The organism is Streptomyces sp. NPDC088387, assembly GCF_044753385.1.
Taxonomy (GTDB): Bacteria; Actinomycetota; Actinomycetes; order Streptomycetales; family Streptomycetaceae; genus Streptomyces.
This window is the reverse complement of record NZ_JBIVNC010000004.1, coordinates 285,870-343,540: the sequence shown is the minus strand read 5'-3', so window position 1 is coordinate 343,540 and position 57,671 is coordinate 285,870. Positions and strand designations below refer to the sequence as shown.

Annotated in this window: 47 protein-coding genes (2 of these 47 cut by a window edge); 29 read left to right on the top strand and 18 right to left on the bottom strand. The window is 72.7% G+C overall.

All coding sequences use genetic code 11. The annotated features are described in order from the left end of the window. Together ACIQAC_RS12995 and ACIQAC_RS12990 are read right to left on the bottom strand one after the other, a co-directional pair. Positions 1-125: the 5' portion of a DUF5691 domain-containing protein gene (locus ACIQAC_RS12995; protein ID WP_402189926.1), read on the bottom strand. It extends 1,498 nt beyond the left edge of the window; 125 of the gene's 1,623 nt are visible here — the first part of the coding sequence; its start codon is at positions 123-125; its stop codon lies beyond the left edge, outside the window. 243 nt (positions 126-368) lie between these two features. After that, entirely contained in the window at positions 369-1,730 is a 1,362-nt protein-coding gene (locus ACIQAC_RS12990) for an SWIM zinc finger domain-containing protein (RefSeq protein ID WP_402189924.1), read from the bottom strand. Between the two features lie 132 nt (positions 1,731-1,862). Here ACIQAC_RS12990 and ACIQAC_RS12985 point away from each other — a divergent pair, with 132 nt between their 5' ends. The 6 genes from ACIQAC_RS12985 to sucD all read left to right on the top strand — a co-directional run bounded on the left by ACIQAC_RS12985 (position 1,863) and on the right by sucD (position 11,507). Next, positions 1,863-3,029 (top strand): AAA family ATPase, encoded by a 1,167-nt coding sequence (locus ACIQAC_RS12985; RefSeq protein WP_402189922.1) that lies wholly within the window; start codon positions 1,863-1,865, stop codon positions 3,027-3,029. 48 nt (positions 3,030-3,077) lie between these two features. Further along, positions 3,078-5,510, top strand: a complete 2,433-nt coding sequence (locus ACIQAC_RS12980) for a DUF5682 family protein (RefSeq protein WP_402189919.1) — start codon at positions 3,078-3,080, stop codon at positions 5,508-5,510. Next, the gene (locus ACIQAC_RS12975) at positions 5,507-6,670 is read left to right on the top strand and encodes a VWA domain-containing protein (protein WP_402189916.1); all 1,164 of its coding nucleotides are present in this window, start codon (positions 5,507-5,509) and stop codon (positions 6,668-6,670) included. The genes ACIQAC_RS12980 and ACIQAC_RS12975 overlap by 4 nt, the downstream gene beginning before the upstream one ends. A gap of 948 nt (positions 6,671-7,618) precedes the next feature. Next, on the top strand, positions 7,619-8,047 hold the full coding sequence (locus ACIQAC_RS12970; protein ID WP_402189914.1) for a hypothetical protein: 429 nt from the start codon (positions 7,619-7,621) through the stop codon (positions 8,045-8,047). A 1,366-nt stretch (positions 8,048-9,413) separates the two neighbouring features. Beyond that, a complete protein-coding gene (gene sucC, locus ACIQAC_RS12965; protein WP_402189912.1) occupies positions 9,414-10,595 on the top strand; it encodes an ADP-forming succinate--CoA ligase subunit beta in 1,182 nt (393 codons plus the stop codon). Positions 10,596-10,622: 27 nt separating this feature from the next. Beyond that, complete coding sequence (gene sucD, locus ACIQAC_RS12960) at positions 10,623-11,507, top strand: succinate--CoA ligase subunit alpha (RefSeq protein WP_402189910.1); 885 nt, start codon at positions 10,623-10,625, stop codon at positions 11,505-11,507. Positions 11,508-11,635: 128 nt separating this feature from the next. Here sucD and ACIQAC_RS12955 read toward each other — a convergent pair whose 3' ends face one another. Next, complete coding sequence (locus ACIQAC_RS12955; protein ID WP_402189907.1) at positions 11,636-12,970, bottom strand: helix-turn-helix domain-containing protein; 1,335 nt, start codon at positions 12,968-12,970, stop codon at positions 11,636-11,638. A 96-nt stretch (positions 12,971-13,066) separates the two neighbouring features. Here ACIQAC_RS12955 and ACIQAC_RS12950 point away from each other — a divergent pair, with 96 nt between their 5' ends. Then, positions 13,067-15,160, top strand: coding sequence for a DUF6350 family protein (locus ACIQAC_RS12950; protein ID WP_402189905.1), 2,094 nt, complete (start codon positions 13,067-13,069; stop codon positions 15,158-15,160). Here ACIQAC_RS12950 and ACIQAC_RS12945 read toward each other — a convergent pair. After that, positions 15,157-16,032, bottom strand: coding sequence for a hypothetical protein (locus ACIQAC_RS12945; protein ID WP_402189903.1), 876 nt, complete (start codon positions 16,030-16,032; stop codon positions 15,157-15,159). The two genes, ACIQAC_RS12950 and ACIQAC_RS12945, sit on opposite strands and share 4 nt — an antisense overlap. A 338-nt stretch (positions 16,033-16,370) precedes the next feature. Here ACIQAC_RS12945 and purN point away from each other — a divergent pair, with 338 nt between their 5' ends. Both purN and purH read left to right on the top strand, forming a co-directional pair. Continuing rightward, positions 16,371-17,009 carry a phosphoribosylglycinamide formyltransferase gene (purN, locus tag ACIQAC_RS12940; protein ID WP_402189900.1) on the top strand — a complete coding sequence of 213 codons (639 nt, stop codon included), beginning with the start codon at positions 16,371-16,373 and terminating at the stop codon, positions 17,007-17,009. After that, positions 17,006-18,571, top strand: a complete 1,566-nt coding sequence (purH, locus tag ACIQAC_RS12935; RefSeq protein ID WP_402189898.1) for a bifunctional phosphoribosylaminoimidazolecarboxamide formyltransferase/IMP cyclohydrolase — start codon at positions 17,006-17,008, stop codon at positions 18,569-18,571. The genes purN and purH overlap by 4 nt, the downstream gene beginning before the upstream one ends. A gap of 114 nt (positions 18,572-18,685) precedes the next feature. Here purH and ACIQAC_RS12930 read toward each other — a convergent pair whose 3' ends face one another. From ACIQAC_RS12930 to ACIQAC_RS12915, 4 genes are all read right to left on the bottom strand, one after another. Further along, positions 18,686-19,291, bottom strand: coding sequence for an ALF repeat-containing protein (locus ACIQAC_RS12930; protein ID WP_402189895.1), 606 nt, complete (start codon positions 19,289-19,291; stop codon positions 18,686-18,688). A gap of 216 nt (positions 19,292-19,507) precedes the next feature. After that, entirely contained in the window at positions 19,508-21,091 is a 1,584-nt protein-coding gene (locus tag ACIQAC_RS12925) for a serine/threonine protein kinase (protein WP_402189892.1), read from the bottom strand. Continuing rightward, positions 21,088-21,834 carry an FHA domain-containing protein gene (locus ACIQAC_RS12920; protein WP_402189890.1) on the bottom strand — a complete coding sequence of 249 codons (747 nt, stop codon included), beginning with the start codon at positions 21,832-21,834 and terminating at the stop codon, positions 21,088-21,090. The genes ACIQAC_RS12925 and ACIQAC_RS12920 overlap by 4 nt, the downstream gene beginning before the upstream one ends. A gap of 148 nt (positions 21,835-21,982) precedes the next feature. After that, entirely contained in the window at positions 21,983-22,552 is a 570-nt protein-coding gene (locus ACIQAC_RS12915) for a hypothetical protein (protein ID WP_402189887.1), read from the bottom strand. Positions 22,553-22,831: 279 nt separating this feature from the next. Here ACIQAC_RS12915 and ACIQAC_RS12910 point away from each other — a divergent pair, with 279 nt between their 5' ends. From ACIQAC_RS12910 to ACIQAC_RS12895, 4 genes are all read left to right on the top strand, one after another. After that, positions 22,832-23,686, top strand: a complete 855-nt coding sequence (locus tag ACIQAC_RS12910; protein ID WP_402189885.1) for a bifunctional methylenetetrahydrofolate dehydrogenase/methenyltetrahydrofolate cyclohydrolase — start codon at positions 22,832-22,834, stop codon at positions 23,684-23,686. 97 nt (positions 23,687-23,783) lie between these two features. After that, entirely contained in the window at positions 23,784-24,221 is a 438-nt protein-coding gene (locus tag ACIQAC_RS12905; RefSeq protein WP_402190698.1) for a DUF3017 domain-containing protein, read from the top strand. Between the two features lie 379 nt (positions 24,222-24,600). Next, a complete protein-coding gene (locus ACIQAC_RS12900) occupies positions 24,601-25,914 on the top strand; it encodes a DUF2690 domain-containing protein (RefSeq protein WP_402189882.1) in 1,314 nt (437 codons plus the stop codon). A gap of 436 nt (positions 25,915-26,350) precedes the next feature. Then, the gene (locus ACIQAC_RS12895) at positions 26,351-27,340 is read left to right on the top strand and encodes a malate dehydrogenase (RefSeq protein WP_402189879.1); all 990 of its coding nucleotides are present in this window, start codon (positions 26,351-26,353) and stop codon (positions 27,338-27,340) included. Between the two features lie 143 nt (positions 27,341-27,483). Here ACIQAC_RS12895 and ACIQAC_RS12890 read toward each other — a convergent pair whose 3' ends face one another. Continuing rightward, entirely contained in the window at positions 27,484-28,413 is a 930-nt protein-coding gene (locus ACIQAC_RS12890; protein WP_402189877.1) for a GNAT family N-acetyltransferase, read from the bottom strand. 243 nt (positions 28,414-28,656) lie between these two features. Between ACIQAC_RS12890 and ACIQAC_RS12885 the strand changes: the two genes are divergently transcribed. The 5 genes from ACIQAC_RS12885 to ACIQAC_RS12865 all read left to right on the top strand — a co-directional run bounded on the left by ACIQAC_RS12885 (position 28,657) and on the right by ACIQAC_RS12865 (position 35,119). Next, positions 28,657-30,453, top strand: coding sequence for a hypothetical protein (locus tag ACIQAC_RS12885; protein WP_402189875.1), 1,797 nt, complete (start codon positions 28,657-28,659; stop codon positions 30,451-30,453). Continuing rightward, positions 30,443-30,805, top strand: a complete 363-nt coding sequence (locus ACIQAC_RS12880; RefSeq protein WP_402189874.1) for a hypothetical protein — start codon at positions 30,443-30,445, stop codon at positions 30,803-30,805. Before ACIQAC_RS12885 ends, ACIQAC_RS12880 begins: the two co-directional genes overlap by 11 nt. Positions 30,806-30,821: 16 nt before the next feature. Then, positions 30,822-31,721, top strand: a complete 900-nt coding sequence (locus tag ACIQAC_RS12875; RefSeq protein WP_402189871.1) for a hypothetical protein — start codon at positions 30,822-30,824, stop codon at positions 31,719-31,721. A gap of 276 nt (positions 31,722-31,997) precedes the next feature. Beyond that, positions 31,998-33,515 (top strand): aldehyde dehydrogenase family protein, encoded by a 1,518-nt coding sequence (locus tag ACIQAC_RS12870; protein ID WP_402189870.1) that lies wholly within the window; start codon positions 31,998-32,000, stop codon positions 33,513-33,515. A 68-nt stretch (positions 33,516-33,583) separates the two neighbouring features. Then, positions 33,584-35,119: a GMC family oxidoreductase gene (locus ACIQAC_RS12865; RefSeq protein ID WP_402189867.1), complete on the top strand. Its 1,536-nt coding sequence runs from the start codon at positions 33,584-33,586 to the stop codon at positions 35,117-35,119. 12 nt (positions 35,120-35,131) lie between these two features. Here ACIQAC_RS12865 and ACIQAC_RS12860 read toward each other — a convergent pair whose 3' ends face one another. From ACIQAC_RS12860 to ACIQAC_RS12850, 3 genes are read right to left on the bottom strand one after another with little or no spacing between them, the layout of a single operon-like run. Beyond that, positions 35,132-35,851: an isocitrate lyase/phosphoenolpyruvate mutase family protein gene (locus tag ACIQAC_RS12860; protein WP_402189864.1), complete on the bottom strand. Its 720-nt coding sequence runs from the start codon at positions 35,849-35,851 to the stop codon at positions 35,132-35,134. After that, positions 35,845-36,291, bottom strand: a complete 447-nt coding sequence (locus tag ACIQAC_RS12855; RefSeq protein WP_402189862.1) for a carboxymuconolactone decarboxylase family protein — start codon at positions 36,289-36,291, stop codon at positions 35,845-35,847. The genes ACIQAC_RS12860 and ACIQAC_RS12855 overlap by 7 nt, the downstream gene beginning before the upstream one ends. Continuing rightward, complete coding sequence (locus ACIQAC_RS12850) at positions 36,288-36,785, bottom strand: carboxymuconolactone decarboxylase family protein (protein WP_402189860.1); 498 nt, start codon at positions 36,783-36,785, stop codon at positions 36,288-36,290. The genes ACIQAC_RS12855 and ACIQAC_RS12850 overlap by 4 nt, the downstream gene beginning before the upstream one ends. Positions 36,786-36,831: 46 nt before the next feature. Here ACIQAC_RS12850 and ACIQAC_RS12845 point away from each other — a divergent pair, with 46 nt between their 5' ends. From ACIQAC_RS12845 to ACIQAC_RS12825, 5 genes are all read left to right on the top strand, one after another. Continuing rightward, positions 36,832-38,271, top strand: a complete 1,440-nt coding sequence (locus tag ACIQAC_RS12845; RefSeq protein WP_402189858.1) for a PLP-dependent aminotransferase family protein — start codon at positions 36,832-36,834, stop codon at positions 38,269-38,271. 42 nt (positions 38,272-38,313) lie between these two features. Continuing rightward, the gene (locus ACIQAC_RS12840; protein WP_402189856.1) at positions 38,314-40,647 is read left to right on the top strand and encodes an ATP-binding protein; all 2,334 of its coding nucleotides are present in this window, start codon (positions 38,314-38,316) and stop codon (positions 40,645-40,647) included. A 191-nt stretch (positions 40,648-40,838) separates the two neighbouring features. After that, positions 40,839-43,037 carry an NB-ARC domain-containing protein gene (locus tag ACIQAC_RS12835; RefSeq protein WP_402189853.1) on the top strand — a complete coding sequence of 733 codons (2,199 nt, stop codon included), beginning with the start codon at positions 40,839-40,841 and terminating at the stop codon, positions 43,035-43,037. A 193-nt stretch (positions 43,038-43,230) separates the two neighbouring features. Continuing rightward, positions 43,231-43,929 carry an alpha/beta hydrolase gene (locus ACIQAC_RS12830; RefSeq protein ID WP_402189852.1) on the top strand — a complete coding sequence of 233 codons (699 nt, stop codon included), beginning with the start codon at positions 43,231-43,233 and terminating at the stop codon, positions 43,927-43,929. Positions 43,930-44,293: 364 nt separating this feature from the next. Further along, positions 44,294-45,745: a glycine hydroxymethyltransferase gene (locus ACIQAC_RS12825; RefSeq protein ID WP_402189849.1), complete on the top strand. Its 1,452-nt coding sequence runs from the start codon at positions 44,294-44,296 to the stop codon at positions 45,743-45,745. 169 nt (positions 45,746-45,914) lie between these two features. Here ACIQAC_RS12825 and ACIQAC_RS12820 read toward each other — a convergent pair whose 3' ends face one another. The 3 genes from ACIQAC_RS12820 to ACIQAC_RS12810 form a co-directional block, all read right to left on the bottom strand. Continuing rightward, positions 45,915-46,637 carry a hypothetical protein gene (locus ACIQAC_RS12820; protein ID WP_402189846.1) on the bottom strand — a complete coding sequence of 241 codons (723 nt, stop codon included), beginning with the start codon at positions 46,635-46,637 and terminating at the stop codon, positions 45,915-45,917. 154 nt (positions 46,638-46,791) lie between these two features. Then, on the bottom strand, positions 46,792-47,730 hold the full coding sequence (locus ACIQAC_RS12815; protein WP_402189844.1) for a hypothetical protein: 939 nt from the start codon (positions 47,728-47,730) through the stop codon (positions 46,792-46,794). Next, a complete protein-coding gene (locus tag ACIQAC_RS12810; protein ID WP_402189841.1) occupies positions 47,723-48,325 on the bottom strand; it encodes an RNA polymerase sigma factor in 603 nt (200 codons plus the stop codon). The genes ACIQAC_RS12815 and ACIQAC_RS12810 overlap by 8 nt, the downstream gene beginning before the upstream one ends. A gap of 89 nt (positions 48,326-48,414) precedes the next feature. Here ACIQAC_RS12810 and trpS point away from each other — a divergent pair, with 89 nt between their 5' ends. Both trpS and ACIQAC_RS12800 read left to right on the top strand, forming a co-directional pair. Beyond that, positions 48,415-49,482, top strand: a complete 1,068-nt coding sequence (trpS, locus tag ACIQAC_RS12805) for a tryptophan--tRNA ligase (RefSeq protein WP_402189838.1) — start codon at positions 48,415-48,417, stop codon at positions 49,480-49,482. A gap of 190 nt (positions 49,483-49,672) precedes the next feature. Further along, positions 49,673-50,254, top strand: coding sequence for a 2'-5' RNA ligase family protein (locus tag ACIQAC_RS12800; RefSeq protein ID WP_402189836.1), 582 nt, complete (start codon positions 49,673-49,675; stop codon positions 50,252-50,254). Between the two features lie 3 nt (positions 50,255-50,257). Here ACIQAC_RS12800 and ACIQAC_RS12795 read toward each other — a convergent pair whose 3' ends face one another. Next, entirely contained in the window at positions 50,258-51,013 is a 756-nt protein-coding gene (locus ACIQAC_RS12795; protein ID WP_402189834.1) for a decaprenylphospho-beta-D-erythro-pentofuranosid-2-ulose 2-reductase, read from the bottom strand. Positions 51,014-51,098: 85 nt separating this feature from the next. Further along, the gene (locus ACIQAC_RS12790; protein ID WP_402189831.1) at positions 51,099-52,454 is read right to left on the bottom strand and encodes an FAD-binding protein; all 1,356 of its coding nucleotides are present in this window, start codon (positions 52,452-52,454) and stop codon (positions 51,099-51,101) included. Positions 52,455-52,656: 202 nt separating this feature from the next. Between ACIQAC_RS12790 and ACIQAC_RS12785 the strand changes: the two genes are divergently transcribed. After that, the gene (locus tag ACIQAC_RS12785) at positions 52,657-53,571 is read left to right on the top strand and encodes a YihY/virulence factor BrkB family protein (protein ID WP_402189829.1); all 915 of its coding nucleotides are present in this window, start codon (positions 52,657-52,659) and stop codon (positions 53,569-53,571) included. Here the strand turns inward: ACIQAC_RS12785 and ACIQAC_RS12780 are convergent. After that, entirely contained in the window at positions 53,525-54,880 is a 1,356-nt protein-coding gene (locus ACIQAC_RS12780) for a D-alanyl-D-alanine carboxypeptidase family protein (protein WP_402189826.1), read from the bottom strand. The genes ACIQAC_RS12785 and ACIQAC_RS12780 overlap by 47 nt on opposite strands. A gap of 91 nt (positions 54,881-54,971) precedes the next feature. Here ACIQAC_RS12780 and ACIQAC_RS12775 point away from each other — a divergent pair, with 91 nt between their 5' ends. The 3 genes from ACIQAC_RS12775 to ACIQAC_RS12765 all read left to right on the top strand — a co-directional run. Beyond that, positions 54,972-55,211 (top strand): SCO4848 family membrane protein, encoded by a 240-nt coding sequence (locus ACIQAC_RS12775; protein WP_402189824.1) that lies wholly within the window; start codon positions 54,972-54,974, stop codon positions 55,209-55,211. A gap of 53 nt (positions 55,212-55,264) precedes the next feature. Continuing rightward, positions 55,265-56,569 (top strand): metallophosphoesterase, encoded by a 1,305-nt coding sequence (locus ACIQAC_RS12770; RefSeq protein WP_402189821.1) that lies wholly within the window; start codon positions 55,265-55,267, stop codon positions 56,567-56,569. Between the two features lie 228 nt (positions 56,570-56,797). After that, positions 56,798-57,671, top strand: partial view of an ABC transporter substrate-binding protein gene (locus ACIQAC_RS12765; protein ID WP_402189819.1) — the 5' portion only. 683 nt of this gene lie beyond the right edge of the window; the window shows 874 of its 1,557 coding nt (coding positions 1-874); its start codon is at positions 56,798-56,800; its stop codon lies off the right edge, out of view.

Sequence of the window (57,671 nt, the reverse complement as noted above, 5' to 3'; positions counted from 1 at the left end):
GGCGCCTCCCGGCCGGGGGCGGATCCCTGCGGGGTCCGGCGGTCCGTGCCCAGAAGGGCCGTGGTGACGAGGTCCTCCCAGACGGGCGAGGACGTCGGGTCGGCGGGGGCGGAGGGGCTGGTCATGTGGTCCTTTCTGGTGCGGGTGCGGGTGCGGGTGCGGGTGCGGGTGTGGGCCGGTGCCGGTGCGTTGTGTCTGTGCGTTGTGCGGTGCTGTGGGTCGCGTTGCCGTGAAGTGGGGTGTCGTGCGGTGGCGTCGGGCGGGGTGCCGTCAAGCGGGGGTGGCTTCGGTGGAGAGGTGGGGGCTTGACGGGAGTTGGGCCGGGAGGCCGGGCGAACCGGGAGTGGCGATGCGGCGATGTGACGTGGTCAGGTGGTGAGCGCTATTGCCTCCCCCCGGCCCTCCGGCCAGGCCGTCAGGGGGTTGAAGCCCTGGTGGCCGCACTCGCCGAAGACCTTGACCGGTGCGCCGCCGGACAGGGCGACGAGGCGCCAGAGGCCGGGGCGGGTCCGGGCCGCCGGGGTGAGGGGCAGGGCCGTGCTGTCCTCCACGTGGGCCAGTTGCCAGGAGTCGCCGTCCGGTGTGGGTATGACGTGGTCCAGCGTCACGGGGACGGAGTCCAGCCAGGGGTCGTGCCGGAGCGCGTCGCCGTAGCGGGCCGTGGCCTGGGACGGCGTAAGGCCTCGCGGGCGTACGGAGGTTGCTGTCGGGGGCGCGAACTGCTCGCCGAGCGCGGCCCGCAGCTGGTGTGCGCCCGGGTAGGCGGAGAGTTCGGCCTCCAGGGTGAGGCCGACCGGCATCGCAAGCTCCGGGGCGCGGCCGGCCGCGCCGTAGGAGAGGAGCACGAAGGTGTGGTCCGAGTCGGTGCCGTACAGCCAGATACGGCGGGTCGTCAGCTTCGGGTCCACCGTGTCGTACTGGGCGAGGACCAGCCAGTGGTCCCGTATCGCTGGTCCGGCGGCGGACGTGGGCAGGCCGACGCGGGAGCGGACCGTGGCGGCCAGGCCGTCCGGAAGCAGCTCACGCCTCAGCCAGCCCCGGTCGAGGAGGTGGAGCAGCGCGCACTCCTCCAGCAGCCGCACCGGCCAGCCGGGCCCGGACGCCGGGACGGCCCCCAACTCCCGCACCCTCGACGCCAGTCCGGGCGCCTGGGCGTCGACCATACGGGCGGCGGTCTCCTCCCACAGCCCGTAGCCCGCCTGCTCCGCCGAGGCCAGGCCGCCGCGCAGCAGATCGGCGAGGCGCTGCTCCAACTCGGTCGCACCCGCGGTGACCCGCTCGGCCCGGCGCTCCGCCCGCCGCCGTGCCGCCTCGGGATCCGCGGGGGAGTTGCCGGCCGGGCCCGCCGCCCCTGCCCTCTCCTCCGCGGCGCGTTCTCTTCTCCCCTCCGTCCACTGCTGGACCCAGTCCGGTGCCGGGCTCCCCGTCCCCACCACCGGGTCCTCGTCGGCCCAGAGCAGCAGCAGCCCGAGCGCGTGCTTGCACGGGAACTTGCGGCTCGGGCAACTGCACTTGTACGCGGGCCCGGAGGCGTCCGCGATGTCGACGACCGTCTGATACGGCGTGCTGCCGCTGCCCTTGCACAGTCCCCATACCGTCCCCTCGTCGGAACTGCCCGCCCCGGTCCACGGACCGGCCGTGCCGAGCTTGCTGCCCGCTTTGCGTGACGCCGGGTCAGGTGCCAGGGCCAGCACCTGGTCCGCCGTCAGGCGCACCCCCTGCTCAGTCATGTCATCGAAGGTAGATCCCCCCACTGACAATCGGTCCGGCGAGCGCGTTTGCGCAGGTCGGAACGGATTGTCAGTGGCGTGGTGCACGGTTGGTCCAGAAGCGAACCGGCCGAGCCGGAGGGGGTCTCAGCCATGTCCGTGTCCGTCGAGGCGATGTCCACCGATCCGAGGGGGAAGCAGGCTGTGGGAGAGGGCGGGGGAGTGTCGGGAGCGTCCGCGGAGGACGTGCTGCGGCCGCACGCCGAGGAGGCCTTCGCGGCCGAACTCGCGGCGCTGGCCGGGCAGGACGACCGGCCGCGGCCGGCGCGCTGGAAGATGTCGCCGTGGGCGGTGGCGACCTATCTGCTCGGCGGCACCCTGCCCGACGGCACGGTGATCACACCGAAGTACGTGGGTCCGCGCCGCATAGTCGAGGTCGCCGTCAGCACGCTTGCCACCGACCGGGCCCTGCTCCTGCTCGGCGTGCCCGGCACGGCGAAGACCTGGGTGTCCGAGCACCTCGCCGCGGCGGTCAGCGGTGACTCGACCCTGCTGGTGCAGGGCACGGCGGGCACACCGGAGGAAGCCATCCGGTACGGCTGGAACTACGCGCAGTTGCTCGCCAACGGCCCCAGCCGCGCCGCCCTCGTGCCCAGCCCGGTCATGCGGGCCATGGCGGAGGGGATGACGGCCCGCGTCGAGGAGCTGACCCGGATCCCGGCCGATGTGCAGGACTCGCTCATCACCATCCTGTCGGAGAAGACGCTGCCGATACCGGAGTTGGGCGCTGAGGTGCAGGCCGTCCGGGGCTTCAACCTCATCGCGACGGCCAACGACCGGGACCGCGGGGTCAACGACCTGTCGAGCGCGCTGCGCCGCCGCTTCAACACGGTGGTGCTGCCGCTGCCGGAGAGCGTCGACGCCGAGGTCGACATCGTCTCCCGGCGCGTCGACCAGCTCGGCCGGTCCCTCGATCTGCCGGCCGTGCCCGACGGCGTCGACGAGATCCGCCGGGTCGTGACCGTCTTCCGTGAACTGCGCGACGGGATCACGTCGGACGGCCGTACGAAGCTGAAGTCGCCCAGCGGCACGCTGTCCACCGCGGAGGCCATCTCCGTCGTGACCAACGGCCTCGCCCTCGCCGCCCACTTCGGCGACGGCATCCTGCGGGCCGGCGATGTCGCGGCGGGCATCCTCGGGGCCGTGGTCCGGGATCCGGCGGCGGACCGGGTCGTCTGGCAGGAGTACCTGGAGGCGGTGGTCCGCGAGCGTGACGGCTGGACGGACTTCTACCGGGCCTGCCGGGAGGTCGGCGCATGAACAACGACGACACGGGGTGGCCGTTCACCGGCGGCGACGGGGGACGAGATGACGGATGCTGACGACGGGACAGGAGTGCCCGGGGCCGGTGCCGAGCCGTTGCTGCTCGGGGTGCGCCACCACGGGCCGGGGTCCGCGCGGGCGGTGCGGGCGGCGCTGGACGCGGCCCGGCCGCGGGTGGTGCTCGTCGAGGGCCCGCCCGAGGCGGACGCGCTGATCCCACTGGTCGGCGACGAGGAGATGCGACCGCCGGTCGCCCTGCTCGCCCATGCCGTGGACGAACCGGGCCGCTCGGCGTTCTGGCCGCTCGCCGAGTTCTCCCCGGAGTGGATCGCCCTGCGCTGGGCGGTGGAGCACAGGACCCCGGCCCGCTTCATCGACCTGCCGGCCACACACACCCTGGCCCGGGAGCAGACCCTCGGCGAGGCAGGACCGGACCTCGACGTCCGGGTCGATCCGCTCGCGGTGCTTGCCGAGGTCGCCGGCCACGACGATCCCGAGCGGTGGTGGGAGGACGTCGTCGAGCACCGGGGAGCGGGGGCCGCGGACGCGTTCGCGCCGTTCGCCGTGCTGGAGGAGGCCATGGGGGCGCTGCGCGAGGCGTACGGCACCGGGGGCCACGACCGGGATCCCGTACGGGAGGCGTACATGCGGCTCCAGGTGCGGGCGGCGCAGCGGGAGTCCGGCGGGGGCGTGGCCGTGGTGTGCGGGGCGTGGCACGTCCCGGCGCTGAGGGAGAGGTCGTCCGTCGCCGCGGACCGTGCGCTGCTGAAGGGGTTGCCCAAGGTCAAGACGGAGATGACGTGGGTGCCGTGGACGTATCGCCGGCTGGCGCGGGCCAGTGGGTACGGGGCGGGGATCGACTCGCCGGGCTGGTACGGGCATCTGTTCGCGGTGCCGGACCGGCCGGTCGAGCGGTGGATGGCCAAGGTCGCGGGGCTGTTGCGCGCGGAGGACCGGATCGTGTCGCCGGCCCATGTCATCGAGGCGGTACGGCTGGCGGAGACGCTGGCCGTGATGCGGGGGCGGCCGCTGCCGGGGCTCGGCGAGACGACCGACGCGGTGCGGGCGGTGATGTGCGAGGGCTCGGACGTTCCGCTGGCGCTGGTGCGGGACCGGCTGGTGGTGGGGGACGAGCTGGGGGAGGTGCCGTCGTCGGCGCCGGCCGTCCCTCTCCAGCGGGACCTGGACCGGTCGCAGCGCAGGCTCCGGCTCCGACCGGAGGCGGCGGAGCGGGAGTTGGAGCTCGATCTGCGCAAGGAGACCGATGCCGGGCGGAGCAGACTGCTGCACCGGCTGCGGCTGCTGGGTGTGGAGTGGGGTGAGCCGGCGGAGTCGCGGGGGAGTACGGGCACGTTCCGGGAGACGTGGCGGCTGCGCTGGGAGCCGGAGTTGGCGGTGCGGGTCGCCGAGGCCGGGGTGTGGGGGACGACCGTGCTTGCGGCGGCGACCGCAAGGGCGGAGGCGGACGCGGTCGCGGCGCGGGCACTCGCCGACGTCACCGCGCTGGCGGAACGGTGTCTGCTGGCCGAACTGTCCGACGCCCTCCCGACGGTGATGCGGATCCTCGCCGACCGTGCGGCCCTCGACACCGACGTCGGCCACCTCGCCCGGGCCCTGCCCGCCCTCGTCCGATCCCTGCGGTACGGCGATGTGCGCGGCACGGACACCGGGGCGCTGGCCGAGGTCGCGGCGGGGCTCGCCGAGCGGGTCTTCGTCGGCCTCCCGCCGGCCTGTGCGGCGCTCGACCGGGACGCGGCCGACGAGATGCGCGGGCACGTGGACGCGGTGCACGGGGCGGTCGCGTTGCTCGATGAGGTCGGATCGCAAGGGCAGGTCGGATCGCAGGGGGAGGCCGGATCGGAGGGGGAGGCCGGATCGCTCGGTGGGAGCGGGTCGTTCGGTGGGGCCGAGGCATTTGACGGGGAGGCGGCGGGTGGCTCCGGGGTCGCCGGTGCTTCGGGGCCGGGCGGGTTGCGGGGGCGGTGGCGTGGTGTGCTCGCGGTGCTGGCCGGGCGGGACACCGTGCCGGGGGTGATCCGGGGCCGGGCGGCGCGGTTGCTGCTGGACGACGGGCAGTTGGACCAGGACGGGGCGGCGCGGCTGATGGGGCTCGCGCTGTCGCCCGGTACACCGCCCGGGGACGCGGCGGCGTGGATCGAGGGGTTCGTCGGAGGCGGCTCCGGGGGCGGCATGCTGCTGGTGCACGACGAGCGCCTGCTCGGACTGGTCGACGCCTGGCTGACGGGGGTGTCGGCGGAGGCGTTCACGGATGTGCTGCCCCTGCTGCGGCGGACGTTCTCGGAGTACGAGGCGGGGGTGCGCAGAACCCTGGGCGAACTGGTCCGGCGCGGCCCGGCAGAGCGGGCGACGGCGATCGGCGCGGGTGCCGGGACACCGGGCTTCGGGAGCGGACTCGACGGTGGCCGGGCGGACGCCGTGGTGCCGGTGGTGCGACTGCTGTTGGGGGTGGGCTCATGACGGACGGGGTGACGGATCCGGCGCAGGAGCGGCTGCGGCGCTGGCGGCTGGTGCTCGGGGGCGAGACGGCGGACGGCACCGGGTACACGCCGGCCGGGCAGGACGCCGCGATGGACGGGGCGCTCTCCGCGCTCTACGGGAAAGGGGAGAGGGCGCGGGCCGGGAGGGAACGTTCGGCGGGGCTCGGAGCGTCGGCGCCGTCCGTGGCTCGCTGGCTCGGGGACATCCGTACGTACTTCCCGTCGTCCGTGGTGCAGGTCATGCAGCGGGACGCGATCGACCGGCTCGGGCTGTCCACGCTGTTGCTGGAGCCGGAGATGCTGGAGGCGGTCGAGGCCGACGTGCATCTTGTCGGCACGCTGCTGTCCCTCAACAAGGCGATGCCGGAGACCACGAAGGAGACCGCGCGGGCGGTGGTCCGCAAGGTCGTCGACGACCTGGAGAAACGGCTGGCCACACGGACCCGGGCCGCGCTCACCGGCGCACTCGACCGCAGCGCGCGGGTCAGCCGGCCCCGCCACGCCGACATCGACTGGAACCGCACGATCGCAGCCAACCTGAAGCACTACCTCCCGCAGTACCGGACGGTCGTGCCGGAACGGCTCGTCGGATACGGGAGGGCCTCCCAGGCGATGAAGAAAGAGGTCGTGCTCTGCGTCGACCAGTCCGGCTCGATGGCGGCGTCGGTCGTGTACGCGTCGGTGTTCGGGGCGGTGCTGGCGTCGATGCGGTCGATCAGTACGCGGCTGGTCGTCTTCGACACGACGGTCGTCGATCTGACCGACCAACTGGACGATCCGGTGGACGTGTTGTTCGGCACCCAGCTCGGGGGCGGCACGGACATCAACCGGGCGCTGGCGTACTGCCAGTCGCGGATCACCCGCCCCGCGGAGACGGTGGTCGTGCTGATCAGCGACCTCTACGAAGGGGGGATACGCGACGAGATGCTCAAGCGGGTGGCGGCGATGCGGGCGTCGGGGGTGCAGTTCGTGACGCTGCTCGCGCTGTCGGACGAAGGGGCGCCGGCGTACGACCGGGAGCACGCGGCCGCGCTCGCGGCGCTCGGGGCACCGGCGTTCGCGTGCACGCCGGACCTGTTTCCCGACGTCATGGCGGCGGCCATCGAGAAACGGCCCCTGCCGATACCGGACATGACGTGATGACCGGGCACGGATGGGTTGTGCGGGGTGAGAGGGGACTTCGTAAGACGTCTGGTGGAAAGGGGATATGAGTACCCATCGGTAACGGAGGGCTTGCGCGACCGCTGAGGGGGCGTGCAAGGATCGATGCCTTGTCGGCGGTGCGCCGTGGCCGGCATGTCCGCACCCTGCCGCGCACCGCGTCGCGATCAACCCCGCGAGCCGTCCGCCGTATGGGAGGACCCTCCCCAGTTGACCTGGTCAGCAGCCCTGTCCGGTACCACCGCGGTGCGCCTGCGGCGCGTGTTGCGCGCGGTGGCGGGGCGACGCGCGCTGGAAGTGACGCTGCTGGTGGGCGGGTTGTGCGTGCTGGGGGTGTTGTGGGGCGGCCGGGCGGAGGCGAGTCCGTCGCCGGGGGGTGCGGTGGAGGCGGGGGCAGGGGCGGTGAGGGGATCGTCGCCTTCGGGGATGGTTGTGGGGGGTCTGGGATCTCAGCCGGTTCAGGAGTCTCACGGGACTCATGGGGTTGAGGGGAGTAAGCGGGCGGGGCGGGCGTTGACGGACGGGCTGCTTGCCGGTCGGGGGCAGGATGCCGGTCGGTCCGACGAAGTCGCGCGTAGAGGCGGTGACTTGGGTCGGGGTGTGGGCGAGGGCCTTGTCGCGGCGGGTGATTCCCTGGTTCGGGACGCGGTGCGGGGGGCTTCGGGCTTGCCGGGAGCGCAGACTCCGTCGGTTCCGCAGATTCCGTCAGTTCCGCAGACTCCGTCGGGGGATGGGGCGTCATCTCGCCCAGTGGTTCCGGTGAAACCGGTGGCTCCGTCGGCCCCTTCGCTTCCTGAGCTCCAGCTCCCCTCGCTCAAGCTGCCCATCCTCTCCCTGCTGCCGAAGCTTCCCGTGGGGCCGGGAAGGCCCGGGCAGCCGTTGTTGCCGGGACATCCGGAACTTCCCGGGATTCCGGAAACGCCGGGGGTGACCGTTCCCAGAGGGGACATCTCGTCGCCCGACGACGACGGCGCTGCTGCCTCTCCCGTGAACAAGCCCGCGACGACCGGCGCCTTCGGGCCCCGTACCTCGGTCGCCGTCGCCGTCGCCGAAGCCGTCACCGTCACCGCCGCCCCCGGCGGCAAGGCCCCCGCGTCCGCCGACCCCGCGCATCGCAGTGGGCGCCAGGTCGGCGCGGTCACGTTCCCGCGGGCGCACTCGGCGCCGGCGGGGGATGCCGACGGGGTGCTGAGTCACCGTTCCGCGGCGGACGGTGGTGGGGTGCGGCACGGGGACGCGCAGGCGGTGGCGGTGCAGTACCGCACGCCGGTGCGTCTGACGCCGGGCTCGGCCGCGCAGGCCGACACCGCCGCCACCCAGGAACGGCACCGGGACATTCCCGTCTTCCCCGGTTAGGGGAGACCTCCGCGCACCGCGAGTCCGGTGCGGACCTCTTTCCGTGCTGCGGATGGCCGTAGCCACCTGGCCCGGGCGATCGCTCGGTGCCCTCTTGTGCCCGTTCCCTCCCAGCGCGTCGCGCGCAGGAACGCCCAAAGCTCCGCAGGGCCGAAGCCCGGATGGTCGAACTCCGTCGGCTCGTCCGGCCCAGGCCCTGCGGATCAGGGTCGGGAGGTCCCCATTGGGGTGGGGACCGTCCGGCTCTGGCCCCCAGGGACCGTTCATGTGGTCCCCAGGGCGGGTCTCCGGCCCCCGGAAACCCACCCTGGTCCCGCCGGGGCTGCCCAAGGGGCCTCACCGGGTCAACCCCATCCCGGTGAGGCCCTTGCCGCCACACGCCCCCGCGGCCTGACGCCCTCGGCCCCTCACGCTCCGCGCTCTCGCCTCCGCCCCGAGCTCAGGCCCTCCCACTTCAGGGATCCCGCGCTCCGACTCCCCTTGCGGCTTCCCACCCCCCCCCCGTCCGGCCCCGGCGCTTCCGCCCCCGCCTCCACCCCAGCCTCCGGCCCCGGCGCCTCCGCCCCCTGCCTCCGCCCCCTGCCTTCGGCCCCGGCCCCGCGTCCGGCCCCGGCGCTTCCGCCCCCCCCCGCCTCCGGCTCCGGCGCCCAGCCTCCGGCCCCGACCCGTCCGCCCCCTGCCTCCGGCCCCGGCCCCCCGTCCGGCCCCGGCGCCCAGCCTCCGGCCCCGACCCGTCCGCCCCCTGCCTCCGGCCCCGGCCCCCCGTCCGGCCCCGGCGCTCAGCCTCCGGCCCCGGCCCCTCCGCCTCAACGCACCCCGTCCCCACTTCCGCCGTAAGGCGCCCCGCCCCTGTGCCCCCTGCGCGAGACCTCCGCCCCTGCGCCCCTGCGCGAGACCTCCGTCCCTGCGCCCCTGCGCGAGACCTCCGTCCCTGCGACCCCGCGCGAGACCCCCGCCCCTGCGCCCCCCCCCCCCCGCGAGACCCCCGCCTCTGGCCCCGACGCGAGACCCCCGCCCAGGCACCCCGGCACACTCGCCCCCCCCACACCTCAGGGCATCCCGCCGCAAGGTGGCCCACCCCGCCCGCGCTCACCCGGCGCCCTCCCCCCCCAAGCCGCCGCAGGCAGGTCGCGGCACTGAGTGCCACCGATTGCGGCATCATGTGACGGGTATCACCGCTCAGGTGTGACTCTCGATTTAGGGGCCCCTGGGAAGCAGCGATAACCTGCGAGACGGACATGCCGCGCGCTCGGACACCGTGTGCGCACCCCTTGTGACACATGCGGACACTGCGGTCGTCACGTTGCCCTCGCGGCACGCCCACGCATCCAACGAACCGCGAGATCACTGATAGGGACGGAAGCGCGTGGACCTGTTCGAGTACCAGGCGAGGGACCTCTTCGCCAAGCACGATGTACCGGTGCTGGCCGGTGAAGTCATCGACACGCCTGAGGCGGCGCGCGAGATCACCGAGCGGCTTGGCGGCAAGTCCGTCGTCAAGGCGCAGGTGAAGGTCGGTGGCCGCGGCAAGGCGGGCGGCGTGAAGCTGGCCGCCACCCCGGACGAGGCCGTCGCCCGTGCGACGGACATCCTCGGCATGGACATCAAGGGCCACACGGTCCACAAGGTCATGATCGCCGAGACCGCTCCGGAGATCGTCGAGGAGTACTACGTCTCCTTCCTCCTCGACCGCGCCAACCGCACCTTCCTCTCCATCGCCTCCGTCGAGGGCGGCATGGAGATCGAGGAGGTGGCCGCCACCCGTCCGGAGGCCGTTGCCAAGACCCCGATCGACGCGATCGACGGTGTGACGCCGGAGAAGGCGCGCGAGATCGTCGAGGCCGCGAAGTTCCCGGCCGAGGTGGCCGGCAAGGTCGCGGACATCCTCGTCACGCTGTGGGACACCTTCATCAAGGAGGACGCCCTCCTCGTCGAGGTCAACCCGCTGGCCAAGGTCGTCTCCGGTGACGTGATCGCCCTGGACGGCAAGGTCTCCCTGGACGACAACGCCGAGTTCCGGCACCCCGACTTCGAGGCCCTCCACGACAAGGAGGCCGCCAACCCCCTGGAGGCGGCCGCCAAGGAGAAGAACCTCAACTACGTCAAGCTCGACGGCGAGGTCGGCATCATCGGCAACGGCGCGGGTCTCGTCATGAGCACCCTGGACGTCGTCGCGTACGCCGGTGAGAAGCACGGCAACGTCAAGCCCGCCAACTTCCTGGACATCGGCGGCGGCGCCTCCGCCCAGGTGATGGCGAACGGCCTGGAGATCATCCTCGGCGACCCGGACGTCAAGTCCGTGTTCGTCAACGTCTTCGGTGGCATCACCGCCTGCGACGAGGTCGCCAACGGCATCGTCCAGGCCCTCCAGCTGCTGGCGGACCGCGGTGACGAGGTCACCAAGCCGCTGGTCGTCCGCCTCGACGGCAACAACGCCGAACTGGGTCGTCAGATCCTCACCGACGCCAACCACCCGCTGGTGCAGCGCGTCGACACCATGGACGGCGCGGCCGACAAGGCCGCCGAGCTGGCCCACGCCGCCAAGTAATCACTCAGGACGAGGACAGAACACACCATGGCTATCTGGCTCAACAAGGACAGCAAGGTCATCGTCCAGGGCATGACCGGCGCCACCGGCATGAAGCACACCAAGCTCATGCTCGGTGACGGCACCAACGTCGTGGGCGGCGTGAACCCGCGCAAGGCGGGTCAGACCGTGGACTTCGACGGCACCGAGGTACCCGTCTTCGGGACCGTCAAGGAAGCCATCGAGAAGACCGGCGCCAACGTCTCCGTGATCTTCGTACCGGAGAAGTTCACCAAGGACGCCGTCGTCGAGGCGATCGACGCCGAGATCCCGCTGGCCGTCGTCATCACCGAGGGCATCGCGGTGCACGACAGCGCGTCGTTCTGGGCGTACGCCGGCAAGAAGGGCAACAAGACCCGGATCATCGGTCCGAACTGCCCCGGCATCATCACCGTCGGCCAGTCCAACGTCGGCATCATCCCGGGCGACATCACCAAGCCGGGCCGTATCGGCCTGGTCTCGAAGTCCGGCACGCTGACGTACCAGATGATGTACGAGCTGCGTGACATCGGCTTCTCGACCGCCGTCGGCATCGGTGGCGACCCGATCATCGGTACGACGCACATCGACGCGCTCGCCGCGTTCGAGGCCGACCCCGACACCGATCTGATCGTGATGATCGGTGAGATCGGTGGCGACGCGGAGGAGCGGGCCGCGGACTTCATCGCGAAGAACGTGACGAAGCCGGTCGTCGGTTACGTCGCCGGTTTCACCGCGCCCGAGGGCAAGACCATGGGGCACGCGGGTGCCATCGTCTCCGGTTCGTCGGGCACCGCCCAGGCGAAGAAGGAGGCGCTGGAGGCCGCGGGGGTCAAGGTGGGCAAGACGCCCACCGAGACCGCGAAGCTCGCCCGCGAGATTCTGGCCGGCTGAGCCTTCCGTACCACTGCCGGTGGGCCCGTTCCCTGTGTGGGGGCGGGCCCACCGGCGTTTGTGCGGCCCGCCGCCGCGCCCACCTGTGCCGCCCCAGCGGCACGACTGCCCGCAGCTGGGTCGGACCGTTATCTTGCTTCCGGTGTCAGTCTTTGCGGGCCCGAGGTAAGTTGCTCTCGCAATGCCTCTCTCAGTTCCAGTTGTTCTTCCGAGAGGGGGCCCGGGGCGGTTTTCGGTGGGACTCCGCGGACCGACTTGCCGGCCGGCACCGGCGGCTCGTACTGGGTGGGGGCCGTGCGCAGGGTGAGGGACGTGGCGGCGATGAGCGCCACCGTGCAGGCGATGGCCGTACGGGTCCACCAGCGGGCGCGGCGCTCGCTGCCCAGGCGGACAGTGGTCGGTCTGGCGGCCCGCAGCCGCTCCGCGGCGGCGAGCCGGCCGAGGCGATCGTGCAGCACGACCGGGTCGCACAGGGCGGGCAGCCGCGTGGCGATGGCTTCGCGGGAGCACATCAGACGGTTCGCCGTCGCGGGGGTGCTCGCCTCCGTCTCCGCCGCGGTCTCCGCGAGACCGAGCCCCACACCGTCGTAGAGCAGCAGGGTGCGGCGGTGGGGCGGGGGGAGGCGGAGCAGGGTGGTGAGGAGCGCGCGGTCCTCGGCGTCGGCGGGCGGGGCCTCCGGGTGCCGGTGGCGGGGGCGGTAGCGGTGCCAGGGGGAGAGGGCGTAGTCGTACGCCGCCGCCCGCACCCAGCCCGCCGGGTCCGGGTCCACGGCGACCTCGGGCCAACGCTGCCAGGCGTGTTGGAACGCACGCTCCACCGACTCCCGCGCCAGCTCGCGCCGCCCGCACAGCAGAAAGGCCTGCCGGACGAGGGCGGGGGCGCAGAACGCGTACAGGGCGTCGAACGCCTGTTGGGGCGTCAGGGGCGCGGGTACGGGGGGCGTTTCGGCGGGGTCGGCGCCGGCGGCCACCGGCACGGCGAGCGCCGTGACGCTCTGGTGGGCGGCCGGCATCAGTGACCTGGGCGGTGCCGGCACGAGGGACGCGCGCCGCACCGGCGTCGGCGGCTCCTGGTAGCCGAGCACCAGCGAACCGTCGCGTCCGGGCATGGGGGACTCCTGACGTGTCGTCATATCGGGGTCGGTCGTGGGGTTGTCCGTGGAGCCGTTCGTGGCGGCGGCCGTGGCGAGCGTCGCGGCCGTGGCGTCCGTCGGCCGGGCGTTCGACTTGGTCGCCCCGCGCGCCGGCTGCCTCGCCGTCTCCCCCGCCAGGCGGGCCAGCAGCTTCGCGTACGTGTCGCGTTTGCGGCCGCGCGGTGTCACCCGGCCGTTCTCCCAGGCGCGCACCGTCTCGCGGCTGACGCCCACCTGCGAGGCGAGCTGAGCCTGCGTCAGCGAGGCGGCCTCGCGCAGGCGTCGGCATTCCTTCGGCGGAGGGAGCGGAGTGGCAGGGCTCTGCGTCACAGCGCGCCCCTTCGCTCGAAAAAGTACATAAACACATATTGGGCGACACATCGGAGGTTCGCCTGTTACGACGGGAAAGCGCGTGTCGTTGGGAGCATGGCGGGCGTGATCCCGCTGACCGATCGCCCACCGTCGTTCTCACCGCTGCCCACCCGGCTGCTCGCCCGGCTGCGCGGGCGCTCGCCCGGCCTGGTCGCCAGCTTCCTGAGCGGCGCCGTCGCGGCCGGGTTGGGGCTGGGCTCGTTCGCCGTACTGGTGATGATGCTCTGGATCAGCTCGCCCTACCCCGACAGCGGACCAGGCGGCGCGCTCCATGTCGCCGCCGCGCTCTGGCTGTTGGCACACGGCGCCGAACTGCTCCGCGCCGACACCCTCACCGGCGTCCCCGCCCCCGTCGGCGTCACCCCGCTTCTTCTGCTCGCCCTGCCGCTCTTCCTGCTCCACCGCGCGGGCCGCGACGCCGTCGACCGGGCCGCGGAGTCCAACACCCCGATGTCCGCCCGTACGGCATGGACGGGCGTGGTCCTCGGCTACCTCGCCGTCGGCACGACCGCCGCGCTCTACGCGACCGGCGGCGCCCTGCGCCCCTCGTGGCCGTGGACGGTCGGCTGCGTACCGCTGGTCGCGGTGGTGGCGGCCGGAGCCGGCGTCTGGACGGCGTACGGCCGCCCCCACGAACCAGTCGACAGCGCGCTGGTGCTCCTCCCGCCCGCCCTGCGCCGCCGGCTCCTGCCGGCGGACGCGCAGGACCGCGTCGCCGAGGCGGCCCGCGCCGCGGCCGCCGCCACGGCCGTACTGGTCGGCGGTGGATCACTGCTGGTGGCGGCCTCGTTGATGTGGCACGGGCCGGTCGCGCGGGTGGCCTTCGAGCAGTTGACGGAGGGCTGGTCGGGCCGGTTCGCGGTACTGCTGCTCTGCCTCGCCATGGTCCCCAACGCGGCGGTCTGGGGCGCCGCCTACGCCCTCGGCCCCGGCTTCACCCTCGGCGTCGGCCACGCCGCCGGCCCGCTGGCCTCCGCCCCGGCCCCCCTGCTGCCCCCGTTCCCCCTCCTGGCCGCGGTCCCGCCCACCGGGCCCGGCACGCCTCTGACCTGGGCGGCGGCGGTGATCCCCCTGGCGGCGGGCCTGACGCTGGGCTGGTTCACGGCGGGCTCGGCGGTACGCGGCACACCCCCGGATTCCCGTACGACGGCCAAGCCGGCCCCTACGACGCCGGAACCGTCCCCCTGGCCCGCCGGGCGCACCGTCGGTGTCACCGCGCTGGCCGCCCTTCTCTGCGGTGTCGCCCTCGCCCTGCTCGGCGCGATGTCGGGCGGACCCCTCGGCGTGGCCGCGCTGTCCAGCTTCGGGCCGGTGTGGTGGCAGACGGGCGGGGCGGCGGTCGCCTGGACGGCCGTGACGGCGGTCCCGACGGCGCTGGCGGTACGGGGCTGGCGGCTCCGGGGCGGAAAGCGTGCGGCCGGGGCCGCGGAGACGGCCACCGGGGTGCCGAAGCCCGGCAAGCCCGCCGGTGACGGCGACAAGGCCGCGCTCAAGGCCCGGGACGCCGCGCACACCCCGTACGACGAGCCGTACGACCTTCTTCCGGCCGACCCGCCAGCGGTCCCGGCCGGACCCGCGTCCCTGGAACCCCTGCCGTTGCCCACGTCCTCACCCGCCGCGTACCCCTCGACGCCCGCGCCCGCACCCGTGCCCCCGCCGACCGCCTGGCACGACGAAGCCGCCCGCGAGGCTCGCTGGGCGGCGCTGAAGGAGGCGGCACTGCGGCCGGTGGCGCTGGAGGAACTCGAACGCCGCCGGAGCCGGCCGTCGCCGGACGGGGAGACGGTGACCGCGGAGGCGGAGGCGGAGGCCGAGTCCGAGGCGAAAGCGAAAGCGGAGGCGGAGGCGGACGAGGTGACGGCGGACGAGGTGACGCTCGGGGAGCCGGGCGAACCCCAGGCCGAGCCCCCGGCCGGGGTTCCGGTCGATGTCACGGCCGACGTGCCGGTCGATGACACGGACGCCGCGACCCCCGGCAACACCGGGCCCGACCCCCGGCCCACCGACCCGGGCGAACCCACCGCCCCGTCCGCCGAGCCCGGCAACCCCACCCCGGACCCGGCCCCGAAGGACCCGGCCCCGAAGGACCCGGCCCCGACCGACGCGACCCCGGCCGAAGAGACCGGCCCGACAACCCCGGCCGGCTAACCCTCCGTGCCCAGCACCCCCCGCAGCTGCTCCGGCAGGAGCTGGCTGCATGACTGGCGGGCCTCGTTGGTGAGGGCGTCGCTGGTGCAGGTGTAGTAGTCGCTGTAGACGAGCTGGGCCACGAAGGACGCGGCTACGAGCACGATGGCCAGGGACGCCGTGACCAGGCCGGTGATCGCCGCGGTGGTCGGCGGCTTGGTGGGCGTGGCGGTCTGCGGGGCCGGGTTGTCGGGGTCCGGCGGGCGCGGCGTGGCGCGCAGGGCGCTGATCGCCCAGTACATGGCGAGGGCGCCGAGCAGCAGGGCCACGTAGGGCCAGGCGAACAGGGCGAAGAAGAAGGCCCACATACCGCTCAGCAGCGCGTACCGAGCGCGGCGCTGGCCGGGGTCCGTGGGGTCCCAGCGCAGGCCGGGGCCCGGATTGCCGGGGCCCTCGGGGTGGCCGCCGGGGCCGGGGCGCTCGCCGAAGCCGCCGTCGGAGGAGCGGCCGGGCTGGTGGTCGCTCCACTGGTTGCCCCAGGCCGAGCGGTCACCGCCGCCCTGCGAGCCGCTGCCGTGGGCGCCGCCCTCCTGCGAGCCGTCGCCGGACGCGCCCTCGGGGCGCCGCGGCTGCCAGGGCTGGTCGGGACGGCCCTCGGGCGGCGGCGCGAAGGGGTTGTCCTCCTGGCCGCCCTGGGCCCGGCCACCGGAGTTCTGGCCGCCGGCATTCTGGCCGCCGGCGTTCTGCCCCCCGGCGTTCTGGCCGCCCCCGTCGGGGTTCGAGGAGGCGTCCGGCGGGGAGGTGGGGCGCTCCCGCAGCAGCACACCGCTGCGCTGCCCTCCCAGCGCCGACGGCGGGGTGAGCGTGACGAGTCGCTGGCTGCGGTCCGGCATCAAGTGAGCGTCTTCCCCTTGGTCGTTACGGCTGGCGGATCGGTGGCGGGTGGCCGACGACCACCCGCGGTTTCAGGTCCGTCACCTTCTGAACGCGTCGTGACCGAACCGCGTTCCCGATCCGGCTCTCCCCAGACGCTACCTTCCGGCCACGCACCCGTCCCGTGGGGGCTGCCCGGTGTGCCGGTATCGTTGCTGACGGTCGGCCGCTTCGTAGGCTTCCCCGTATCCGGAGGCACGAAGCATTCGTACGAACGTACATGCGGCGGCGTACCCGGCCGACCGTGGACGACGTACCCCGACGTACCCCCGAGGTACCCCCGAGAAAGGGCCCCACCGTGGCCGCCAAGCCCGTGGCCGAGCGTGCCAAGCGCCTTGTGGTGCTGGTCTCCGGATCCGGCACCAATCTTCAGGCGCTGCTCGACGCCGTCGCCGAGACCGGCGTCGCCGCGTACGGCGCCGAGATCGTGGCCGTCGGCGCCGACCGTGACGGCGTCGAGGGCCTCGCGCGCGCCGAGCGCGCCGGTCTGCCGACCTTCGTGCGGCGCGTCAAGGACTACGGGACGCGCGAGGAGTGGGACGCGGCGCTCGCGGAGGCGGTCGGCGCGTTCGAACCCGACCTCGTGGTCTCCGCCGGCTTTATGAAGATCGTCGGCAAGGAGTTCCTGGCCCGGTTCGGGGGGCGGTGCGTGAACACGCACCCGGCCCTGCTGCCCAGTTTTCCCGGCGCCCACGGCGTCCGTGACGCGCTCGCGTACGGCGCCCGGGTCACCGGCTGCACCGTCCACTTCGTCGACGACGGCGTCGACACCGGGCCGATCATCGCTCAGGGCGTGGTCGAGATCCGGGACGAGGACGACGAGAGTGCGCTGCACGCGCGCATCAAGGAAGTCGAGCGAAGGCTGCTCGTCGATGTCGTGGGGCGGCTCGCCCGCAACGGCTATCGCATTGAGGGACGAAAGGTAGTTATCCAGTGACCGCCGAGAGCAACAAGAGGCCGATCCGCAGGGCGCTGGTCAGCGTCTACGACAAGACCGGCCTCGAAGAGCTGGCACGCGGCCTGCACGAGGCGGGCGTCGAGCTCGTCTCCACCGGCTCCACCGCGGCCCGGATCGCCGGCGCCGGCGTCCCCGTCACCAGGGTCGAGGAGCTGACCGGCTTCCCCGAGTGCCTGGACGGCCGGGTCAAGACCCTGCACCCCAAGGTGCACGCGGGCATCCTCGCCGACCTGCGCCTGGAGAGCCACCGCGAGCAGCTCACCGAGCTGGGCGTCGAGCCCTTCGACCTGGTCGTCGTGAACCTCTACCCCTTCCGCGAGACCGTCGCCTCGGGCGCCTCCCCGGACGAGTGTGTGGAGCAGATCGACATCGGCGGCCCGTCGATGGTCCGCGCGGCGGCGAAGAACCACCCGTCGGTCGCGGTGGTCACCAGCCCCGAGCGGTACGCGGACGTCCTCGCCGCGGTCGGCGACGGCGGCTTCGACCTCACCACCCGCAAGCGGCTCGCCGCGGAGGCCTTCCAGCACACGGCGGCGTACGACGTGGCGGTGGCGAGCTGGTTCGCGAGCGAGTACGCCCCGGTGGACGACTCGCGGTTCCCCGACTTCCTCGGTGCGACCTGGGAGCGCAAGAACACCCTCCGGTACGGCGAGAACCCGCACCAGCCGGCGGCGCTGTACGTCGACCCGGCCGGCGGCGGTCTGGCGCAGGCCGAGCAGCTGCACGGCAAGGAGATGTCGTACAACAACTACACGGACACGGACGCCGCCCGCCGTGCCGCGTACGACCACGACGAGCCCTGTGTCGCGATCATCAAGCACGCCAACCCGTGCGGGATCGCGGTCGGCGCGGATGTCGCCGAGGCGCACCGCAAGGCGCACGCGTGCGACCCGCTGTCGGCGTTCGGCGGTGTGATCGCGGTGAACCGTCCGGTGTCGAGGGAGCTGGCGGAGCAGGTCGCCGAGATCTTCACCGAGGTCATCGTCGCGCCCGACTACGAGGAGGGCGCGCTGGAGGCGCTCGCCAAGAAGAAGAACATCCGGGTGCTGCGGGCGCCCGGTGCCCCCACGGGCGCGGTCGAGATCAAGCCCGTCGACGGCGGCGCGCTCCTCCAGGTCACCGACCGTCTCCAGGCCGACGGCGACGACCCGGCCAACTGGACGCTGGCGACCGGCGAGGCGCTGGGCGAGGACGAGCTGAAGCAGCTCGCGTTCGCGTGGAAGGCCTGCCGGGCCGTCAAGTCCAACGCGATCCTGCTCGCCAAGGACAGTGCCTCGGTGGGCGTGGGTATGGGCCAGGTCAACCGCGTCGACTCCGCGAAGCTGGCCGTCGAGCGGGCGGGCGCCGAGCGCGCGCAGGGTGCCTACGCCGCCTCGGACGCCTTCTTCCCGTTCCCGGACGGCCTGGAGATCCTCACCGGGGCCGGTGTGAAGGCCGTGGTCCAGCCCGGCGGTTCGGTCCGTGACGACCAGGTCGTCGAGGCCGCGAAGAAGGCCGGCGTCACGATGTACTTCACGGGGACGCGGCACTTCTTCCACTGAGCCCCGAGCAGGCAGCCCCGAGCAGAACAGAACGCCCGTCGGCCGATCCGGCCGACGGGCGTTGTGCGGGTCATGGGCGTCCGTGGGTGACGGGTGACGGGCGTCCCGGTCCCGCTACCGGTCCACCTCGTACTGCCCCACCTCCAGGAAGTACCGCACCGCCTCCGGCGATCCGTCGTCCAGGGCGGCACCGGCCGCCGCGCGCAGGGCGTCGCTGATGGTCGGGTCGGCGAGGATCCGGGCGATGGCGACGCGGTCGTCCTCGGCCTGCGCGACGCGGTAGCCGGTCTCCAGGAAGGCGCGCCGGTCCGCCGGGGTGCCCTCGACGGCCTTGACGGCCTCCCGGTACACCGCCTTGCCGGAGTCCTTGTCGGCGAGGATGCGGAAGATCTGGACGCTGTTGTCCTCGTCCTGCGCGACGGCGTACCCGGTGGTGAGGAAGGCGCGCAGGTCGTCGACGGTGCCGTCGAGGGCCTTGTTGGCCTCCCGGACCACACCCCGGTCCCGGACCGGGTCGGCGTCCGCAAGGATGCGCACGACCGCGAACCGGAGCTCCTCCTCCGTCATCTCCTCGACCGGCTTCGGGTCGGTGGCGGCCGACCCGGCCGTGACGGTGGCCGGCGCGGTGCTCGGGGCCGCCGCCAGGGCCGGACCGGCGAACAGCAGAGCCGGTGTCAGGGCCACGACGGCGATCAGGGCACCACGGGTCGTCGATCTCATCTCGGGTCAACCTGCCTTTGCGGGAGACGACTTCAGCAACCCGATCATGATCACACCGGTGCGCGAGGGCGTGCAACGGCGTCGGTCCCGAGGTCCGGCACCCGCGCCGGCCGACCAGGCGCGAGATCCGGCTCACCCCCGATGGAGCCGGAGCCCGCGTACCTGTGCTCAAGCTGTCGCCCTGTGTGCGCGTGCGGTACCTCGGAATTCTGAGGGTCACTTCTTGCCGGGCGGCGTGTACTCCTTGAGGTAGTGCGCGACGCGGTCGGCGTAGTCGTGGTACTTCGGGGGAACACCGGCCGCGTCGTTCACTTTCTCGTACGACGTGCGGTACGCGGCGGCGATCAGTACCCGGCGGTCGCCCTTCAGGTCGGGCTCCAGGCGGGGCGCGATCCAGCACAGGTAGCGGGCCATGGCCGGGATGGACTCGGCGGGCGGGAACGGGGGTTCGGGGACGGTCTCCTCCGGAGTGCCGTCGGCGTTCATCCACCAGCGCAGCACGCTCGGGGTCCAGCGGGCGATGCCGAACTCGTTGGCTTCCGGGTCCGACAGATCGGGGTCGAAGTCGCTCTCGACCTTGAGCATCGCGGCGATCAGGGAGGGAGTGACGTCATCCTGCGAGCAGTCGTGCGCGCTCTCCACGATCAACAGCCGGTACGCGCCGGGCACGTCCTTGTCGGTGCGGATGAAGTCGGCTCCGTACGCCGTGGTGTTCGCGTTGGTGTTGCTGCCGGACCCCGTCCCGGTGCTCCCGATCCCCGGACCGTCGTCCCCCCAGCCGCCGACGCCCGCGCCGATGCCGTAGGAGAGGGCCGCCACGGCGGCCACCGTGCCGGCGGTCAGCGCTTGGAGGCGGCGCGAGCGGCGCAGTCTCCGGGTGAACGGGCGCAGCCGGGGTCTCGGCCCCGAAGCCGTGCCGGCCACCGCCTCCACGCGGGGCAGCAGGTCCTCCAGGGCGATCCGGTCGGCATGGGTGGCGGCCAGGCACCGGCGGACGATGTCCACCCAGGTTTCCGGGAGTTCGGGCGACAGCCGCAGCTCCTCGGTGCCGCGCGCGTAGGCGAGGGCCGCGTCCCGGCGGGCGGTCGGCGTGCCGCCGGTCAGCGGGTAGGAGTCGGTGAGGACCAGGTGCGCGAGGACGCCGAACGCCCAGACGTCCGCCGACGGCCGGATCTGGCGGCCGCGTTCGCCGACCTCGGACCAGAGCAGCTCCGGCGGGGTGTAGTCGGGGGTGGAGAAGGCGGGCGTGTAGGCGTGGGTGCCCTCCAGCTCGGCGGCCATGTTGAAGTCCGCGAGGCGGGCCGAACCGTCCGCCATCAACAGCACATTGGCCGGTTTCAGATCCCCGTGCACCCACTCCGCCCGGTGCAGCTGCACCAGCCCCTCGCAGATCTGCGCGAGCAGCGCGGGCCCCGACGCGGGGCGCGGCGAGTCGGCGAGCAGCCCGGCCAGCGAGCCCTCGGCCTTCTCCAGTACGAGGACGGTGGCGCCGTCGAGGCCGGGGCGCGCGGGGTCGTCGACGGTCAGCGTCTCGAACATACGGATGAGCCGGGGGTGGCTCAGCCGCCGGTGCAGGGCGACCTCGCGCTCCACCAGCTCGCGCAGATGGGCCAGTTGGCGCGGGGTGCTGGTGCCGGTCGGCAGGAACTTCAGGGCGGCGGTGCGCGGCAGTTCGGCGCGGTCGCCGACCCGCCGGGCCTCGTAGACACTGCCGAAGGCGCCCGTGGCGATGGGCGAGCGCACCTCCCAGTCGCCCACCCGGTAGCCGGTGGGCACGGGTACCGCGTAGGGCTCGGTCACTGCTCGTCCCGTGGGGCGGCGGTGCCCGCGAGGACACCGAGGTCGGACTCCCGTACCAGATCGAAGCGGAGGGCCAGGGAGACCAGGGACTCCTTCTTGCCGTTGAGCCGCGGACCGGTGTCCGCGGTCTCCGGGCCCGGCTTCAGCCGCAGTTTCACGGCGAGGTAGTCGATGTTCCACTGCACCGAGGTGCGTGAGGCGGCGGGCCAGACCGGGCGCAGCCGCTCGACGACCTGCTCGGTCGTGGGCAGCGGGGCGTGCGGGGCGCCGCGCAGCCGCGGTTCGCACAGTGCGGCGAGCACCGCGAAGTACCGCTTGTCGCGGTCCACCGAGAAGGCGGGCGCGGTGGTGTCGCCGGGCAGGCCGTCGTCGGTGCGGACGACGTCGTGCCGCGGTGCCCACACCTCCAGCGGCAGCAGATCGCCCGACGCGGGCAGCACGATCCGGGAGAACTCGAACGGGACGGGGGCGTCCAGGCGCCCCGCGGCGACCTTGATGTGCTCGCCCGCGCCCTCCGGGTTCTCCACGACGTAGGTCTGGTTGCGGCTGAGGTTGCTCAGGATCCAGTACGCGCCCTGTGCGGTGATCTCGCCGGCCCGGCGGGAGACACCCTCGTGCGGGATCTCCACATGGTTGCCGGGCGCCCGGCCGAACGTGATGCGCTCGCCCGGTGCGAGCCGGAGCTGGTCACCCTCCGTCTGCCTCCGTGTGGTCGGCGGAGGTACCACGATGATGCTGTACAAATGCGTCTCCCCGTGCCTGACGGCTACCGGGGCCAGCGTAAGGGCGACGCACCAGGGCCGTGTCCCCCCTTGCGCGGGGTGAGACACGGCCCTTGAAGTGTTTGGCGCGAATGTGCCCTTGGTTCGCCCGGCGAACCAGTGGTGGATCTCAGTACCGCGGGCGGTTGAACCAGGCCTTGCCGTTCGCGTTGCTGGAGAAGACCGCGATCAGGATGCCGAGCACCAGGTGGATGATGCCGGCGATGGTGAACGGGTAGACGGCGAGCACCGCGGTCAGGATGCCGAACACCAGGAGCTGCACACGGACGCTGCTGCCGCCGGAGGTGAACTTGGTGGCGAGGTACGCCGCCCACACCAGCCAGGCCAGCGCGAGCACGGTGAAGCCCCACAGCACGCCGGTCGGGTAGTCGGCGACCTGCTCGAAGGCCGGGTCGTCCTTGGCCTGGTCCACGACGATGGCGGAGAAGGCGAAGAGCAGGACACCGATGACCTGGAGACCGACGATCACCCAGAGCAGCACCCGGGCGGTGCTGACCGTGCCGGGCATCTGGGTCGGCGCGGGGGCACCGCCGCCGTACTGGCCGACCGGGGGCGCCTGCGGGTAGCCGTAGGCCTGGTTCGGCGGCTGCTGCTGCGGATAGCCGTAGCCCTGCTGGGGCTGCTGCGGCTGGCCACCCTGGGGCGCGCCGTAGGGGTTGTTCTGGTCGCCGAAACTCATGGCGGTGTTTCCTCCGTTGTTGCGAGTGCGGGGACGACGCGCGGCGCGATGCGGAGGAAAGGTTTCTACAGAAGCGGTTCGTCCCCCCGGTACTGCCCGCGGCACTGTGTTCTCATCGTTCTTCAGCCATCGGCCGATTGTCCAGCCACGGGCGGGATGTGTTGTGCAAGTGCAACATCGCCGATCTTGAGAGGAAATCCGGACGGGAGGAAACCGGATGGGAGGACCGTCACGCACCCGGATTGGAACAGCGGGGCCGTCATCCGGGAGGATGGGTCCATGACCGCCCAGATTCTCGATGGCAAGGCCACCGCAGCCGCGATCAAGTCCGATCTGACCGCCCGCGTGGCGGCGCTGAAGGAGAAGGGCGTCACGCCCGGCCTCGGCACGATCCTGGTCGGGGACGACCCCGGCAGCCAGAAGTACGTCGCGGGCAAGCACCGCGACTGCGCCCAGGTCGGTATCGCCTCCATCCAGCGCGAGCTGCCGGCCACGGCGACCCAGGAGGAGATCGAGGCGGCCGTCCGCGAACTGAACGACGACCCGCAGTGCACGGGTTACATCGTGCAACTCCCGCTCCCCCGGGGCATCGACGAGAACCGCGTCCTGGAACTGATGGACCCGGACAAGGACGCCGACGGCCTGCACCCGATGAACCTCGGCCGTCTGGTGCTCAACGAGCCGGCCCCGCTGCCCTGCACCCCCAACGGCATCCTCACCCTGCTGCGCCAGTACGGGGTGGAGATCAAGGGCGCCGAGGTCGTGGTCGTCGGCCGCGGTGTCACCATCGGCCGCCCGATGCCGCTGCTGCTGACCCGGCGTACCGAGAACGCCACGGTGACGCAGTGCCACACCGGCACCCGGGACCTCGCCTCGCATCTGCGCCGCGCGGACATCATCGTCGCGGCGGCCGGTTCGGCCCATCTGGTCCGGCCCGAGGACGTCAAGCCGGGCGCCGCCGTCCTCGACGTCGGCGTCTCGCGCACCGCCGAGGGCAAGATCGTGGGCGACGTCCACCCGGGCGTCGCCGAGGTGGCCGGCTTCATCTCCCCGAACCCCGGCGGGGTCGGCCCGATGACCCGGGCCCAGCTGCTGGTCAACGTGGTCGAGGCGGCGGAGCGAAGTGTCGGCTGACGGCAGGACGGAAGAGCAGCGGGCCGGCGCGGACGCCGAGGGTGCCGCGGACGCCGAGGGTGCCGACGGTACCGACGGCTCGGTCGACCCCGAGGAGATCGAGGTCACCGACGCGGTCAGCGCGCCCGACGCCGAGGGGCGGCCGCGCCGCGTCACCCGGCGCTTCCCGCTGTTCACCAGGGACACCGCGCGGCCCGAGGGCGGCGGTCGGGCGGCGCCCGGCGACGCACCGGCGCCCGCGCGTCAGTGGCCGATGCTCGCCGTCCTCGGGACGGTCGGCCTCGGGCTGCTGCTGACCGCCCTGGACGTGTTCCGCTGGGGCACCCTGCTGGTCGGCGTCGCGCTGCTGGCCGGCGCGGCCCTGCGGTTCGTGCTGCCCAGCGTCGGCATGCTCGCCGTCCGGTCCCGCTTCACGGACATCGCCACCTACGGTCTGCTGGGCCTGTCGATCGTGCTGCTGTCGCTGATGGTGCAGCCCAACCCGTGGCTGGAGATCCCGTTCCTGAAGGACACCCTGCACTTCACGGTCGAGTAGCGGCCGGCACGACGGCGGCCCGTCCCCTCCCCCGAGGAAGGACGGGCCGCCGTCGCGCTCCACGCTGCCGCAGGGGAACAGCCTGTTCAACGGCTGTCCGGCCGCTGTGGCACGGAAGTGACCATTCCGCTACGGTGTCCGCGCGCTGCCACGACCCGGGGGCGGCGGGTCGACCGGACCGTTACCGGTGCGACACTGGACCGTGGGTCGGCAGGCGTGCGACGGTGCATGCCCGCGAGCCCGTGCTCCCGTGCGCCCCCACCCCGGGAACTGAGATCCTGATGCGGCGCATCCCTGTGGGTAGCCAGTCCAGGGCTCGGCACAGGGCACCACGCGCGGGGGAAACACCAGCACGTACCGGGGGGAAGAGGGGGAAGCAATGCCTCGTTGGAAGGCCTTGCCCGATGAACTCGATCCACAGATCAGGGAGTTCACCAGCCAGCTGCGCCGACTCGTGGACCGCAGCGGACTGAACGTCGCCGCCGTCGCCGACCGCACCGGCTACAGCAAGACGTCCTGGGAGCGTTATCTCAACGGGCGGCTGCTCGCGCCGAAGGGCGCGATCGTGGCCCTGGCCGAGGTCACCGGCACCAATCCGGTCCACCTGACCACCATGTGGGAGCTCGCCGAACGCGCCTGGAGCCGTTCGGAGATGCGCCACGACATGACCATGGAGGCGATCCGGATCTCGCAGGCGCGCGCCGCGCTCAGCGAGTTCGGCACACCGCCCGCGGGCACCAGGAACAAGGGCGCCCGCAAGGGCGGCAGCGCGACCGTGACGCCGGGTGTCGCGGGTCCGGCCGGGGTGGCGCCCTCGGTGCCGCTCCAGCCGACGGCCCCCGAGCGCGAGGGCTCGTCCGGCGCCCCCGCGGACGGCGGCCGGCCCGCCAACTCGTGGGGGATCGCGGGCTACGAGGGTCCGTCGCGGTCGGGTGTACGCCCGTCGGGGACGGACTCGGGGCGGGGTTCCGGACCGGCGTCCAGGCCGGCTCCCGGGTCGCGGGGGGCGGCTCCGGGAGGCCACGGACCGGCTTCGGGTGCCTACGGACCGGCTGCGGGAGGGTCCGGCTCGGACGCCTGGCGGCCGGTCGGCGCACCGGGTCCGGGCGGTACGGGAACGGGTGCCGGTGCCTCCGCACCGTCGGGCACCTTCGGCGAACCGCCGCGCGGCGGCCGGCGCGACTCCGGGTCCGGCGGCGGCAAGCGGCGCGCGACGATGTTCCTCGCGGGTGTCGGCGGCGTCCTCGTGGTGGTCGCCGCCGCGTTCTTCCTGACCCAGGGCGGCGACAAGGACAACGAGAGCACCGACCCGAAGCCCTCGCCCACCGTCACCACCGACCCCGAACTGCCGCCCGGCGTCAAGTGCAGCGGCGACAGCTGCACCGGCAAGGACGCCGAGGCCATGGGGTGCAGCGGTGATCTGGTGACCACCGCCAAGGCCGCCGTTGTCGGCACCACCACGCTGGAGGTCCGCTACAGCGAGACCTGCAAGGCGGCGTGGGGGCGGATCACGCTCGCGGCACAGGGCGACACGGTCGACGTCAGCGCGGGCACCGAGGACAAGCAGAACGGTTCCATCACCGAGGCCGGCGACACCATCGCGTACACGCCGATGGTCGCCGTGAAGAACGCCCAGGAGGCGACGGCGTGCGCGACGCTGGCGTCCGGGCAGCAGGGCTGCACCACCGAGTAGTGCGGGGGGCAGGGGCCCTGGAGTGAGCGGGTCGGGCGGTTGCGGGAAATCATGCGGACGAGAGGAATGCCGGTCGCGATCCGGGGCAGGCGGACGGTACCCCCACGGGACTCCGGTAACGGAACCCCCACCGGGCGGCCGACCCGTCTCCCCCCTCTCCCGGACGGGCGGCCGCCCTTTTCTCCGCGCGGGCTCGCTGCGTGGGCTCGCTGCGCGGGCGGGCGGTGGATTCCGGTGCGGGTGGACTTTGGATTCCGGTGGGCGTGGCCCGTGGGTTTTCACGCCGGGGCAATCTGTGGGAACGACCACAGGACCCCGGCCGACCGGGATGCCGGATGCGCGATAGCCTGACCGCTGGATCTCTCTTGACGCCAAGAGATCGATCGTCCGCCCGGGGCAGCGACGCCCCACCGCCAGCTGTCCTACGGAGAACGCCATGACCCGCACTCCCGTGAACGTCACCGTCACCGGCGCGGCCGGCCAGATCGGTTACGCCCTGCTCTTCCGCATCGCCTCCGGCCAGCTGCTCGGCGCGGACGTGCCGGTCAAGCTGCGCCTGCTGGAGATCACCCCGGCGCTCAAGGCCGCCGAGGGCACGGCCATGGAGCTGGACGACTGCGCGTTCCCGCTGTTGCAGGGCATCGACATCACGGACGACCCGAACGTCGCCTTCGACGGCACGAACGTCGGTCTCCTCGTCGGCGCCCGCCCCCGTACCAAGGGCATGGAGCGCGGTGACCTCCTGGAGGCCAACGGCGGCATCTTCAAGCCGCAGGGCAAGGCCATCAACGACAACGCCGCGGACGACGTCCGGGTCCTGGTCGTCGGCAACCCGGCCAACACCAACGCGCTGATCGCCCAGGCCGCCGCCCCGGACGTACCGGCCGAGCGCTTCACCGCGATGACCCGCCTCGACCACAACCGCGCGCTGACGCAGCTCGCGAAGAAGACGGGTTCGACCGTCGCCGACATCAAGCGGCTGACGATCTGGGGCAACCACTCCGCGACCCAGTACCCCGACATCTTCCACGCCACGGTCGGCGGCAAGAACGCGGCCGAGGTCGTCAACGACGAGAAGTGGCTGGCGGAGGAGTTCATCCCGACCGTCGCCAAGCGCGGTGCCGCCATCATCGAGGCCCGGGGCGCGTCCTCGGCCGCGTCGGCCGCCAACGCCGCGATCGACCATGTTCACACGTGGGTCAACGGCACGGCCGACGGTGACTGGGTCTCCATGGGTATTCCGTCGGACGGGTCCTACGGGGTGCCGGAGGGGCTGATCTCGTCGTTCCCCGTGACGGTGTCGGGCGGCAAGTACGAGATTGTTCAGGGGCTGGAGATCAATGAGTTCTCGCGGGCTCGGATCGATGCGTCGGTGAAGGAGCTGGAGGAGGAGCGCGAGGCTGTGCGTGGCCTCGGGCTTATCTAGTACCGGGTTTCACCCACGCCCCTCGGGTCGCCGCCATGGCCCGGGGGGCGTGGTGTTTTGGTGCGAGTGCGAGTGCGAGTGCGAGTGCGAGTGCGAGTGCGGGCGCGGGTGCGTTGGGGCTGGTCGCGCAGTTCCCCGCGCCCCTAGGTGGGTTCCCGTGAGCGCCCCTGCGCGGGTTCCCGTAGGTGTTTTTCGAACCAGTGGCCCGCATATACGTGTTCGCTGTACGCGGGGATTTCCCGGTAGCCGGCGGATCTGTACATTTCCTGGGCCTCCGTCAGGACTTCGTGGGTGTCCAGGCGGACCGTGGTCCAGCCGCGGCGGAGGGACTCCGATTCCAGGGTGGTGAGGAGGCGGCGGGCCAGGCCCAGGCGGCGGGCGTTGCCGTGGACCCAGACGTGCTTGATCTCGGCGATGCCGGGGGCCAGGCGGCGTAGGCCGCCGCAGCCGACGAGGTGGGTCTCCTCGTGGGCCACGAGGAACGTGCCCGCGTCGCCGGAGACCTCCTCGGGGCGGACCAGGTCGGCCGGGTCGAAGCCCTCCGGGAAGCGGGCGTCGAGGTCGGCGGCGTAGGCGGCCAGGCCGGCCCTGGCGTCCGGGGAGGCGCCATCGACCGGGGTGACGGTGATGGCGGCCAGCCGCAGCAGGCGCCGGGTGGTCTCCATGGACTCGGTGAGCCGGATGCGCTGGGCCGCGCTGAGACCGCCGAGCACGGTGGTGACCAGCGCGTCGGCCCGCCGGTTCTGCTCCTTGACCTCGACGTGTCCGGCCGCCGTCAGCTCGATCATGCGCAGCCGGCTGTCGTCGGGGTGCACGCTCAGCCTGACCACGCCCTGCGTCTGGAGCGCCTTGGCCAGCCGGCTCAGATACCCGGCGTCCAGGCCCAGCCGGGCGCGCAGCTCCCGCAGGGAGACCCCGTCGCCGATCTCGAACAGCAGCCGGGCCTCGCCGAGCGGGCGGTCCTGGCCCAGGTAGTGGTCGTCGAGGGCGCCGATACGGCGGGTGAAGTAGCGGTTGAACCGGCGGAACGTCACCACGTCCGCCTGCGACACCGGCTCTGACTCTCGCTCCATAGTTCTTTGACTTTAGTCAAAGGAATGTGGGGTGTCCACGGTGAGGCGCGGGTAAGTGCGCCGGTGCTCCTCATGCGCGCCCTCGCGCGCGCCGGGGCGTGAGGTGTTCCGTACACCTGTCCAATGCGCGCTCGACGGGGTGCGAGATGTGCGTCTGGCATACGCCGTGCGGGCGACCGGCCTATGCTGATGCACCCTCAGCTCCCCTTTACATGGGGACAATTCACACCTCGGGGGAGACGTGTGAGTACCGCGTACGTACCTTCGCAACCGCAACCCGCGGCGGCGGGACAACCGCCCGCGCCGCCCACTCCGCCGCACGCGAGCGAGGCCACCCGGCTGCTCTGCGGCGGCACCTATCTGGACCCCGCCTACCGGGACCGGGTCATCGAGGAACTGCATCTCAACGAGCAGCGCATCGCGCCGCCCTCGCTCGGCTACGACGCCGCCCGCGTCCTCGCCCACGCCCTGCGCGCCCGCCGCCTGGAGTTGGCCTGGGCCGGGGCCATCGTCGGCCTGTGGGTGGTCGGCCTGCTGGTGACGGACAGGCTGCTCGCCGGATATCTGCTGCCCGGGCTGCTGCTCGCGATGGGCGCCTCGGTGCGCGGCGACGCCGAACACCCGCCGTTCGCACGCCGGTTCGCGGCCCTTCTGATGCGCTGGTTCGGCCGGCTGGTGTTCGCCGTGTTCCTGGTCGCCACGTTCGTGATCGCGTTCGGCGGAGGAGCCGACGACACCACCCCGTCCGACCCGTACGCCAGTGATCCCTACGCCTCCTCCTCCGGTTCGGAGAGCTTCTGGGACGTCCTGGGCGGGCTGCTGCCGGCCCTGTCCCAGATGGCCGGCGGGGACGGCGAGATCAATCCGCTCCAGGCGTGGCTCGCGCTGGTGCTGTTCGTCGCCGTCGCGCTGTGCACCGGCGCCCAGCGCAGCCAGTTCGCCCGCGCGCTGGGCGCCGAGCTGGCCCCGGACCGGTTCGCGGACGCAGTCTCCGACCCGGCGGAGAGCGCCGAGGGGCGCCGGTTCCAGCGGCTGAAGGACCGGATCCGGCTGGAACAGCACAAGCCGCTGATCATGTACAACGAGGCCCATCCGTTCTGCGGGGCGGGCGCCGCGTACGACACCTGGGTGCTCGCCGTCGAACTGCGCTCCGACGACAGCAGGAAGGCCAGGCCGCTCAGCAACCGGACCGTCCTCGACACCGTCCGGCCGCTGCTCGAAGGGCTGCGGCTGCCGGCCGAGTACGCGGGTGACGCCGTGCGCGACCGGCTGCGCTGGCTGGAGATCGACGAGTGTGTGTTCCTGCCCGCCGAGGGGCTCGCCCGGCGCGAGGACGCCCCGTTCGGCCAGGAGGACTTCGACCGGCACCGGGAGCGCGCGGTGGAGGAGGGCGCGGAGAAGCGCCGGCACTTCCTGCGGGTCCGGGTCGGCGGCTGGGAGGAGGAGCTGGTCGTCACCGTCTTCGTCCGCGTCCACACCCAGGGCCGGATGCTGATGCTGGAGATCGCCCCGCACGTCCTCCAGCCGATCCGCGCCGACTTCAAGGACGGCGACCGTACGGCCCACCGCTTCCGCAACAACAGCCCGTTCGGCAAGGCCACCTGGGCCGTCGGTCAGGTGCCGCGCTCGGCGTTCCGCTCGGTGGTGACGCTGTTCCAGGGCGCGGCGCACGGGTGGCAGCTGCTCACCGGGGGACACGCGGGCGCGCTGCCCGAGGGCCCCGCGGTGTCGGTGCGCGAACTGGGCGCGGCGGCCGGCGGATCGCTCTTCCAGCAGATGGACGTGGACCGCTACCTCAAGAGCGTCCAGGACCGGATCGCCCACGGTGTGCGGGCCGCGCTCGCCGCACACGGCTATCAGACCGGCGAGTTCGTGCAGAAGGTCGTCAACATCAGCAACGGCGGAGTGCACATCGAGTCCGTCGAGGACAGCACGTTCGCGGTGGGCAGCCACGCCCGCGCGAGTTCCGGGCCCGGTTCGACCACCGTCGACGCCCGTACACCCCACGCCAGGAGAGGAACCGAAGGCCATGACGACTGAGGACGAGCCGCACGTCCGGATCGGTGACGTGTCCGGCAGCACCTTCGCCATCGGCAGCCGCGCGCACGCCGAGAGCCACCACGGCACCGGCCCGCGCACCGACCAGGCCAACGCCGAACTGCTGGCGGCCGTAAGGGAGTTGCGGGCCGACCTGACCCGTGTGCGGGCCGGGGAGCGGACCGCCGAGCTCGACGCCGAACTCGCCGGTGCCGAGGACGAGATCGCCCGGACCGGCGCCGTCGGCCCGACCCGCCTCCAGCGGCTGCGGCAGCTGCTGACCGACTCCGAGGCGCTGGTCGGCCTGCTGGCCTCGGCGGCAGCGGTGGCCACGGCCGTCGCGGGACTGCTGTGAGGGAGAGGAGCGTGCGATGAACCCGGGAGAACGGTTCTGGAACGAGGAGACCCAGCGCTGGGAGGACGGCGGCCACCGGTCGGCCCAGGTCACACCGCCCCCGCCGCCGCGTCCCGAACAACTGCCGCCGCACGGCACCGGTACCCCGTGGGTGGACGAGCCCTGGCGGATCCGCCCGGCGGCCCCGCCGCCCTCCGGCCGCTGGGAGCCGCCCCGCATCTGGGCCGCGGTGGTCGTCGCGGCGGCCGTCGTCGGCGTCACGGTGGCGCTCGTCGTGGTGCAGAGCGAGGACGGCGACTCCGACGGGAAGGGCGGTGCGCAGGCCGGCGAGTCCGTGTCCGCTACCGGGCCGTCGCCGGACACGTTGGACTCCGACGTGCCGGCCGAGGGCTCGGTCGACCCGTACGCCACGCCGGACCCGGTCGAGTCGGTGTCCGAACCGCCGTACGGCTACCAGGAGTTCACCGACCCGCAGGGGTTCCGGATCGCGGTGCCCGACGGCTGGACGCGGGAGGCGATTCCGTCCGAGTACGGCATGGACGTCGTCAACTTCCGCAGTCCGTACGGCGATCAGCGCATCCAGGTGTTCGAGGTCGCCGAGGCCACCCCGGACGAGTCGTTCGCGCTGTTCCTGTCGCCGGACACACCCAAGGCGCCGGGATTCCAGCAGCTCGCGCTCGATCAGCTCGTGGACGCCGACGTCACGGGCGCCCGCCTGGAGTACCTGGTCGACTCCATCCGCGGCGAGCCCGACGTGGGGACCTGGCACGTGGTCGACGCCCGGTTCACCACACCGGACGGCAGCCGGTACGCGATCGCCGCGTACGGCAGTGACGACGACGGCCGCGAGGACGAGGTGGAGCTGGTGACCACGGGCGTGGACTGGTTCTGCGCACCGGGCGCGGTCTGCGCCTGACCCCCTCGGTCACGGACGGCCCGGCCTCCCCGGCCACGGACGGCCCGGCCTCCCCGGCCAGGACGGCCCGACCTTTTCGGTCACGGACGGTTCGGACCGTCATCCCTTCCATCAGCGCGCCTTTCACCCTGTTTGTCCGCCTTTTCAGTGACGCTGGGCACTGTCGGCCATGAATCGCGCATGGCGACCGGGGTCCGGGGCAGGCGCTCCCGGTCCCCGGGGCGGCACCTTTCCGCCGCAGGGGCGCTGAACAGGAACGGAAGGCAGACACCGATCATGGCCGAAAGTACCCAGCAGGGGGACCGGACCCTTCATGTCGACGGGGAGTGGCGGGCCGCCGTCTCCGGCGCCACCCGCGAGATCCTCGACCCCGCGGACGGAACCCCGTTCGCCGTGGTCGCCGAGGGCGACGAGAAGGACACGGACCTGGCGGTCGCGGCCGCCCGCCGCGCCTTCGACCACGGCGACTGGCCGCACACCCCGGTCGCCGAGCGGGCCGCGCTGCTGCGGCGCGTCGCCGGCCTGCTGGGACGCGACCGGGAGCGGCTCGGGCTGCTGGAGAGCCGGGACGCGGGCAAGACCGTCGAGGAGGGCCGCGTCGACATCGACTGTGTCGCCGACGCCTTCCGCTACTTCGCCGACCTGGTCGCCGCCGAGGCACCCGGCCGGGTCGTGGACGCCGGCTCGTCCGACATCCACAGTGTCGTCGTGCACGAACCGGTCGGCGTCTGCGCGCTGATCACCCCCTGGAACTACCCCCTGCTCCAGGCCAGCTGGAAGATCGCCCCCGCGCTCGCCGCCGGCAACACCTTCGTGGTCAAGCCCAGCGAGATCACCCCGATGACGACCGTCGCCCTGATCGACCTGCTGACGGAGGCCGGGCTGCCCGCCGGCGTCGCGAACATCGTCACCGGCCCCGGCCACACCGTCGGCGCCCGGCTCGCCGAGCACCCCGACGTCGACCTGGTCTCCTTCACCGGCGGCCTGGTCAGCGGCACCAAGGTCGCCAGGGCCGCCGCCGACACCGTGAAGAAGGTCGCCCTCGAACTCGGCGGCAAGAACCCCAACGTCGTCTTCGCCGACGCCTGCGCCACCGACGAGGACTTCGACACCGCCGTCGACCAGGCCCTCAACGCGGCCTTCATCCACAGCGGCCAGGTCTGCTCGGCGGGCGCCCGGCTGATCGTCGAGGAGACGGTACGGGAACGGTTCGTCGCCGAAGTCGCCCGCCGCGCCGAGAAGATCCGGCTCGGCCGCGGCACCGCCGACGGTGTCGAGTGCGGCCCTCTCGTCTCCGCACAGCAGCGCGACAAGACCGAGTCGTACGTCGCCTCCGCCCTGTCGGAGGGCGCCGTGCTGCGCTGCGGCGGCAAGCGCCCCGAAGCCACCGCGGACCGCCCCGCCACCGGCTACTTCTACGAGCCGACCGTGCTCGACCAGTGCCACCGCGAGATGCGGGTCGTGCGCGAGGAGGTCTTCGGCCCGGTCCTCACCGTCGAGACGTTCCGCACCGAGGACGAGGCGGTCGCGCTCGCCAACGACACCGAGTACGGCCTCGCGGGCGCCGTCTGGACCACTGACGCGGGCCGCGCCCGCCGGGTCGCCGGCCGGCTGCGCCACGGCACGGTCTGGATCAACGACTTCCACCCCTATCTCCCGCAGGCGGAGTGGGGCGGCTTCGGAAAGAGCGGTGTGGGCCGCGAACTCGGGCCGACCGGGCTCGCCGAGTACCGCGAGAGCAAGCACGTCTACCAGAACCTCGCGCCCAGGCCCGTCCGCTGGTTCACCGGCTGACACCCCCTGACCTCTCCCTCTGTTCTCTCCCCCTGTTCTCTCTCCCCGGACCGCACAGGAGCACCCCCATGTCCGAGAACACCCCCCACGTCTACGACTACGTCGTGATCGGCGGCGGCACGGCCGGCTCGGTCATCGCCTCCCGCCTCACCGAGAACCCCGACGTCACGGTCGCCGTCATCGAGGGCGGCCCCAGTGACGTCGGCCGGGACGACGTACTGACCCTGCGCCGCTGGATGGGCCTGCTCGGCGGCGAGCTGGACTACGACTACCCGACCACCGAGCAGCCGCGCGGCAACTCCCACATCCGGCACAGCCGCGCCCGCGTCCTCGGCGGCTGCTCCAGCCACAACACGCTGATCGCGTTCAAGCCGCTGCCGTCCGACTGGGACGAGTGGGAGGCGGCCGGCGCGAGCGGCTGGGGCGCGGTGCCCATGGAGGCGTACTACGCCCGGCTGCTCAACAACATCGTCGCCGTCGACGAGAAGGACCGGAACGCCATCGCCCGCGACTTCGTCGACGCGGCCACGGCCGCGCTCGGTGTGCCGCGCGTCGAGGGCTTCAACAAGAAGCCGTTCGCCGAGGGCGCCGGCTTCTTCGACCTCGCCTACCACCCCGAGAACAACAAGCGCTCCAGCGCCTCGGTGGCGTATCTGCACCCGGTGATGGACGAACGCCCCAACCTCACGATCCTGCTGGAGACCTGGGCGTACCGGCTGGAGCTGGACGGCACCCGCGCCGAGGGCGTCCGGGTCCGCACGAAGGACGGCGAGGAGTTCCTCGTACGGGCCCGCGAGGAGGTCGTGCTGTGCGCCGGCGCGGTCGACTCGCCGCGGCTGCTGCTGCACTCCGGCATCGGACCCCGCGGTGAGCTGGAGACGCTCGGCATCCCGGTCGTGCACAATCTGCCGGGCGTCGGCGAGAACCTGCTCGACCACCCCGAGTCGGTGATCGTGTGGGAGACGGACGGACCCATCCCGGAGAACTCCGCGATGGACTCCGACGCGGGCCTGTTCGTCCGCCGCGATCCCGGACACGCGGGCCCCGACCTGATGTTCCACTTCTACCAGATCCCGTTCACGGACAATCCGGAGCGACTGGGCTACGAGCGCCCGGAGTTCGGCGTCTCGATGACCCCGAACATCCCCAAGCCGAAGAGCCGCGGCCGGCTCTACCTGACCAGCCCCGACCCGTCGGTGAAGCCCGCCCTGGACTTCCGCTACTTCACCGACGAGGACGACTACGACGGCCGCACCCTCGTCGACGGCATCCGTATCGCCCGCGAGATCGCCCGCACCGAACCGCTGGCCCGCTGGCTCAAGCGCGAGGTGTGCCCCGGCCCGGAGATCACGGAGGACGAGGAGCTGAGCGAGTACGCCCGCAAGGTCGCGCACACCGTGTACCACCCGGCGGGCACCTGCCGGATGGGCGCGCCGGACGACCAACTCGCTGTGGTGGACCCGGAGTTGCGGATCCGGGGCCTGGAGGGCATCCGGATCGCCGACGCGTCCGTGTTCCCGACCATGCCCTCCGTGAACCCGATGATCGGCGTGCTCATGGTCGGGGAACGCGCGGTCGACCTGCTCGGCGGCGACGCCGGCTAGGCCGTGTCCGGTCTAGGACAGTTCCGAGGCCGCCTCCCCGAGGCCGCGCAGGGCCCGGCGCTGGAACTCCGGTCCGAAGGTGATCCGGGTGGCGCCCAGGGCCCCGAGCGCGGCGGCCGTCGGACCCTCGCCGTCCAGCCGGGCGGCCATGTTCAGCGGCCCCTCGATCCCGGACCGCAGCAGCGGCAGTACGTCCGCCGGGGCGCCGAGCGGATACACGCAGTCGGCGCCCGCGGCGACGTACAGCGCGGCCCGTTCGACGGCCCGCGCCGGGTCGCTCACCCCACGCAGGAAGGTGTCGACGCGGGCGTTGACGAACAGCGCGTCGCCCGCCGCGGCCCGTACCCCGGCGAGCCGGTCGGCGTGCTCGTGCGGGTCGGTGAGGACACCGCCCCGGGAGTCCTCCAGGTTGCAGCCCACGGCACCGGCCTCCAGCAGCCGCTCGACCAGCTCCTTCGGCGCAAGCCCGTAGCCGTCCTCGATGTCCGCGGAGACGGGCACGTCCACGGCCCGGGTGATCCGCGCGACGGCCGCGAACATCTCGTCGGCCGGGGTCGCCCCGTCCTCGTATCCCAGCGCGGCGGCCACCGCGGCGCTCGGGGTCGCCAGCGCCGGGAAGCCGGCGTCCGCGAGGGCGCGGGCGCTCGCCGCGTCCCAGGGGCCGGGGAGGACCAGCGGATCACCGGGCGGGCGGTTGTGGTGCAGGGCGCGGAAGGCGCCCGCGCTCACCACTGGCTGCTCCCCGCCGGGATCCGCCGGCTCACCATCAGCCGGTTCCAGCTGTTGATCACGGTGATCAGGGCGATGAGATGGGCCAGGCGGGCCTCGTCGAAGTGGCGGGCCGCCGCCTCGTAGACCGCGTCCGGCACAAACCCCCCGGTGAGGACCGTGATCGCCTCGGTCAGCGCCAGCGCCGCCCGCTCCCGGTCGTCGAAGTCGTCCTCCGCCTCCTGCCACGCGTCGAGGAGATCCAGCTGCCGCTCGCTCACGCCCTCCTTGCGGGCGACCGCGAGATGCATGTCCAGGCAGAACGCGCAGTGGTTCAGGCGCGACGCCCGGATCTGGACCAGCTCGGCGAGCGCCGGATCGCCCAGACCCCGCTTCGCGGCGGCGCTCAGCGCCTGCATCGCGGAGCGGACCCCGGCGTCCAGCGCGGTGCTCCGGGCCGTCACTTGGCCTGCGCGGGCCGGTAGTGGCCCGGGGTCATCCGGGTGCTCACACCGAACCGGTTCCACGCGTTGATCACCGTGATCGCGGCGATCAGCTGGGCCAGCTCGGCCTCCTCGAACAGCTTGGCGGCCCTGTCGTACACCTCGTCCGGCACAAATCCGTCGGTGAGGACCGTGATCGCCTCGGTCAGCTCCAGCGCGGCCAGCTCCTTCTCGGTGTAGAAGTGCCGCGACTCCTCCCACGCGTTGAGCTGGACGATCCGCTCGACGCTCTCACCGGCCGCGAGGGCGTCCTTGGTGTGCATGTCGATGCAGAAGGCGCAGTGGTTGACCTGCGAGGCGCGGATCTTCACCAGCTCGTACACCTTCGGGTCGAGCCCCTTCCTGGCCGCGGTGTCGAGCCGGATCATCGCCTTGTAGACCTCGGGCGCGAGCTCGGCCATCTTCAGGCGGGGGGCGACCTCCGCGGCGTACTGGACATTCTCATCAGTGGTCATGCTCCGACCCTACGAGCGAGGCAGCCCGGAGGTATGGTCCATTTTTATGGAGAGTCAGTGGGCCACTTCCGAAGAGCCGAGAGAGAGGCACGCCCCCGGGGCCGGGGCGTCCGCCCTGGGGATCGACCTGCACGTGGCGCCGTCCGGCGGCGGACTGCGCCGGGGGCTCACCGACGCCCTGCGCGAAGCCGTCCGTACCGGAAGGCTCTCCTCCGGCACCCGGCTGCCCTCCTCCCGCACCCTCGCCGCCGATCTCGGCATCGCCCGCAACACCGTCGCCGACGCCTACGCCGACCTGGTCGCCGAGGGCTGGCTCACCGCACGCCAGGGCTCCGGCACCCGCGTCGCCGACCACCCCGCACCCACACCCCCGGCGCGCCCCGCCACCCGGCCGCGCACCCCCGGCCGACCCGCCTACAACCTGGAGCCCGGCACCCCCGACCTCGGCTCCTTCCCGCGCGCCGAATGGCTCAAGGCCACCCGCCGCGCCCTGACCGCCGCCCCGAACGACGCCCTCGGCTACGGCGACCTCCGCGGCCGGCCCGAACTGCGCCACGCCCTCGCCGACTACCTCGCCCGCGCCCGCGGGGTGCGCACCGACCCCGAGCGGATCGTCGTCTGCTCCGGCTTCGCACACGGCCTGGCCATGCTCGCGGACATACTGCGCCGCCGCGGGCTGCGCTCCCTCGCCGTCGAGTCCTACGGCCTCGACCTGCACTGGAACATCGTCGAGCGGGCCGGCCTCACCACCCGTCCGATGCCCTACGACGACCTCGGCACCGTCGTTCCCGTCGACGAACTGCCCACCCCGGGCGCGGTGTTGACGACCTCCGCCCACCAGTTCCCGTTCGGCCTCGCGCTGCGCCCCGAACGCCGGGCCGCCGCCGTCGACTGGGCCCGCCGCACCGGCGGCCTGGTCCTGGAGGACGACTACGACGGCGAGTTCCGCTACGACCGCCAGCCCGTCGGCGCCCTCCAGGACCTCGGCCCCGACCACGTCGTCTACCTCGGCACCGCCAGCAAGTCCCTCGCCCCCGGCCTGCGCCTCGGCTGGCTGGTCCTGCCGCCCGGCCTGGTGACCGAGGTCACGGAGGCGGGCGGCGCCGGCTCCACCGGTGTCGTCGAACAGCTCACCCTCGCCGAGTTCATCGTCTCCGGCGCCTACGACCGCCATGTCCGCGGCGCCCGGCTGCGCTACCGGCGCCGCCGCGACGCCCTCGTTGCCGCGCTCGCCGAACGCGCCCCCGACGTCACCGTCACCGGCATCGCCGCCGGCCTGCACGCCGTGCTCCAACTCCCGCCCGGCACCGAGGAGTCCGTGATCCGCGCCGCCGCCTGGCAGGGCCTGTCGGTGCACGGTCTGTCCCGCTTCCGCCACCCCGCGGCCCCGCCCCACCCCACCGACGCCCTCGTCGTCGGCTACGCCACCCCGCCGGACTCCGCCTGGGCCGGAACCCTGGACGCACTGTGCCGGGCCATGCCCTGACGTGGGCCTCTTCCGGGGTGTCTCGAACGGTGAAAGGCGCGGGTGCGTTCCGTGTTCGCGCGAGTACGCTGCCCACCACAAGTGGTCGAACAGCTTGTTGTACCGGGAAGGGGTGCCCCCATCACCGAGACTCCGAGCCTCGCGGAACTGCTGCGCCGACACCGCCAAGCGGCGCGGATGACCTTGGAACAGCTTGCCGAGGCGTCTGCGGTGAGCGCGCGGACGCTGTCGGACATGGAGCGCGGCCGGAGCAGGGGGCCGCAGCACCGGACCGTCACCGCCGTCGCGGACGCCCTTACGCTGACGGACGAGGAACGCCGACGGCTCGTCGAACTGGCCCGGGACGGCCGCCTGCGGGACCACTGGACCCGGCCGAGCGCGCTGTGCGAACTGCCCGGCGAGGTGGGGGACTTCACCGGCCGGGCCGCCGAACTCGGCTGGATCGACGACCTCGTACACACCGAGCACTCGCCGGGTGTGGCCGTGGTGGGGCTGATCACCGGTTCCGCGGGGCTGGGCAAGACCACGTTCGCCGTGCGCTCGGCGCACGCTCTGCGGTCGAGTTTTCCCGACGGGGTGTTCTTCCTCGACCTGTTCGGCATGTCCCAGCGGCCACTGCCTGCCGACGACGCCCTGGGTATCCTGCTCGGCGCGCTGGGCGTGGCCGACCAGCACATACCGGCCGACACCGCGGGCCGCTCCTCCCTGTACCGGTCACTGCTGCGGGACAAGCGGATCCTGGTCGTCCTGGACAACGCGGCGTCCGAGGAGCAGGTACGTCCGCTGCTGCCGGGCGGCGGCCAGGGCCGCGCGCTGGTCACCAGCAGGCGGCTCCTCGCGGGCCTGGAGGGCGTACGCCGACTCGTCCTCGGCCCGCTGCAACTGCGCGAAGCCACCGAGCTGTTGTCGGGGATCGTGGGGGAGCGTTCGGCGGCGGACGGGGAGTCGGCGCTGGCGGAACTCGTGCGGCTGAGTGGTGGGTTGCCGCTGGCGCTGCGGATCATCGGCAACCGGTTGGTGAGCCGGCCGGGGTGGGGTGCGGCGGATCTGGCGGCCCGTCTTTCGGACGAGGGCCGTCGCCTGGACCAGCTCAAGGCCGGCGACCTCAAGATCGCCAATGCCTTCGAGGTGTCGTACGAGCAACTGGGGGAGTCCGCCCAGCAGGTGTTCCGGCGCCTCGCCCCGCTGCCGGGCCCGGACTTCGACGCGGCCCTCGCGGCCGTCGCGGGCGGCACCGCCATCGAGGACGCCTGGGACGCGCTCGACGAACTCGTCGACCTCGGCCTGCTCCAGGACGGCACCACCGGCCGCTACCGCTTCCACGACCTCGTGCGGCTCTTCGCCCAGCACCGCCTCCAGCAGGAGGAGTCCGCCCCCGACCGCGACGCGCTCACCGAGCGGACCACGTCGTGGCTGCTGCGGATGGCGACCACCGCGGGCCGCTGGTTCGAGCCCGCCTACGGCCGCCCCGAAGGCCCGGACGCCGACTTCACCGGGCTGTCCTCCCTGGAGGAGGCCGACCGGTGGCTGCGCGTGAACGTGCACAACTGGCTCGGCGCACTCCGCCTCGCCGCCGCCCACGGCAGACACGCCGCGGTCCTCGACTGCGCCGAGTCGATGCACTGGTTCTCCGACCGCTGGATCCACGCCCCGCACTGGCAGGAGGTCTTCACCCTCGGCGCCGAGGCCGCCGCCGCCCTCGGCGACCTCACCCAGCACGCCACCCAGCTCAACTACCTGTCCTGGGTGTACGCGATCCCGCTGAACGACCCGCAGACCGCCCTGCGCCACGCGGCCGAGGCACTGGACCTCGCCACCCGCAGCGGAGCCACCGCGCAGATCGCCTGGGCGCACCAGAGCGCCGGCATCGCGCAGCGCAAGCTGGGACGGCTCGACGAGGCCGCCGTGTCCGCCGCCCGCGCCGCCGAACTGTTCAGGCCCCTGGGCGACATGGACTCCTACACCTCCTGCGTCACCAACGTCGCGCACTGCCTCTGCGACGACGGGCACTACGAGGAAGCCCTCAAGCACTACCGCGAAGTGCTCGACCTGGTCAGCGACGAGAAGTCCGGGATGACGGCGAGCATCGCCGTGCTCGCCCGGCCCCACATCCTGGCCTACTACGGCAACTGCCTGAAGCTGCTCGGGCGCCGCACCGAGGCCATCACCGCGCTCACCGAGGCGATCGCGCTGATGGAGGGGTTCAACTCCAACTTCCGGCACGCCCAGGCGCTGGAGTCGCTCGCCGCCCTGCTGGCCGGGGAGGGGCGGACCGACGAGGCCCGCCGCACCTACACCCGCGCGGCCGCGGTGTTCGAGGAGATCGGCGACGCCGAGGCGCACACCCGCTGCCGCGAGCTCGCCGCCCAGACCTGACCGCACCTGGTCACCGGGCCGCCGACCCGCGTGTCCGGAACCGTGAAAGGGGCGGGTGCGTCCCATGGTCACGCGAGTACCCTGCCCACCACGGAACTGGTCACAAGCTTGTTGTGCCGGGAAGGGGTGCCCCCATCACCGAGACTCCGAGCCTCGCGGAACTGCTGCGTCACCACCGGCGGGCGGCGCGGATGACCCTGGAACAGCTCGCCGAGGCGTCTGCGGTGAGCGCGCGGACGCTGTCGGACATGGAGCGCGGCCGGAGCAAGGGGCCCCAGCACCGGACCGTCACCGCCGTCGCGGACGCCCTCGCCCTGCCGGACGAGGAACGCCGACGGCTCGTCGAACTGGCCCGGGACGGCCGCCTGCGGGACCACTGGACGCGCCCGACCGGTCTGTGCGAACTGCCCAGCGCCGTGGGCGACTTCACCGGCCGGACGGCCGAGTTGGCCTGGATCGACTCGGTGGTGCACACCGAGCACGGCCTCGCGGTGGTGGGGCTGATCACCGGTTCGGCGGGGCTGGGCAAGACCACGTTCGCCGTGCGCTCGGCGCATGCCCTGCGGCCCAGTTTTCCCGACGGGGTGTTCTTCCTCGACCTGTTCGGCATGTCCCAGCGGCCACTGCCCGCCGACGACGCCCTCGGCCTGCTGCTGGGCGCGTTCGGCGTCCTGGACCAGCAGATCCCGGCGGACACCGCGGGCCGTTCCTCCCTGTACCGGTCCATCCTGCGGGACAAGCGGATCCTGGTCGTCCTGGACAACGCGGCGTCCGAGGAGCAGGTACGTCCGCTGCTGCCGGGTGGCGGCCAGGGCCGTGCGCTGGTCACCAGCAGGCGGCTCCTTGCAGGCCTGGAGGGTGCGTCCAGGCTGATCCTCGCCCCCTTGCAGTTGCCGGACGCCACGGAGCTGTTGTCGGGGATCGTGGGGGAGCGTTCGGCGGCGGACGGGGAGTCGGCGCTGGCGGAACTCGTGCGGCTGAGTGGTGGGTTGCCGCTGGCGCTGCGGATCATCGGCAACCGGTTGGTGAGCCGGCCGGGGTGGGGTGCGGCGGATCTGGCGGCCCGGTTGTCGGACGAGGGTCGTCGCCTGGACCAGCTGAAGGCGGGTGATCTGAAGATCGCCAACGCTTTTGAGGTGTCGTACGAGCAGCTCGGGGAGTCCGCCCAGCAGGTGTTCCGGCGCCTCGCCGCCCTGCCGGGCCCGGACTTCGACGCGGCGCTCGCGGCGGTCGCGGGCGGCACCGCCATCGAGGACGCCTGGGACGCGCTCGACGAGCTGGTCGACCTCGGGTTGCTCCAGGCGGGCGCCACGGGCCGGTTCCGCTTCCACGATCTGGTGCGGCTCTTCGCCCAACGCCGGTTGCAGCAGGAGGAGTCGGAGGCGGAGCGGGACGCGCTGACCGAGCGGACCACGTCGTGGCTGCTGCGGATGGCGACGACCGCGGGCCGCTGGTTCGAGCCCGCCTACGGCCGCCCCGAAGGGCCGGACGCCGAGATCGCGGGGTTGTCTTCCCTGGAGGAGGCCGACCGGTGGCTGCGCGTGAACGTGCACAACTGGCTCGGCGCGCTCCGCCTCGCGGCCGCCGCCGACGGCAGGCACGCCGAGGTCCTCGACTGCGCCGAGTCGATGCACTGGTTCTCCGACCGCTGGATCCACGCCCCGCACTGGCAGGAGGTGTTCACCCTCGGCGCCGGGGCCGCTGACGCGCTCGGCGACCTGACTCAGCACGCCACTCAGGTGAACTATCTGGCCTGGGTCGCCGGAATCCCGCAACAGGACCCGGAGACCGCGCTGCGCCACGCGGCCGAGGCACTGGACCTCGCCACCCGCGGCGGCGCCACCACGCAGATCGCCTGGGCCCGCCAGTACGCCGCCGTCGCGCTCCGCAAACTCGGCCGGATCGACGAGGCCGTCGCATCGGCCTCCGAGGGCGCCGAACTGTTCAAGGCCGTCCACGACATGGACTCCTACACCTCGTGCGTCTACAACATCGGCCACTGCCTGCGCGCGAGCGGACGCCACGAGGAAGCGCTGGAGCTCTACCGCGAGGTGCTGGCCGTGATGAGCGACGAGCAGTCCGGGATGACACCGAGCATCGCCGCGTTTCTCCGCCCCTACGCCCTGGCCGACATCGGCAGGTGCCAGATGGCCCTCGGGCGCAACACCGAGGCGATCGAAGCGCTCACCCGGGCGACCACCGACCAGGAACAGAACACCACCGACTTCGCACAGGCCGCCGCCCTGGAACTGCTCGCCACCCTCCTCGCCGAGAACGGCCGTCCCGACGACGGCCGCCGCACCTACGCCCGCGCCGCCGCCGCGTTCGACGTGATCGGCGACACGGAGGGGCACACCCGCTGCCGCGAACTGGCCGGCGCCACCCCCTGACCAGCCCGATGACCAGCCCGATGACCAGCCCGGATCCGCGGACCCGGTGAGCCCACCACTCTCGGCCGCCCGTGCGGAAACCCCGGCACGCAGAACTTCTGCATGCTGTTCTGCATGGTCCCGCCGCACACCCGGCGGTTGACTCGGAGACACCGGACAGGCGCCGGGTCTGTCCATCCGGTCGGGAGTGACCATGACGACAATCAGGAACATCGTGCTCGTGCATGGTGGCTTCGTTGACGGGTCCGGCTGGCAGGGTGTCCACGAGCACCTGACCGCCGACGGCTACGAAGTGGCCGTACTCCAGCACCCCACCCACTCCCTCGCCGGTGACGTCACCCTCGCCCACCACGTCCTCGACGCCCTCGACGGCCCGGCCGTGCTGGTCGGCCACTCCTACGGCGGCGCCGTCATCACCGAGGCCGGCAACCACCCCAACGTCGCCGCCCTCGTCTACATCGCCGCCTTCGCCCCCGAGAAGGGCGAGTCCGTCGCCACCCTCACGTCCGACCCGGCGCCCGGCGCGCCCGTGCCGCCGATCCTGCCGCCCCGCGAGGGCTTCCTCACGCTGGACCGGGAGAAGTTCGCCGAGTCCTTCGCGGCCGACCTGCCCCGCGCCCAGGCCGCGTTCATGGCCGACTCCCAGGTCCCCTGGGGCTTGGACGCCCTCGGCGGCAGGGTCTCCGAACCGGCCTGGCGCACCAGGCCGTCCTGGTACCTCGTCGCCACCGACGACAGGATGATCCCGCCGTCCGTCCAGCGCACGATGGCCGAACGCTCCGGCGCGACCGTCTCCGAGACCCCCGGCAGCCACGCCGTCTACGTCTCCCGCCCGGCCACCGTGGCCGCCGTCATCGCCCAGGCCACCGAGGCCCTGCCCCTGTCGGCATGAGCCCGAGCCACCGGAGCGATGACCGGCCCACGCCGGTGCGCTCCACCGACCGCGGGCGCTCCCCCGCCGCGGCCGCCCCGCCCGGATCGCCCTGCCACGATCCGGGCGGGGCACACCTCTGTGCGGGCTCACCGCGTCAACGGAACAACGGCAACCGACCCCCGCTCGGATGGTGGACGCGGCGGACCGCGCCCCGGCCCCGCCGGTAGGCTGACCGCGGGCCGTGACTGGCGTGCTGGGATGGGACCGACCATCGGGAAGCGGCCCCGGAGGCCCGCTGCCGCGGCGCCGCCGAGCGAGTGCCGTGCGCCTGGGCCGAACCGTGAACCGTGACCGCTCCCAGCCACGCCGCCCGGAGGCACAGATGCCCGACCAGCAGCCCCTCTCCACCGAATCCACCGCCTTTCGTGCCGCCCTCGACGTGATCCGTGCCGTCGAGCCGCGCGTCGCCGACGCCATCGGCCAGGAGGTCCACGACCAGCGCGAGATGCTCAAGCTGATCGCCTCCGAGAACTACGCCTCCCCGGCCACCCTGCTCGCGATGGGCAACTGGTTCAGCGACAAGTACGCCGAGGGCACCATCGGCCGCCGCTTCTACGCCGGCTGCCGCAACGTCGACACCGTCGAGGCCCTCGCCGCCGAGCACGCCCGCGAACTCTTCGGCGCCCGCCACGCCTACGTCCAGCCGCACTCCGGCATCGACGCCAACCTCGTCGCCTTCTGGGCCGTCCTCGGCCAGCGCGTCGAGGCCCCCTTCCTGGAGAAGACGGGCGTCCGCCAGGTCAACGACCTCACCGACGCCGACTGGGCGGAACTCCGCCAGGCCTTCGGCAACCAGCGCATGCTCGGCATGTCCCTCGACGCCGGCGGCCACCTCACCCACGGCTTCCGCCCGAACATCTCCGGCAAGATGTTCGACCAGCGCTCCTACGGCACCGACCCCACCACCGGACTCGTCGACTACGACGCCCTGCGCGCCTCCGCCCGCGAGTTCAAGCCTCTGATCATCGTCGCCGGCTACTCCGCCTACCCCCGACTGGTGAACTTCCGCATCATGCGGGAGATCGCCGACGAGGTCGGCGCGACCCTGATGGTCGACATGGCCCACTTCGCGGGTCTCGTCGCCGGCAAGGTCCTCACCGGCGACTTCGACCCGGTGCCGCACGCCCAGATCGTCACCACCACCACCCACAAGTCGCTGCGCGGCCCCCGCGGCGGCATGGTCCTGTGCGACGACTCCCTCAAGGACCAGGTCGACCGCGGCTGCCCGATGGTCCTCGGCGGCCCGCTCGCGCACGTCATGGGAGCCAAGGCCGTCGCCCTCGCCGAGGCCCGCCGGCCTTCCTTCCAGGACTACGCGCAGCGGATCGTCGACAACTCCCGCGCCCTCGCCGACGGTCTGATGCGGCGCGGCGCCACCCTCGTGACCGGCGGCACGGACAACCACCTCAATCTGATCGACGTCACCTCCTCCTACGGCCTCACCGGCCGCCAGGCCGAGTCCGCGCTCCTCGACTCGGGCATCGTCACCAACCGCAACGCCATCCCCTCCGACCCCAACGGAGCCTGGTACACCTCCGGCATCCGCATCGGCACGCCCGCCCTGACCACCCGCGGTCTGGGCACCGCCGAGATGGACGAGGTCGCCGCCCTCATCGACCGGGTCCTCACCACCACCGAGCCCGGCACCACCAAGTCGGGTGCGCCCTCCAAGGCCTCCCACGTCCTCGACGCCAAGGTCGCCGACGAGATCTCGCACCGCGCGACCGACCTCGTGTCCGCGTTCCCGCTCTACCCGGAAATCGACCTCGGCTGACGCCCCGCCGACCACAGAACCGAACGCCGGGCCCGGGGCGGGCCAACACACCTTCCCGCCCTGGGCCGGCGCCCGGACCACACTCCGGGCGCCAGGCACCGGACGCCCGGACCACACCTCCCTGCGGCCCGGCGCCCGGGACCACACCCCTCGCGGTCGGCCGTACCCCTCAGTTGTCCCGCAGTTCCTGTCGTGTTCCCCGTTCCTCGCGGCGGAGTCTCGCCGTGGTGGCCAGTTCCGGCAGGCGCAGGACCGCGGTGCGCAGCAGCAGGGCGAGGGCCGCTCCTGCCACCAGTCCCGCTATCGCCCACCACCAGTCCGTGCCGTCCGGTGATGTCGCCGCCGCCACGGCGGTCCGGTCCTCCTCGGTCTGCTGAGCCGCCGGCTGCTCGGCCGGACCCGGCGTCGGGGGGATGCCGTAAGAGCCGCCCTTCGAGCTCTCGCCCATCAACCCCAGGTCCTCGAACAGGGCCGCGAGCCGTGTTGGTTCGGACGCCTTGTGCCAATTGCCCGTCCACGTCGGCGGGTTCGTCGATGTGTGGATCCAGACGTCCTCGGCGTCGGGCGCTACGTAGACCCTGTCGTACCGGTACGGCGAGACGTCGTGGATCATCCACGTCACGTTGAGCTGACGGGCGCTGCTCTCGTCCACCTCCGCCGGCATCTCGCCCGGGCCGGTCTCCGGTTCTCCGAGGAACCATTGCAGCTCCTTGTACTCCCTGGTGCCGGCGTACAGTCCAGTCGCCTCCATGCTCTCCGGCGAGACCACCAGCGCACTCGTCGGCCCGCCCGCGGCAGCCGTCGGCGCGGTCCACAGCGTCAGGGCGATCGCCACCGCCAACGCCCCCGCGACCGCAGCCAGTTCACGGGCCTTCCCTCTCCATCCGCGCATTCCGATCACGGTGTCCATCCCCAAACCCAGCCGGCCGATCACCCTGCGGCCCGTCCCCGAGCCGCCTGTCACTTCTGGTACACCGCCCGAGCCGCCCGGGTTCCCCTTTTCCCCAGCCCGTCTCCGGACTTCTTCAGCCCGTCCTCGAACTTCATCAGCCCGGCTCCGGAACCGACTTCATGATCTTCACCGCCCGCTCCTTCGACGTGACGCCCTCCAGCCGCAGCGTCACGTCGTCGCCGCCGCCCGCACCGCCGTCCCCCGCCTTCCCGCGCTGCGTCCAGAGCAGCGTCGGTCCTGCCGTGCGCTCCTCGCGGGTGACGCGGTCGCCGTCCGGGGCCACCAGGTCGTAGCTGAGCAGATGGGGGCGGGGGAACCACAGGGCCCAGTCCTCCCACGCGCCGTTCGGGTCGCCGGAGCCCAGGGAGATCCACTCCGGCTGCTCCCGGATCGTCTTGACGAAGCCCATGTCCAGGGACGCGGCGTCCTGGTCGAGCCGGATCGTGCCGCCGCCCTCGCGCCAGCACAGCGTCACCAGGAAGCGGCGATCCGGCTCACGCGTGAGCGACACGGCGTCCGGCGCCCCCAGCGCGCCCGGCACCAGAGGCCGGAACCCCGCCCGCCGTTGTGCCTCCGCGAGGGAGACCGGGTGGGCGCAGCCGGGCACCGCGGCCGGTGTCGGAGCGGGCGCGGAGGGGTCGTAGCGGACCTCGACCCCGCCGAAGTCGAACCAGTCGAAGACCGCGGCCCGTACCGGTGGGGTGAGGACGAGCACGGTCAGCAGACCGCACAGGGCCGCTGTCAGCGAACGTCTGCGGGCCCGCGCCCAGCGCCGGAGCGAGCGCAGCCGGTCGCGGAAGCCCGGCGGCTCGACGGCCGGAACCGCGAGCCGCTCGGCCAGTATCTGCTCCAGGACCCGCTCGACCATCGACTCCGTCCCGGTGCCACCGGAGCTGTCGTCCAGCGACCGCCCGAGCGCCCGCAGCTCCTCCGGCAGCGCGGACGGGACCCCCCGCACGGGCCGGTCCCCCCGCTCGCCGTCTCCCTCACCCTCGTAGGGCGTGGGATCCGGGGCCTTCGGTGTGTCACTCATGCTCATCACCCCCTTCCCGAGGTCGGAAGTCCGGCAGCAGCCGGCTCAGCCTGCGCAGTGCCCGGTTCAGCCGGGACTTCACCGTGCCCCGGGGCCAGCCCAGGGCCTGGGCCGTCTCCGACTCGTCCATCTCCAGCAGATAGCGGTAGGTGACGACCAGCCGGTGGTCCTCGCTCAGCTTGTCCAGGGCGGCGAGCAGGGCGTCGCGGCGCTCGCCCTCCAGCGTCGCCACCGCAGGGTCCGCCGCGTCCGGTATCAGCGGCTCGGCCTCGGCGAACGCCGCCTCACGGCCGGCGAGCGTGCGCTGCCGGGCCGCCGTACGCACTGTGTTCCTTGTCTCATTGGCGACGATGGCCAGCAGCCACGGCTTGAACGCCGAGCCGTCCTTGAACCGGCCCAGCGCGCAGTACGCCTTGACGAAGGCCTGCTGCACCACGTCCTCCGCGTCCGCACCCGCCCCGAGCGCCGCCGCCGCGCGCAGCGCGATGCCCGTGTGGGCACGCACCAGCTCCGCGTACGCCTCCCGATCTCCGGTGCGTACCCGTGCGATCACCGCGGCCTCATCGACGATGCGGACCCCCTCCCGCGTTCTCACACTCTTGGTACACCGCCCGGGCGGAATCGGTTCCCATCTGTTTCCGAGCCGTTCCGGATCGGCCGCGGGGACCTGAGAGAATGGTGAACATGGCCCAAGACCGCCCACCCGTCGCCCACCACCGCCCTCAAACGGGGCGCTCCGCGCCGCTGCCCGAACCCCGAGTTCTCTCCGGAATCCAGCCCACGGCAGGCTCGTTCCACCTCGGCAACTACCTCGGCGCCGTCCGCCAGTGGGTGGCCCTCCAGGAGTCCCACGACGCGTTCTACATGGTCGTCGACCTGCACGCGATCACGATCCCGCAGGACCCGAAGGAGCTGCGCGCGAACACCCGGCTCGCCGCCGCCCAGCTGCTCGCCGCGGGCCTCGACCCCGAGCGCTGCACGCTCTTCGTCCAGAGCCACGTCCCGGAGCACGCCCAGCTCGCCTGGGTCATGAACTGCATCACCGGCTTCGGCGAGGCCTCCCGGATGACCCAGTTCAAGGACAAGTCCGCCAAGCAGGGCGCGGACCGCGCGTCGGTCGGCCTGTTCACGTACCCGATCCTCCAGGTCGCGGACATCCTCCTCTACCAGGCCAACGAGGTGCCGGTCGGCGAGGACCAGCGCCAGCACATCGAGCTCACCCGGGACCTCGCCGAGCGGTTCAACGGCCGCTTCGGCCCGACCTTCACGGTCCCGAAGCCGTACATCCTCAAGGAGACGGCGAAGATCTACGACCTTCAGGACCCGGCGATCAAGATGAGCAAGTCGGCGTCCACGCCGAAGGGCCTGATCAACCTGCTCGACGAGCCCAGGGCCACCGCGAAGAAGGTCAGGAGCGCGGTCACCGACACCGACACGGTGATCCGCTACGACCCCGCCGAGAAGCCCGGCGTCAGCAACCTCCTCACGATCTACTCGACCCTCACGGGCGCGGGTGTCGCGGAACTGGAGGAGAAGTACGACGGCAAGGGCTACGGTGCGCTCAAGACCGACCTCGCCGAGGTCATGGTCGAGTTCGTGACGCCGTTCCGGGAGCGTACGCAGCAGTATCTGGACGACCCCGAGACGCTCGACTCGGTCCTGGCCAAGGGCGCGGAGAAAGCGCGTGCCGTCGCCGCCGAGACGCTCGCCGACGCCTACGACAAGGTGGGCTTCCTGCCGGCGAAGCACTGAGCCGGCCGAGCACGGAGCCGCACACCAAGGGGCGGACGCCCGCCCCGTACCACCGAACAGCGCTGCACATCACTACGGCTGCGCCTGCCCAGGGCACAGCTGTGGTCGTACAGTCGATAGCCGGGCCGGCCGCGACCGCGGTGGGTCCGACCCCGCACAGACGTACCCGACACGACGAACAGGAGACGACGTGGGGACCGTAACGATCGGTGTGTCGATCGCGGTCCCGGAGCCCCACGGCAGCCAGCTCCAGCAGCGGCGCGCGGGCTTCGGCGACGCCGCGGCTCACGGCATCCCCACCCACGTCACCCTGTTGCCGCCGACCGAGGTCGACGACTCGGCGCTGCCGGCGGTCGAGGAGCACCTCGTCCATGTCGCCAACACCGGGCGGCCGTTCCCGATGCGGCTGTCCGGCACCGGCACCTTCCGGCCGCTGTCGCCGGTCGTCTTCGTCAAGGTCGTCGAGGGCGCCGAGGCCTGCACCCGGCTCCAGCAGCGGGTCCGCGACGCCTCGGGGCCGGTCCCGCGCGAGCTTCAGTTCCCGTACCACCCGCACGTCACCGTGGCCCACGGCATCGACGAGGCCGCCATGGACCGGGCCCACGAGGAGCTGTCCGGCTACGAGGCCGCGTGGCCCTGCACCGGCTTCGCGCTCTACGAGCAGGGCGCCGACGGCGTCTGGCGCAAGCTCCGCGAGTACACCTTCGGCACCCCGGTGGTGCCCCCGCAGGCCTCCGCCCCCGCGGAGCAGGGCTCCCTGCCCACGTACTGAGCCTCAGACGGGCAGCCGCCGGAACACACCGCGCGGCAGGTGGCGCATCGCCGACATCACCATGCGCAGCGCGCCCGGCACCCACACCGTCTCCGAGCGGCGCCGCAGCCCCAGTTCGACGGCGGTCGCGACCGCCTCGGGGGTGGTCGCCAGTGGGGTCTCGTCCAGCCCGCTGGTCATCCGGGTACGGACGAAGCCGGGGCGTACGACCATGACGTGCACGCCGGTGCCGTGCAGGGCGTCGCCGAGGCCCTGGGCGAACGCGTCGAGGCCCGCCTTGCTGGAGCCGTAGATGAAGTTCGAGCGGCGGGCGCGCTCGCCGGCGACCGAGGAGAGCACGACCAGCGAGCCGTGGCCCTGGGACTGGAGCGCGCGGGCGGCGATCAGGCCCGCCGAGACCGCGCCGGTGTAGTTGGTCTGCACGACCCGTACCGCGTCGACCGGTTCGCGCTCGTCGTGCGCCTGGTCGCCCAGGACGCCGAACGCGAGCAGCACCATGTCGATGTCGCCCTCCGCGAAGACCTTGCCGAGCACGGTCTCGTGGGAGGCGGGGTCGAGCGCGTCGAACGCGACCGTGTGGACGTCGGCGCCCAGCGCGCGCAGGCTCTCGGCCGCCTGGTCGAGCGCCGGTGAGGGGCGGCCGGCCAGCCACACCGCGCGGGTGCGGCGCGCGACGAGGCGGCGGGCGGTGGCGAGCGCGATCTCGGACGTACCGCCGAGGACGAGCAGGGACTGGGGGAGGCCGAAGGCGTCCTTCATGACAGGCTCCGTGAATCGTCGGACGGCCCGCGGGGGCCGGATGGACGGGATGGGCCAAAGGGCCGGATGGTCCGGGTGCGGTGGGTCAGAGGGTGAGGCGGCGGGACAGGTTCGAGCGGAACACCCCGCGCGGATCGACCTCCGCGCGCAGCGCACGGAAGTCGTCCAGGCGCGGATACATCGCGGCGAGCAGATCGGGCCGCAGCCGCGCGTCCTTGGCCAGGCAGACCCGGCCGCCCGCGGCGGCGACCTCGGCGTCCAGCGCGTCCAGGAAGCCCGCGAGGCCGGGCAGGGACGCCGGGAGGTCCAGGGCCAGCGTCCAGCCCGGCACCGGGAACGACAGCCAGCCCGGGTCGGCCTCGCCGAACCGCTTGAGGACGGCCGGGAAGGACGGGCACCGGCGGTCCGCGACCCGCCGCACGATCCGCCCCAGCGCCTCCTCCTGGCCCTCGCCGACGGCGAACTGGTAGCGAACGAAGCCGCCGCGTCCGTAGATCCGGTTCCAGTGCGGGACGCCGTCCAGGGGGTGGAAGAAGGCGGGGACGCGCTGGAGTTGGCCGGTACGCGCGCGGGCGGCACTTCTGAACCACAGCTCGTTGAGGAGCCCCACCGTCCTGCGGCCCAGCAGCCCCTCCGGGAAGAGCGCGGGGGCGGACGGCAGCCGGAGGGGGCGGAACGCCAGCGGGTGCCGCCTCGCGCGCGTGCCCGGTTCCAGGGCCTCCAGGGGGACGTGGTCGGCGCGGGTGAGGACGGCCCGGCCGGTCGCCGCGCCGCGCGCCATGAGGTCGATCAGGGCGGACGTGTAGCGGTGGCGCCGGCCGCCGGTCGTCAGACGGGCCAACAGGTCGTCGAGGTCCGCGGCACGCTCGGTGTCGACCGACACCAGGGACGTCTCGACCGGCAGGAGCCGGATCGTCGCCGTGAGGATCACGCCGGTCAGGCCCATACCGCCGGTCGTCGCGTCGAACAGGGGCGTGCCCTGGCGGACGGTACGGATACGGCCGTCCGCGGTGAGCAGTTCGAAGGACGGCACATGGCGGGAGAACGCGCCGGCGACCGCGTGGTCCCTGCCGTGGACGTCCGCGCCGATCGCGCCGCCGACGGTCACGTACCGGCTGCCCGGCGTCACCGGCAGGAACCAGCCGAGCGGCAGCAGCACCTCCATCAGCCGGTGCAGGGAGATGCCCGCGTCGCACAGCACGGTCCCGGCGGTGACGTCGATGGCGTGCACCCGGTCGAGCCCGGTGAGGTCGAGCACCGACCCGCCGGCGTTCTGCGCCGCGTCCCCGTGGGCGCGCCCCAGGCCTCTCGGAATGCTCCCGCGCGCCCCGCTGTCCAGGACGGCGGCCACGGCCTCCTCGTACGACCGTGGACGGATCAGTCGTGCGGCGGTGGGTGCGGTGCGGCCCCACCCCGTGACGGGAACGGTGTCGGCAGGCATGTCGGTGACCGTATCGCCCTTTGTGCGGGGGTTCGGGCGGCCGACGCAGTCACCTCCGCGAAATGGGTGATTAGTGGTATGTCATCCGATATCGCGGGAGTCTGCTCGATCTCCGGCACACGGTTCGCCCGCCGTCGGCCACACTCGCCCACTTTCGGGGCACCAGGACATTGGTTGTCCCCAACGAGGGCAGAGTCGGATCATGGACTGGCTGAAAAAGCTCCCGGTCGTCGGACCGGCGGCGACCTGGCTGATGGCCACGCACGCGTGGCGGTCGTACGAGCGCCTGGACCGGGTGAAGTGGTCCCGGCTGGCCGCCGCGATGACGTTCATCAGCTTCATCGCGCTGTTCCCGCTGCTGACCGTGGCCGCCGCGATCGCCGCCGCCACACTCAGCGCGGATCAGCGCGCGGACCTGGAGGACAAGATCGCCGACCAGGTGCCCGGCATCTCCGAGCAGCTGGACATCAGCTCCCTCGTCGACAACGCCGGCACCGTCGGACTCATCGCCGGCGCCCTGCTGCTGTTCACCGGCATCGGCTGGGTCGGCTCCATGCGCGACTGTCTGCGCGCGGTGTGGGAGCTGCCCGACCGCGAGGACAACCCCGTCCTGAGCAAGGCCAAGGACGCCGTGGTCCTGCTCGGCCTCGGCGGCGCGCTGCTGGTCACCGTGGCCGCCTCGACCGTCGCGTCCCTCCTCGTCGACTGGATCGCCGACCGGATCGGCATCGAGGAGGGCGGCTGGGGCAGCGTCCTGCTGCGCACCGCCGCGTTCCTCGTGGCCGTACTCGCGGACTTCCTGCTCCTGCTGTACGTCCTCACCCTGCTGCCCGGCGCGGAGCCGCACCGCCGCCCGCTGCTCGTCGCGGCACTGATCGGCGCCATCGGCTTCGAGCTGCTGAAACTGCTGCTCAGCGGCTATATCCAGGGTGTCGCCGCGAAGAGTATGTACGGCGCGTTCGGGGTGCCCGTCGCGCTGCTGCTGTGGATCAACTTCACGTCGAAACTCGTGCTCTACTGCGCCGCTTGGACGGCGACGCAGGGCGACGGCGAGGAGTCCGCGGAGAGCGTCACCGACGACGACGTACCAGGTCCGGCAGTGGCCAGCGCCGATTGACCAGAAACGCACCGGCGGCCAGGAGCACGAGCACGGCGCCCGTGATGCCCAGCGCGACCCCGATGCCGCCCGAGCCGTCGTCCGTCGCGGCCGCCACCGGCTTCGCCGACGCGTCACCGCTGCCGCCGGCCTCGCCCGAGGCGCCGGTGTCACCGGAGGCCGTCGCACCGGGCTGGGCGCTCGGGGCGCCCTGCGGAGCGACCAGCTCGCCGACCGGCTCGACCTTGCCGGCCGCCTTGAAGCCCCAGTCGAAGAGCTTCGCGGTCTCCTTGTAGACCTTGTTGTGGCCGTCCTCCTGCGGGTTCATCACCGTGACCAGGAGGACCCTGCCGTCGCGCTCGGCGACACCCGTGAAGGTCGCGCCCGCGTTCGTCGTGTTGCCGTTCTTGACGCCGGCGATGCCCTTGTACTGCGACATGTCGTAGTCGCCGGTCAGCAGCCGGTTGGTGTTCTGGATCTCGAAGGTGCCGCGGCTGGTCTTGCCCTTCTTGTCCTTCTTCGTCTCGCCGGGGAACTTCGCGACCGCCGTCGAGCAGTACTCGCGGAAGTCCTTCTTCTGAAGCCCGGAGCGGGCGAACAGGGTCAGGTCGTAGGCGGAGGAGACCTGGCCGGGCTCGTCGTAGCCGTCGGGGCTGACCACGTTGGTGTCGAGGGCCTGGAGCTCCTCGGCGTGCGCGTTCATCTCCTTGACCGTGTTGGCGATGCCGCCGTTCATCGCGGACAGCACGTGCACGGCGTCGTTGCCGGACTTCAGGAAGACACCGAGCCACAGGTCGTGGACCGAGTAGGTCTCGTTCTCCTTTATGCCGACCATGCTGGAGCCCGCGCCGATGCCCGCCAGGTCGTTCGGCACCACCTTGTGCTTCTCGTCCTTCGGGAACTTCGGCAGCACGGTGTCCGCGAACAGCATCTTCAGCGTGCTCGCCGGGGCCAGCCGCCAGTGCGCGTTGTGCGCGGCCAGCACCTCGCCGGACTCGGCGTCGGAGACCATCCAGGAGCGCGCGGTGACGTCCTTGGGGATCACCGGCACCCCGGGCGCCAGATTGGCCTGGGTACCGGCCTGGCCGAGCCGCTCGCCGCCGACCGTCGACATGTTCGCTGGAGGCGTCGCCGACGGGCTCTTGCCGGTGGACGGACTGCCTGACGGACTCCCGGACGGCTTCCCCGACGGGCTCCCGGACGGGCTCGTGGTCGGGCTCGTCGACGGACCGGGGGCCGCGAGCGCCGCGGGCGCGGTGAGCGAGAGGGTCAACAGGACGGCAGAAGTGACCAACAGGGTGCGCCTGGCGGTCTGCTGGGGAGCGGGCACGACCGAGAACGTACATGTACGAGCTGTGGATGTCCCCACCGCCCTCCCACCCCGGAAACGGAACCGGACACCCGGCGGTGATACTGAAGGTATGAAACTCAGCCGCCCCGTCTCCTGGTTCCTGCTCGTCTTCGGGGTCTGGAGCTGGGTCATCTGGGTCACCTTCGTCAAAAACCTGATCAAGGACGGCAGCGGGCTGGCGTTCGACGACGGCCGGCCCACGGCGTACTTCTGGGTGCACCTGTCGCTGGCGGTCGTCTCCTTCGTATTGGGGACGGTCGTCGGGTTCATCGGGTTGCGTGGAGTGCGGGCACTGCGTCGCACGTCATAGCGGGCCGCCTCGCGACCGGGCGAGCGGTCTCACAAGCAAAGGGACACAACAGCGTGGTCTTCGTTTTTGTGCTCGCGGTCGCGGGCGTCCTGGTGGCGGCTAACTGGTATCTCTGGCGCCGCCTGTTCCGCGACACGACGACAGGTCCCGGCTGGGTGCGCCGGGGCGGCGCCGTGCTGATAGCGGGCATGTGGGTGCTGGCGATCGGCGCCCAGGCGGCCGAGCGCGGCGGCGCGCCCTTCACGGTCCAGAAGGTGCTGGCCTGGCCGGGCTTCCTGTGGTTCGCGCTGGCGATGTACCTGTTCCTCGCCGTGCTCGCGGGCGAGATCGTACGGCCCCTGCTGCGCCGCTACCTGGAGCGGCGCAGACCGGCCGTGGCCGCCGTACCCGAGACGGCCCAGGTACCGGCCGCCACCGCGCCCGCGGGCCCGACCGAGGCGCCGGTGTCGGACCGGTCCGCGGAGGAGCCGGGCGACGCGTCCGACGCGTCCGGAACGCCCGCGGCGCCGCAGTCGGACCGCCTGGTCGCCGCGCCCTCCCGGCGGCTGTTCGTCTCCCGGGTCGTGGCCGGTGCCGCCGCCGCGGCGGCCGTGGGAACCGTCGGCTACGGCACGGTGAGCGTGCTGAACGGGCCGAGCGTGAAGCGGGTGACCGTGCCCCTGGCCAAGCTCCCGCGCGCCGCCCACGGCTACCGGATCGCCGTCGTCAGCGACATCCACCTGAGCCCGGTGCTCGGCCGGGGCTTCGCGCAGAAGGTCGTCGACACGATCAACTCGACCCAGCCCGACCTGATCGCGGTCGTCGGCGACCTGGTCGACGGCAGCGTCAAGGACCTCGGCCCGGCCGCCGCACCCCTCGCGCAGCTGAAGGCCCGGCACGGCGCGTACTTCGTCACCGGCAACCACGAGTACTTCTCCGGCGCCGAGCAGTGGGTCGACGAGGTCCGCCGCCTCGGCCTGCGCCCGCTGGAGAACGCCCGCACCGAACTGCCCCACTTCGACCTCGCCGGGGTCAACGACATCGCCGGTGAGGACGAGGGCCAGGGCCCCGACTTCGCGAGGGCCCTCGGTGACCGCGACCGGGCCCGCACCTGTGTGCTCCTCGCCCACCAGCCGGTCCAGATCCACGACGCCGTCGACCACGGAGTCGACCTCCAGCTCTCCGGTCACACCCACGGCGGCCAGCTCTGGCCCGCCAACTACATCGCCGCCGGGCAGAACCCGACCCTGGCGGGCCTGGAGTCCTACGGCGACACCCAGCTCTACGTCACCCGCGGCGCCGGCGCGTGGGGCCCGCCGACCCGGGTCGGCGCCGAGTCCGACATCACGGTGATCCAACTGGCGTCCCGCCAGGCGTAACCGCCGCCGCGTGCGGGCCCGGCGTGTCCCGGGCCCGCCCCGGTCCGCGGCCCTCGCGCACCCGGGCCGCCGAAATCCCTCCGTAACCCCCCTCCTTCAAGTTTCTCCCATGCTCGACAAAAGCCCGTTCCCCACGTGAAACGGCTGTGATGGGGTGAGCCGCGCCACCAGGAGCGCCTCGCGCCGCCGGGGGAGTGGCACACCACCGGGTTCTGGGGAGGACTTGCCATGCGTTCCGTCCGGATACGGATGCTCGCCGTGCTGCTGGTGCTGGCGGCGGCCGGGGTGACGGCCTGGGAGCTGGTGCCGGCCGACCACCACGGCGGCGGGACGATCACCGTCGGCACCACCGACGCCGTCACCTCCCTCGACCCGGCCGGGGCCTACGACGCCGGATCCTGGGCCCTGTTCAGCAACGTCTTCCAGTCCCTGCTGACCTTCGCGCCCGGCGGCACCGCGCCCGTGCCGGACGCCGCGCGGAGCTGCGAGTTCACCGGCACCGGCCTGCGCGAGTACCGCTGTGAGCTGCGCTCCGGGCTGACCTTCCCGAGCGGCCGGAAGATGACCGGCGCCGACGTGAAGTTCTCCGTCGACCGGGTCAGGAGGATCAACTCCGACGTCGGGCCGGCCTCGCTCTTCGCCAACCTGCGCTCGGTCACCGCCGACGGCCGCACCGTCACCTTCCGGCTCTCCTCGTCCGACGCCACCTTCCCGTACAAGCTGGCCACCGGCGCGGGCGCGATCGTCGACCACACCAAGTACCCGGCGGACGCCCTGCGCACCGGCACGGGCGCCGACGGCACCGGCCCCTACACCCTCTCCTCGTACACGAAGGACAAGTCGGCGGTCCTCAGGCCCAATTCCGGCTACCACGGCGCCGTGACCGCCGCCGGCAGCCCCGTCGAGCTGCGCTACTACGGCAACTCCCGCGACCTGGACCGCGCCTACCAGGACAAGCAGGTCCAGGTCGCCACCCGGCAGCTGTCCCCGGGTTTCCTCGCCGGGCTCTCCGCGAGCGACCCCGGGCAGCGGGTCGCCGAGGCCGACAGCTCCGAGACCCGCAACCTGTACCTCGACACCCGCGCGGACTCACCGCTCCACG

Excerpts from the sequence above, each read along its gene's own strand:
- ACIQAC_RS12875 (WP_402189871.1), top strand. The coding sequence starts at position 30,822 with ATGAACCCGGGAGAACGGTTCTGGAACGAGGAGACCCAGCGCTGGGAG.
- ACIQAC_RS12865 (WP_402189867.1), top strand. The coding sequence starts at position 33,584 with ATGTCCGAGAACACCCCCCACGTCTACGACTACGTCGTGATCGGCGGC.
- ACIQAC_RS12975 (WP_402189916.1), top strand. The coding sequence starts at position 5,507 with ATGACGGACGGGGTGACGGATCCGGCGCAGGAGCGGCTGCGGCGCTGG.
- ACIQAC_RS12845 (WP_402189858.1), top strand. The coding sequence starts at position 36,832 with ATGGAGAGTCAGTGGGCCACTTCCGAAGAGCCGAGAGAGAGGCACGCC.
- ACIQAC_RS12830 (WP_402189852.1), top strand. The coding sequence starts at position 43,231 with ATGACGACAATCAGGAACATCGTGCTCGTGCATGGTGGCTTCGTTGAC.
- ACIQAC_RS12815 (WP_402189844.1), bottom strand. The coding sequence starts at position 47,730 with ATGAGTGACACACCGAAGGCCCCGGATCCCACGCCCTACGAGGGTGAG.
- ACIQAC_RS12980 (WP_402189919.1), top strand. The coding sequence starts at position 3,078 with ATGACGGATGCTGACGACGGGACAGGAGTGCCCGGGGCCGGTGCCGAG.
- ACIQAC_RS12895 (WP_402189879.1), top strand. The coding sequence starts at position 26,351 with ATGACCCGCACTCCCGTGAACGTCACCGTCACCGGCGCGGCCGGCCAG.
- ACIQAC_RS12910 (WP_402189885.1), top strand. The coding sequence starts at position 22,832 with ATGACCGCCCAGATTCTCGATGGCAAGGCCACCGCAGCCGCGATCAAG.
- ACIQAC_RS12820 (WP_402189846.1), bottom strand. The coding sequence starts at position 46,637 with ATGCGCGGATGGAGAGGGAAGGCCCGTGAACTGGCTGCGGTCGCGGGG.
- ACIQAC_RS12880 (WP_402189874.1), top strand. The coding sequence starts at position 30,443 with ATGACGACTGAGGACGAGCCGCACGTCCGGATCGGTGACGTGTCCGGC.
- ACIQAC_RS12985 (WP_402189922.1), top strand. The coding sequence starts at position 1,863 with ATGTCCGTGTCCGTCGAGGCGATGTCCACCGATCCGAGGGGGAAGCAG.
- ACIQAC_RS12790 (WP_402189831.1), bottom strand. The coding sequence starts at position 52,454 with ATGCCTGCCGACACCGTTCCCGTCACGGGGTGGGGCCGCACCGCACCC.
- ACIQAC_RS12915 (WP_402189887.1), bottom strand. The coding sequence starts at position 22,552 with ATGAGTTTCGGCGACCAGAACAACCCCTACGGCGCGCCCCAGGGTGGC.
- ACIQAC_RS12850 (WP_402189860.1), bottom strand. The coding sequence starts at position 36,785 with ATGACCACTGATGAGAATGTCCAGTACGCCGCGGAGGTCGCCCCCCGC.
- ACIQAC_RS12930 (WP_402189895.1), bottom strand. The coding sequence starts at position 19,291 with ATGAGATCGACGACCCGTGGTGCCCTGATCGCCGTCGTGGCCCTGACA.
- ACIQAC_RS12870 (WP_402189870.1), top strand. The coding sequence starts at position 31,998 with ATGGCCGAAAGTACCCAGCAGGGGGACCGGACCCTTCATGTCGACGGG.
- ACIQAC_RS12950 (WP_402189905.1), top strand. The coding sequence starts at position 13,067 with ATGGCGGGCGTGATCCCGCTGACCGATCGCCCACCGTCGTTCTCACCG.
- ACIQAC_RS12990 (WP_402189924.1), bottom strand. The coding sequence starts at position 1,730 with ATGACTGAGCAGGGGGTGCGCCTGACGGCGGACCAGGTGCTGGCCCTG.
- ACIQAC_RS12835 (WP_402189853.1), top strand. The coding sequence starts at position 40,839 with ATGACCCTGGAACAGCTCGCCGAGGCGTCTGCGGTGAGCGCGCGGACG.
- ACIQAC_RS12890 (WP_402189877.1), bottom strand. The coding sequence starts at position 28,413 with ATGGAGCGAGAGTCAGAGCCGGTGTCGCAGGCGGACGTGGTGACGTTC.
- ACIQAC_RS12775 (WP_402189824.1), top strand. The coding sequence starts at position 54,972 with ATGAAACTCAGCCGCCCCGTCTCCTGGTTCCTGCTCGTCTTCGGGGTC.
- ACIQAC_RS12785 (WP_402189829.1), top strand. The coding sequence starts at position 52,657 with ATGGACTGGCTGAAAAAGCTCCCGGTCGTCGGACCGGCGGCGACCTGG.
- ACIQAC_RS12900 (WP_402189882.1), top strand. The coding sequence starts at position 24,601 with ATGCCTCGTTGGAAGGCCTTGCCCGATGAACTCGATCCACAGATCAGG.
- trpS (WP_402189838.1), top strand. The coding sequence starts at position 48,415 with ATGGCCCAAGACCGCCCACCCGTCGCCCACCACCGCCCTCAAACGGGG.
- ACIQAC_RS12945 (WP_402189903.1), bottom strand. The coding sequence starts at position 16,032 with ATGCCGGACCGCAGCCAGCGACTCGTCACGCTCACCCCGCCGTCGGCG.
- ACIQAC_RS12795 (WP_402189834.1), bottom strand. The coding sequence starts at position 51,013 with ATGAAGGACGCCTTCGGCCTCCCCCAGTCCCTGCTCGTCCTCGGCGGT.
- ACIQAC_RS12825 (WP_402189849.1), top strand. The coding sequence starts at position 44,294 with ATGCCCGACCAGCAGCCCCTCTCCACCGAATCCACCGCCTTTCGTGCC.
- sucD (WP_402189910.1), top strand. The coding sequence starts at position 10,623 with ATGGCTATCTGGCTCAACAAGGACAGCAAGGTCATCGTCCAGGGCATG.